This window comes from Saccharopolyspora karakumensis (assembly GCF_004349225.1).
In the GTDB taxonomy this organism is placed as follows: Bacteria; Actinomycetota; Actinomycetes; order Mycobacteriales; family Pseudonocardiaceae; genus Saccharopolyspora; species Saccharopolyspora endophytica.
The window spans coordinates 113,104-169,889 of record NZ_SMLA01000001.1 but is presented as its reverse complement, the minus strand read 5'-3'; the positions used below and the strand labels follow the sequence as shown (position 1 = coordinate 169,889).

52 protein-coding genes, 1 pseudogene and 2 riboswitches (1 of these 55 running past the window's edge) are annotated in these 56,786 nt (G+C 67.8%); of the genes and pseudogenes, 33 read left to right on the top strand and 20 right to left on the bottom strand.

Annotated features, from left to right (window positions below):
- Positions 1-43 precede the first annotated feature (43 nt).
- Positions 44-1,159: an alanine dehydrogenase gene (gene ald / locus E1202_RS00805; protein ID WP_132680320.1), complete on the bottom strand. Its 1,116-nt coding sequence runs from the start codon at positions 1,157-1,159 to the stop codon at positions 44-46.
- Positions 1,160-1,335: 176 nt separating this feature from the next.
- On the bottom strand, positions 1,336-2,889 hold the full coding sequence (locus E1202_RS00800) for a PucR family transcriptional regulator (RefSeq protein WP_132680319.1): 1,554 nt from the start codon (positions 2,887-2,889) through the stop codon (positions 1,336-1,338).
- 110 nt (positions 2,890-2,999) lie between these two features.
- Positions 3,000-3,095, top strand: a riboswitch (glycine riboswitch).
- Positions 3,096-3,188: riboswitch (glycine riboswitch) on the top strand.
- A gap of 52 nt (positions 3,189-3,240) precedes the next feature.
- On the opposite strand from E1202_RS00800, the gene gcvH reads away from it, so the two are divergent.
- The 4 genes from gcvH to E1202_RS00780 all read left to right on the top strand — a co-directional run bounded on the left by gcvH (position 3,241) and on the right by E1202_RS00780 (position 6,041).
- On the top strand, positions 3,241-3,612 hold the full coding sequence (gcvH, locus tag E1202_RS00795) for a glycine cleavage system protein GcvH (RefSeq protein WP_132680318.1): 372 nt from the start codon (positions 3,241-3,243) through the stop codon (positions 3,610-3,612).
- 31 nt (positions 3,613-3,643) lie between these two features.
- A complete protein-coding gene (locus E1202_RS00790) occupies positions 3,644-4,999 on the top strand; it encodes an L-serine ammonia-lyase (RefSeq protein ID WP_132680317.1) in 1,356 nt (451 codons plus the stop codon).
- Between the two features lie 155 nt (positions 5,000-5,154).
- Entirely contained in the window at positions 5,155-5,628 is a 474-nt protein-coding gene (locus tag E1202_RS00785) for a MarR family winged helix-turn-helix transcriptional regulator (protein ID WP_132680316.1), read from the top strand.
- Positions 5,625-6,041: an organic hydroperoxide resistance protein gene (locus E1202_RS00780; protein WP_132680315.1), complete on the top strand. Its 417-nt coding sequence runs from the start codon at positions 5,625-5,627 to the stop codon at positions 6,039-6,041. The genes E1202_RS00785 and E1202_RS00780 overlap by 4 nt, the downstream gene beginning before the upstream one ends.
- Here E1202_RS00780 and E1202_RS00775 read toward each other — a convergent pair.
- Together E1202_RS00775 and E1202_RS00770 are read right to left on the bottom strand one after the other, a co-directional pair.
- Positions 6,038-6,364, bottom strand: a complete 327-nt coding sequence (locus E1202_RS00775) for a DUF202 domain-containing protein (RefSeq protein ID WP_132680314.1) — start codon at positions 6,362-6,364, stop codon at positions 6,038-6,040. The two genes, E1202_RS00780 and E1202_RS00775, sit on opposite strands and share 4 nt — an antisense overlap.
- 1 nt (position 6,365) lies before the next feature.
- Positions 6,366-6,758, bottom strand: a complete 393-nt coding sequence (locus E1202_RS00770; RefSeq protein ID WP_132680313.1) for a YidH family protein — start codon at positions 6,756-6,758, stop codon at positions 6,366-6,368.
- A 23-nt stretch (positions 6,759-6,781) separates the two neighbouring features.
- Here E1202_RS00770 and E1202_RS32005 point away from each other — a divergent pair.
- Positions 6,782-7,432 (top strand): annotated as a pseudogene (locus E1202_RS32005) (MFS transporter); the annotation flags it as partial.
- A 130-nt stretch (positions 7,433-7,562) separates the two neighbouring features.
- On the top strand, positions 7,563-8,291 hold the full coding sequence (locus E1202_RS32000) for an MFS transporter (protein WP_235877497.1): 729 nt from the start codon (positions 7,563-7,565) through the stop codon (positions 8,289-8,291).
- A 68-nt stretch (positions 8,292-8,359) separates the two neighbouring features.
- Here the strand turns inward: E1202_RS32000 and E1202_RS00760 are convergent, their stop codons facing one another.
- Positions 8,360-9,685, bottom strand: a complete 1,326-nt coding sequence (locus tag E1202_RS00760; RefSeq protein ID WP_132680312.1) for an AMP-binding protein — start codon at positions 9,683-9,685, stop codon at positions 8,360-8,362.
- 157 nt (positions 9,686-9,842) lie between these two features.
- Complete coding sequence (locus E1202_RS00755; RefSeq protein WP_132680311.1) at positions 9,843-10,559, bottom strand: MerR family transcriptional regulator; 717 nt, start codon at positions 10,557-10,559, stop codon at positions 9,843-9,845.
- 128 nt (positions 10,560-10,687) lie between these two features.
- Between E1202_RS00755 and E1202_RS00750 the strand changes: the two genes are divergently transcribed.
- The 8 genes from E1202_RS00750 to E1202_RS00715 all read left to right on the top strand — a co-directional run bounded on the left by E1202_RS00750 (position 10,688) and on the right by E1202_RS00715 (position 22,381).
- Complete coding sequence (locus E1202_RS00750; RefSeq protein ID WP_132680310.1) at positions 10,688-11,818, top strand: CaiB/BaiF CoA transferase family protein; 1,131 nt, start codon at positions 10,688-10,690, stop codon at positions 11,816-11,818.
- A 109-nt stretch (positions 11,819-11,927) separates the two neighbouring features.
- A complete protein-coding gene (locus E1202_RS00745) occupies positions 11,928-13,070 on the top strand; it encodes an acyl-CoA dehydrogenase family protein (RefSeq protein WP_132680309.1) in 1,143 nt (380 codons plus the stop codon).
- 61 nt (positions 13,071-13,131) lie between these two features.
- Entirely contained in the window at positions 13,132-14,292 is a 1,161-nt protein-coding gene (locus tag E1202_RS00740) for an alkaline phosphatase family protein (protein WP_132680308.1), read from the top strand.
- Between the two features lie 350 nt (positions 14,293-14,642).
- Positions 14,643-16,145 carry an FAD-linked oxidase C-terminal domain-containing protein gene (locus tag E1202_RS00735; protein ID WP_132680307.1) on the top strand — a complete coding sequence of 501 codons (1,503 nt, stop codon included), beginning with the start codon at positions 14,643-14,645 and terminating at the stop codon, positions 16,143-16,145.
- Positions 16,145-17,383 (top strand): FAD-binding oxidoreductase, encoded by a 1,239-nt coding sequence (locus tag E1202_RS00730; protein ID WP_132680306.1) that lies wholly within the window; start codon positions 16,145-16,147, stop codon positions 17,381-17,383. The genes E1202_RS00735 and E1202_RS00730 overlap by 1 nt, the downstream gene beginning before the upstream one ends.
- Positions 17,383-18,699, top strand: coding sequence for a (Fe-S)-binding protein (locus E1202_RS00725; protein WP_132680305.1), 1,317 nt, complete (start codon positions 17,383-17,385; stop codon positions 18,697-18,699). Before E1202_RS00730 ends, E1202_RS00725 begins: the two co-directional genes overlap by 1 nt.
- A gap of 233 nt (positions 18,700-18,932) precedes the next feature.
- A complete protein-coding gene (locus E1202_RS00720; protein ID WP_132680304.1) occupies positions 18,933-20,147 on the top strand; it encodes an acetyl-CoA C-acetyltransferase in 1,215 nt (404 codons plus the stop codon).
- A gap of 14 nt (positions 20,148-20,161) precedes the next feature.
- Positions 20,162-22,381 carry a 3-hydroxyacyl-CoA dehydrogenase NAD-binding domain-containing protein gene (locus tag E1202_RS00715; RefSeq protein ID WP_132680303.1) on the top strand — a complete coding sequence of 740 codons (2,220 nt, stop codon included), beginning with the start codon at positions 20,162-20,164 and terminating at the stop codon, positions 22,379-22,381.
- 64 nt (positions 22,382-22,445) lie between these two features.
- On the opposite strand, the gene E1202_RS00710 is transcribed toward E1202_RS00715, so the two are convergent.
- The 3 genes from E1202_RS00710 to E1202_RS00700 all read right to left on the bottom strand — a co-directional run bounded on the left by E1202_RS00710 (position 22,446) and on the right by E1202_RS00700 (position 24,468).
- The gene (locus tag E1202_RS00710) at positions 22,446-22,694 is read right to left on the bottom strand and encodes a hypothetical protein (protein WP_235877495.1); all 249 of its coding nucleotides are present in this window, start codon (positions 22,692-22,694) and stop codon (positions 22,446-22,448) included.
- A gap of 206 nt (positions 22,695-22,900) precedes the next feature.
- Complete coding sequence (locus tag E1202_RS00705; RefSeq protein ID WP_132680302.1) at positions 22,901-23,680, bottom strand: hypothetical protein; 780 nt, start codon at positions 23,678-23,680, stop codon at positions 22,901-22,903.
- Positions 23,681-23,862: 182 nt separating this feature from the next.
- Entirely contained in the window at positions 23,863-24,468 is a 606-nt protein-coding gene (locus tag E1202_RS00700; protein WP_235877493.1) for a TetR/AcrR family transcriptional regulator, read from the bottom strand.
- An 82-nt stretch (positions 24,469-24,550) separates the two neighbouring features.
- Between E1202_RS00700 and E1202_RS00695 the strand changes: the two genes are divergently transcribed.
- Both E1202_RS00695 and E1202_RS00690 read left to right on the top strand, forming a co-directional pair.
- Positions 24,551-26,038 carry a flavin-containing monooxygenase gene (locus tag E1202_RS00695; protein WP_132680301.1) on the top strand — a complete coding sequence of 496 codons (1,488 nt, stop codon included), beginning with the start codon at positions 24,551-24,553 and terminating at the stop codon, positions 26,036-26,038.
- A 108-nt stretch (positions 26,039-26,146) separates the two neighbouring features.
- On the top strand, positions 26,147-26,836 hold the full coding sequence (locus E1202_RS00690; protein WP_132680300.1) for a DUF6319 family protein: 690 nt from the start codon (positions 26,147-26,149) through the stop codon (positions 26,834-26,836).
- A gap of 168 nt (positions 26,837-27,004) precedes the next feature.
- Here the strand turns inward: E1202_RS00690 and E1202_RS00685 are convergent, their stop codons facing one another.
- Both E1202_RS00685 and E1202_RS32740 read right to left on the bottom strand, forming a co-directional pair.
- Positions 27,005-27,910: a M14 family zinc carboxypeptidase gene (locus tag E1202_RS00685; RefSeq protein ID WP_328590930.1), complete on the bottom strand. Its 906-nt coding sequence runs from the start codon at positions 27,908-27,910 to the stop codon at positions 27,005-27,007.
- 13 nt (positions 27,911-27,923) lie between these two features.
- A complete protein-coding gene (locus tag E1202_RS32740) occupies positions 27,924-28,250 on the bottom strand; it encodes a M14 family metallopeptidase (protein WP_328590929.1) in 327 nt (108 codons plus the stop codon).
- A 145-nt stretch (positions 28,251-28,395) separates the two neighbouring features.
- On the opposite strand from E1202_RS32740, the gene E1202_RS00680 reads away from it, so the two are divergent.
- Both E1202_RS00680 and E1202_RS00675 read left to right on the top strand, forming a co-directional pair.
- On the top strand, positions 28,396-29,529 hold the full coding sequence (locus E1202_RS00680) for an MFS transporter (RefSeq protein WP_235877491.1): 1,134 nt from the start codon (positions 28,396-28,398) through the stop codon (positions 29,527-29,529).
- 185 nt (positions 29,530-29,714) lie between these two features.
- Complete coding sequence (locus E1202_RS00675) at positions 29,715-30,140, top strand: hypothetical protein (RefSeq protein WP_132680298.1); 426 nt, start codon at positions 29,715-29,717, stop codon at positions 30,138-30,140.
- On the opposite strand, the gene E1202_RS00670 is transcribed toward E1202_RS00675, so the two are convergent.
- Positions 30,133-30,510: a hypothetical protein gene (locus E1202_RS00670; RefSeq protein WP_132680297.1), complete on the bottom strand. Its 378-nt coding sequence runs from the start codon at positions 30,508-30,510 to the stop codon at positions 30,133-30,135. The genes E1202_RS00675 and E1202_RS00670 overlap by 8 nt on opposite strands.
- Positions 30,511-30,799: 289 nt before the next feature.
- Between E1202_RS00670 and E1202_RS00665 the strand changes: the two genes are divergently transcribed.
- The 5 genes from E1202_RS00665 to E1202_RS00645 all read left to right on the top strand — a co-directional run bounded on the left by E1202_RS00665 (position 30,800) and on the right by E1202_RS00645 (position 36,997).
- Positions 30,800-32,923, top strand: a complete 2,124-nt coding sequence (locus tag E1202_RS00665; RefSeq protein ID WP_132680296.1) for a transglycosylase domain-containing protein — start codon at positions 30,800-30,802, stop codon at positions 32,921-32,923.
- A 161-nt stretch (positions 32,924-33,084) separates the two neighbouring features.
- The gene (locus E1202_RS00660) at positions 33,085-33,996 is read left to right on the top strand and encodes a CPBP family intramembrane glutamic endopeptidase (RefSeq protein WP_235877489.1); all 912 of its coding nucleotides are present in this window, start codon (positions 33,085-33,087) and stop codon (positions 33,994-33,996) included.
- Between the two features lie 80 nt (positions 33,997-34,076).
- Positions 34,077-35,444 carry a serine hydrolase domain-containing protein gene (locus E1202_RS00655; RefSeq protein WP_132680295.1) on the top strand — a complete coding sequence of 456 codons (1,368 nt, stop codon included), beginning with the start codon at positions 34,077-34,079 and terminating at the stop codon, positions 35,442-35,444.
- Between the two features lie 108 nt (positions 35,445-35,552).
- A complete protein-coding gene (gene arfB, locus E1202_RS00650; protein WP_132680294.1) occupies positions 35,553-35,987 on the top strand; it encodes an alternative ribosome rescue aminoacyl-tRNA hydrolase ArfB in 435 nt (144 codons plus the stop codon).
- Between the two features lie 62 nt (positions 35,988-36,049).
- Complete coding sequence (locus E1202_RS00645; RefSeq protein WP_132680293.1) at positions 36,050-36,997, top strand: patatin-like phospholipase family protein; 948 nt, start codon at positions 36,050-36,052, stop codon at positions 36,995-36,997.
- On the opposite strand, the gene E1202_RS00640 is transcribed toward E1202_RS00645, so the two are convergent.
- From E1202_RS00640 to E1202_RS00620, 5 genes are all read right to left on the bottom strand, one after another.
- Positions 36,972-37,715, bottom strand: coding sequence for a hypothetical protein (locus tag E1202_RS00640; RefSeq protein WP_132680292.1), 744 nt, complete (start codon positions 37,713-37,715; stop codon positions 36,972-36,974). The genes E1202_RS00645 and E1202_RS00640 overlap by 26 nt on opposite strands.
- Positions 37,716-37,883: 168 nt before the next feature.
- Entirely contained in the window at positions 37,884-38,516 is a 633-nt protein-coding gene (locus E1202_RS00635; protein WP_132672391.1) for a GTP-binding protein, read from the bottom strand.
- Positions 38,517-38,597: 81 nt separating this feature from the next.
- On the bottom strand, positions 38,598-38,933 hold the full coding sequence (locus E1202_RS31995; protein ID WP_235877486.1) for a DUF742 domain-containing protein: 336 nt from the start codon (positions 38,931-38,933) through the stop codon (positions 38,598-38,600).
- A gap of 325 nt (positions 38,934-39,258) precedes the next feature.
- A complete protein-coding gene (locus tag E1202_RS00625; protein ID WP_132618957.1) occupies positions 39,259-39,699 on the bottom strand; it encodes a roadblock/LC7 domain-containing protein in 441 nt (146 codons plus the stop codon).
- A 32-nt stretch (positions 39,700-39,731) separates the two neighbouring features.
- The gene (locus tag E1202_RS00620; RefSeq protein WP_132680290.1) at positions 39,732-42,674 is read right to left on the bottom strand and encodes a sensor histidine kinase; all 2,943 of its coding nucleotides are present in this window, start codon (positions 42,672-42,674) and stop codon (positions 39,732-39,734) included.
- 811 nt (positions 42,675-43,485) lie between these two features.
- On the opposite strand from E1202_RS00620, the gene E1202_RS32490 reads away from it, so the two are divergent.
- The 3 genes from E1202_RS32490 (at position 43,486) to E1202_RS00605 (ending at position 46,392) form a co-directional block, all read left to right on the top strand.
- Positions 43,486-43,929 carry a DUF485 domain-containing protein gene (locus E1202_RS32490; protein WP_328590928.1) on the top strand — a complete coding sequence of 148 codons (444 nt, stop codon included), beginning with the start codon at positions 43,486-43,488 and terminating at the stop codon, positions 43,927-43,929.
- On the top strand, positions 43,929-45,491 hold the full coding sequence (locus E1202_RS00610) for a solute symporter family protein (protein WP_165943693.1): 1,563 nt from the start codon (positions 43,929-43,931) through the stop codon (positions 45,489-45,491). Before E1202_RS32490 ends, E1202_RS00610 begins: the two co-directional genes overlap by 1 nt.
- Positions 45,492-45,657: 166 nt before the next feature.
- On the top strand, positions 45,658-46,392 hold the full coding sequence (locus E1202_RS00605) for a FadR/GntR family transcriptional regulator (RefSeq protein WP_132680287.1): 735 nt from the start codon (positions 45,658-45,660) through the stop codon (positions 46,390-46,392).
- Positions 46,393-46,425: 33 nt separating this feature from the next.
- Here E1202_RS00605 and E1202_RS00600 read toward each other — a convergent pair whose 3' ends face one another.
- Genes E1202_RS00600 through paaI form a run of 3 tightly spaced genes read right to left on the bottom strand, consistent with a single transcriptional unit; the run spans position 46,426 to position 48,815 of the window.
- On the bottom strand, positions 46,426-47,043 hold the full coding sequence (locus tag E1202_RS00600; RefSeq protein WP_132680286.1) for a TetR/AcrR family transcriptional regulator: 618 nt from the start codon (positions 47,041-47,043) through the stop codon (positions 46,426-46,428).
- 22 nt (positions 47,044-47,065) lie between these two features.
- Positions 47,066-48,412 carry a phenylacetate--CoA ligase PaaK gene (gene paaK / locus E1202_RS00595; RefSeq protein WP_132680285.1) on the bottom strand — a complete coding sequence of 449 codons (1,347 nt, stop codon included), beginning with the start codon at positions 48,410-48,412 and terminating at the stop codon, positions 47,066-47,068.
- A 13-nt stretch (positions 48,413-48,425) separates the two neighbouring features.
- Positions 48,426-48,815, bottom strand: a complete 390-nt coding sequence (gene paaI / locus E1202_RS00590; RefSeq protein ID WP_132680284.1) for a hydroxyphenylacetyl-CoA thioesterase PaaI — start codon at positions 48,813-48,815, stop codon at positions 48,426-48,428.
- A 432-nt stretch (positions 48,816-49,247) separates the two neighbouring features.
- Between paaI and paaZ the strand changes: the two genes are divergently transcribed.
- The 7 genes from paaZ to betT all read left to right on the top strand — a co-directional run.
- Positions 49,248-51,293 carry a phenylacetic acid degradation bifunctional protein PaaZ gene (gene paaZ, locus E1202_RS00585; RefSeq protein WP_132680283.1) on the top strand — a complete coding sequence of 682 codons (2,046 nt, stop codon included), beginning with the start codon at positions 49,248-49,250 and terminating at the stop codon, positions 51,291-51,293.
- On the top strand, positions 51,290-52,237 hold the full coding sequence (paaA, locus tag E1202_RS00580) for a 1,2-phenylacetyl-CoA epoxidase subunit PaaA (RefSeq protein WP_132680282.1): 948 nt from the start codon (positions 51,290-51,292) through the stop codon (positions 52,235-52,237). Before paaZ ends, paaA begins: the two co-directional genes overlap by 4 nt.
- Positions 52,234-52,521, top strand: a complete 288-nt coding sequence (gene paaB, locus E1202_RS00575; RefSeq protein ID WP_132680281.1) for a 1,2-phenylacetyl-CoA epoxidase subunit PaaB — start codon at positions 52,234-52,236, stop codon at positions 52,519-52,521. The genes paaA and paaB overlap by 4 nt, the downstream gene beginning before the upstream one ends.
- A gap of 7 nt (positions 52,522-52,528) precedes the next feature.
- Positions 52,529-53,413 carry a 1,2-phenylacetyl-CoA epoxidase subunit PaaC gene (paaC, locus tag E1202_RS00570; protein ID WP_132680280.1) on the top strand — a complete coding sequence of 295 codons (885 nt, stop codon included), beginning with the start codon at positions 52,529-52,531 and terminating at the stop codon, positions 53,411-53,413.
- Positions 53,407-53,898 (top strand): 1,2-phenylacetyl-CoA epoxidase subunit PaaD, encoded by a 492-nt coding sequence (paaD, locus tag E1202_RS00565; RefSeq protein ID WP_132680279.1) that lies wholly within the window; start codon positions 53,407-53,409, stop codon positions 53,896-53,898. The genes paaC and paaD overlap by 7 nt, the downstream gene beginning before the upstream one ends.
- A 1-nt stretch (position 53,899) precedes the next feature.
- Complete coding sequence (gene paaE / locus E1202_RS00560; RefSeq protein ID WP_132680278.1) at positions 53,900-54,979, top strand: 1,2-phenylacetyl-CoA epoxidase subunit PaaE; 1,080 nt, start codon at positions 53,900-53,902, stop codon at positions 54,977-54,979.
- 809 nt (positions 54,980-55,788) lie between these two features.
- Positions 55,789-56,786, top strand: the beginning of a protein-coding gene (gene betT, locus E1202_RS00555) for a choline BCCT transporter BetT (RefSeq protein ID WP_132680277.1). The gene runs 1,282 nt beyond the window's last position; the window shows 998 of its 2,280 coding nt (coding positions 1-998); the start codon lies at positions 55,789-55,791; the stop codon falls past the right edge of the window.

The window sequence follows — 56,786 nt, the reverse complement described above, 5'->3', positions numbered from 1 at the left end:
ACCTTCCGCGCAGCCCGCCCGCTCACTCAGGCGCCGAGAGACCTCAGCCCAGGACGCTGCTCAGCGCCACCGAGGTGCGGTCGTGCGCCTCGGCGACGGCCTTGTTGACCAGGTCGCCCGCGTGGGTGTTGAGGCCGCCGGCCAGCGCGGCATCCGCGCGGCACGCCTGCTGCCAACCGGCGTCGGCGATGCGCAGCACGTAGGGGAGCGTCACGTTGGTCAGCGCGTGCGTGGACGTGGTGGGCACCGCGCCCGGCATGTTGGCCACGCAGTAGAAGACCGAGTCGTGCACCCGGTAGGTCGGGTCGTCGTGCGTGGTCGGCCGGGAGTCGGCGAAGCACCCGCCCTGGTCGATGGCGATGTCGACCAGCACGCTGCCGGCCTTCATCTCCGAGACCAGGTGGTTGGACACCAGCTTGGGAGCCTTCGCGCCGGCGATCAGCACCGCGCCGATCACCAGGTCGGCAGCGCGAACCGACTGCTCGACGGTGTAGCGGTTGGACGCGACCGTGCGGATCTGGCCGTGGAAGTCGCGGTCGATCTCGCGCAGCTTGTCGACGTTGGTGTCCAGCAGCTCCACCTCGGCACCCATGCCCAAGGCCACCCGAGCCGCGTTGAGGCCGGCGACCCCGCCGCCGATCACCACGACCCGCGCCGGGTGAACCCCGGGAACTCCGCCGGGCAGCACACCACGACCGCCGCTGGGCGCCATCAGCGAATGCGCACCCACCAGCGGCGCCAACCGCCCGGCGACCTCGCTCATCGGCGCCAGCAGTGGCAACCCGCCGTCCCCGGTCTGCACGGTCTCGTAGGCGATGCCGGTGATGCCCGAGGTCAGCATCGCGTCGGTCAGCTCAGCGGAGGCGGCCAGGTGCAGGTAGGTGAACAGCACCTGGTCCCGGCGCAACCGCGGGTACTCCTCGGCGATCGGCTCCTTGACCTTGAGCACGAGGTCGCCTTCCGCCCACACGTCGTCGGCCGTGGCCAGCACCTTCGCGCCGGAGGCGAGGTAGTCCTCATCGGGGATGGAGGAGCCGGCACCGGCTTCCGCCTCGACGAAAACGTCGTGACCACGGGCGGTCAACTCGTGCACACCGGCTGGGGTGATCGCGACCCGGTACTCGTTGTTCTTGATCTCGCGAGGCACTGCGATCTTCACCGTGGGGTCCTTTCGTCGTGTGGAAACAACGATCGGACGACGTGACGCACAGCGCATCATTTCCACGGCATGAGATTGGGCAGGGGTGTTTGTGCCACCAGCACAACGTGCGTGCTCGCGGGCAGGGCAGAAGTGGCAGATCGGTTCCCATGCCCGCGCTCGCCGCGGCGCCCGGCTCAGCCGTGCTGCGCCCAGCGCTCCGCCAGCAACTGCACCAGCAGCGCGGACCGGACGTCCGGGTCGTCGAGATCGACCTCCACCAGCTGGCCGATACGCTTCATCCGGTACCGGAAGGTGTTGGGGTGCACCCGGAGCTCGCGGCTCGCCTGACGTGGGTCTCCCGGGTGCCGCAGCCAGGCGTGCAGGGTCGCCTGGTAATCGGTGCCCTGCCCGCGATCGTGCTCGCGCAGCACCGCCAAGGGACCCAGCGCGGCAACACCGGCGTCGGTGGCGGCGCCGGCCATCCGGCTGAGGACCAGCAGGTGCCACAGGTCTTCGTAGACCGCGACGGGCTGCCGCACCAATCCCGTGCGCAGCATCCCGATCAGCTCGTCGGCCTGGGCTCGGGAGCCCGGGATGTCGGTGACCGCCACGGACGTTCCCACCGCGACGAGCGGGCGAGGGGACAGGTCGTGCGACAGCAGCGCCTGCCGCAACTCCGGCCAGCCGCCCCCGCGCGCCCGGTCGGGCACCAGCGCGTAGAGCACCGTGCCGATCTCGGTGACCAGCGGCCGTCGTCCGATGCCCCGCGTGATCCACTCCCACATCGCCAGCCGCTGTCCCTCGGCCGGTTCGTCGGAGGCGGGCATCTCGATCGCGATGACGCGGTGCTCCTCGTTGGGCACCGCCAGTTCACTGGCCGCCGCGCGCCACCCGTCGCCGCCGTCGAGCAGCAGCCGCACCTGCTCGGCCGTCCTCCGACGCTGCACGTCGGCGACCGCGCGCCAGCGCAACAGCTGCAGCGCCACCAGCGGTGCCGTGTCGGCGAAGGCGGTCGCGCGCTCCTCCGAGACGGGGCCGGGCACCACCGCCCACATCGAGCCGAGCAGTTCGCCGCCCATCCTGATCGGCATCACCAGGCGCGGCAGCGTCCCGTCCTGCTGGGCGGGCACGAAGATCGCCGAACTGCCCTTGGTGAGCTGCCGGAACGTGCCGCGGGCGCGGAACTTCGCGAGCACGTCGTCCGGTTGCTTGCGACCCATGATCGTGGAGACCCGCGCCGGATCGGTCAGGTCCTGCCGGGCTGAGTACGCCAGCACCTGCGAATGGGCGTCTTCGAGGGTCACCGGCGCGTCCACGACGTCGGCGACCGCGTCGGCGAGCCGGAACAGGTCCGCGACACCGATGCCGCTCTCCTCCGCCTGCCTGATCCCGCCCGCCAGGGCCGCGCGGATCAGCCACACCAGCTGCGCCCACGCGGTGCCCGGACGCACCTCCACCAGCGCCACGTCGGCGCCGCGCACGGCTTCCACGACAGCGGCCTCAGCGGACACCGGTGGCTTGAGCAGCACCGCGGCCGCGCCCTGCTCACCGCAGTCGCGCACCAGCCGCACCGCCTGCTCGACATCGCCGATCCCCACCCCCAGCACCAGGTCGCCGCCGGTCGCCCTCGTGGGCTGATCGGGTTCGGCGATCACCACGTCGCCGGCGACGGTGTTGGGTTCCGGGCTGAACACGGTGCGCAGCAGGGCCGGGCCCACCCGCTCGACCAGCGCCCGGATGTCGAGCATCGAAGGGTCCTCCTCGACCAAGGACGTGCCGGCGGAGATCACATGTCCATTGACAGTCTCGCTGGCCCGTTTATCGTTGCTGAGCAAGCCGACAATCGCATACCGGCCATCGACCCCGTGCGGGAGAGACCCTGCCAGCAGTGCAGGGCGCCGAAGGAGCAACACTCCCCAGCAAACTCTCAGGCACCCATGACCGCTCGGGCGAGGCAACTCTGGAAAGCGTCCGTCACCGACGGGCCACCCACGGTGCAAGCCGCTCGCGCGGCGAAGCTCTCAGGTTCCGCAACAGAGGGGGAGGCCCAGCCGAAACCGGGGACCAGCGTCCCTTCGAACAGCTATGGAGCCTCCCTCATGTCGCTTCCCGCGAACCTGGCCTACACCGAAGAGCACGAGTGGATCGAGGACCGCGGCGAGGTCGCGCGCATCGGCATCACCGAGCACGCCGCCGGCGCCCTGGGTGACATCGTCTTCGTGCAGCTCCCCGAGGTCGGCGACCAGATCGAGTCCGGCCAGGCGTGTGGCGAGCTGGAGTCCACCAAGTCCGTCAGCGACCTGTTCGCGCCGGTCACCGGCGAGGTCGTGGCCATCAACGAGTCCGTTGTGGACGACCCGGCCGTGGTCAACGCCGACCCCTACGGCGAGGGCTGGCTGATCGAGGTGCGCGTGACCGAGACGGGTGCGACCCTCACGGCCCAGCAGTACTCGGAATTGATCAACGAGTAAACGCGGAGCCCGGAACGAGGCGAGACGATCAATGACGATCAGTGTCTTCGACCTGTTCTCGGTGGGGATCGGCCCGTCCAGTTCGCACACGGTGGGGCCGATGCGCGCAGCGCAGCGGTTCACCGCGAAGTTGCGGGCGAACGGGACCATCTCCAGGGTCAACAGGGTCAAAGCGGAGTTGTTCGGTTCCCTTGGCGCGACCGGTCGCGGTCACGGCAGCCCGAACGCGGTCCTTCTCGGGTTGGAAGGGCATCGCCCCGAGTCGGTGGATCCGGTGGCCGGCGCGCAGCGCGTCGACGAGATCGACAAGAGCGGGTTGCTGCGGCTCGGCGGTGATCACGTGCTGTCCTTCACCAGTGCGCGAGACCTGGTGCTGCACCGGCGCAAATCGCTGCCGGAACATCCCAACGGCATGCGCTTCACCGCCATCGGCAACGACGGGGGTGAGCTGGAGTCCGCGGTCTACTACTCGGTGGGCGGCGGCTTCGTCGTGGATGAGGACGCGGTCGGCGCCGACCGGATCAAGGCGGATGACACAGCGGTTCCCATGCCCTTCAGCACGGGTGCCGACCTGCTGATCCGCAGCACCGAGTCGGGTCTGCCGATCAGCGGGGTGATGCTCGCCAACGAGTTGTCGTGGCGGGAGGAACCCGCGGTGCGGGCGGGGCTGCTGGACATCTGGCGGGTGATGCGGGAGTGCGTCGACAACGGTTGCCGCAACGCCGGTGAGTTGCCCGGCGGCTTGAAGGTGCGCCGGCGGGCGGCCGAGTTGGCCGCGAAGCTGACCGATCAGGACGATCCGCTGGAGTGGGTCACCCTGTTCGCGCTGGCGGTCAACGAGGAGAACGCCGCGGGCGGGCGCGTGGTGACGGCGCCGACCAACGGTGCGGCGGGCATCGTGCCCGCGGTGCTGCACTACTATGCGCGGTTCGTGCGGGGTGCCGATGAGGACGGCGTGGTGCGCTTCCTGCTCACGGCCGGGGCGATCGGCGTGCTGTTCAAGGAGAACGCGTCCATCTCCGGCGCGGAGGTCGGCTGCCAGGGTGAAGTCGGGTCGGCGTGCTCGATGGCCGCAGCCGGTTTGGCCGAAGTGCTCGGCGGCACGCCGAGCCAGGTGGAGAACGCCGCGGAGATCGCGATGGAGCACAACCTGGGGCTCACCTGCGATCCGATAGGCGGTCTGGTGCAGATCCCGTGCATCGAGCGCAACGCGGTCGCCTCGGTCAAGGCGATCACCGCTGCCCGGATGGCGCTGCGCGGCGACGGCACGCACTTCGTGTCCCTCGACAAGGTCATGAAGACGATGCGGGAGACCGGGCGCGACATGAAGGACAAGTACAAGGAGACCGCACGGGGCGGATTGGCCGTCAACGTCATCGAGTGCTGAGCAGCGGCCCGAAGTGAGGATGGGAACCTTCCTGTCATCACCTCGGGCCGTTTCGCTGCGCTGACCTGCGGAATCAAATCTCATGCGATCAACCGCGGGGATAGGCATGCACAATTCAGTTGTGCACAACTGAATTGCGCGCTACTGTTCGTCTCGTGACGACGGAATCGGGATCGACGCTGGACCGGCTGCTCTGCTTCGCGCTGCACAGCGCGTCGCGGGCTTTCACCAACCTCTACCGGCCGTTCCTCGACGAGGTCGGCCTGACCTACCCGCAGTACCTCGTGATGCTGGTGCTGTGGGAGCGCGAGTCGCTGACGGTCAAGGAACTGGGCGGCCTGCTCCGGCTCGATTCGGGAACGTTGTCGCCGCTGCTGAAGCGACTCCAGACCCGTGGGCTGCTCGTCCGCACGCGCAGCGAGACCGACGAGCGGTCCGTGCGCGTCGAGGTCACCGGCGAGGGGCGTGCGTTGCGGCAGCAGGCGCGCGACATCCCGCAGCGGATGGTCTCCGCCACCGGGATGGACCTCGGCGAGGTCGAGCAGCTGCGCTCCACATTGGAAAACCTGACGACCACGTTGAACGACGCGGCACGCCGGGTCACCGAGAATCGGGAGACGAAGCGATGACAGTTCTCTACACGGCGGAGGCCACCGCGACCGGCGAAGGTCGCAGCGGACGCACCCGCACCTCGGACGGCTTGGTCGACCTCGAACTGGCCATCCCCAAGGAGATGGGCGGCCCCGGTGGCGCCACCAACCCCGAGCAGCTGTTCGCGGCCGGTTACTCCGCCTGCTTCCACAGCGCCCTCCAGCTGGTCGCCCGCAAGCAGAAGGTCGACATCGACGGCTCGTCGGTCACCGCCGAGGTCGGAATCGGCCCGAACGGAGACGGAGGCTTCGGCCTCAACGTCTCCCTGCACGTCGAACTGCCCGGTGTGCCCGAGGAACAGGCTCAGCAGCTCGCCGAAGCCGCGGACGCGGTGTGCCCGTACTCCAACGCGGTGCGCGGCAACATCGGCCTCGAAGTCCGCGTCGCCTAAGCGAACAGCACGTACACCGCGCCGGTCGCCCCGGCGAGCATCGCCAGCACCGCTGTCGCGGCGGGCAAAGCCCCGCCCGGCAGCGGTGCTTTCGCGCGAAGACGTCGATCGCTGCGCTGATGGCGCCGCCACACCAGCCACGCCACGACCCCGCTGGTCGGCAACGTCGCCAGAGCGCAGACGACCGCGGCCATCGCGCTGTGGTGCGAGATCAACTTCAGCAGCACCAGCAGGCTCACGGTGAACGCCAACGCCGTGCGCAACCAGGCCAGGGTCGTGCGCTCGATCTGCAACCCCGAATCCCAGGGCTGGTGCTCGCTCACCTCAGAACCCGGTCACGAACAGCAGCACGCAGGCCGCCACACCGATCACGCCCAACCCGTAGCCCAGCACAGGAGCCAGGCGCGGGGCCGGCAACGGCTCGCCCCGGCGCAGAGCCCGTTCGGTGGCCACCCACCTGGTGAAAGCCGTACCGCTGCACAGAACACCGGCCAGCAGCAACGCGACCGCCAGCACCGTGCGGATGTCGCTGGGCTCAGCGGACACGGCGTTGAGGGCCTCAACACCGACCCCACCGGCCATCAGCGCCAACGCGGTGCGGATCCAGGCCAGGAACGTCCGCTCGTTGGCGAGCGTGAACCGGGGATCGGGCTCATCGCCCTCCTCGTAGAGCCGCCGCGGCCAGCGCGCGCTCTCACCTTCGCCATCGGTCGCCATGACCCTCACGTTATCTCGTCCGAATGGCGGAACAAGGGCCAGTTCCCCGTGCGAACGGTGGGGCGCACATCGCGTCCCGGCTGACCCAGTGCGTGGGAAAGGGACTGGACGTTTCCCCGACGACCGGAGATCGTTGGCGTGGACCTCAGCGCCGCGCGTCCCGCCCGAATGCATTGAGGTTCCCTCGACCACTCGGGCGGTCGACGCCCGCGAGCGAAACTGGAGGTCGGATGGCCGTCGGAGTCGCGCACCCGGACAAGTCCACCGTGCGCAAGGCGGCCTTCGCCAGCGCTGTCGGCAACACCATCGAGCTCTACGACTTCCTGATCTACGGCACCGCGGCCGGTCTGGTGTTCAACAAGCTGTTCTTCCCCTCCGGTGATCCGTGGGTGGGGGCGCTGCTGGCGTTCGCGACCTTCGGCGCGGGATTCCTGGCCCGCCCGCTCGGCGCGGCGGTGATCGGTCACTTCGGCGACCTCGTCGGCCGCAAGCTCATGCTGGTCATCACGCTCAGCGTCACCGGCGTGTGCACGGCCGCGATCGGCTTGCTGCCCACCTACCAGCAGGTCGGCGTGTGGGCTCCGGCGCTGTTGGTGACGCTGCGACTCGTCCAGGGGTTCTTCCTCGGCGGCGAGCAGGGCGGAGCCGTGCTGATGGCCGTCGAACACGCACCCGCCCACCGGCACGGGTGGTACGGCGGATGGACCTTCATCGGCTCCCCGACCGGCATGTTTCCTCGCCACCGGCGCTTTCGCCGCCGCCACCGCGATCTCCGGCGAGCAGTTCTTGGAGTGGGGGTGGAGGGTGCCGTTCCTGCTGAGCCTGGTGCTGGTCGGGGTCGGCCTCTACGTCCGGCTGCGCCTGGCCGAAAGCCCCGAGTTCGCCGCCATCCGGCAGCGCGGCGAGCGCGCACGACTGCCCGTCGCCGAGGCTTTCGCCACAGCCTGGCGGCAGATCCTGCTCGCCGCCGGCGTGAACCTCGGCTTCAACGCGTTCATCTTCATCATGACGACGTTCCTGCTGACCTACGGCACCGAGAAGGTCGGAGTCACCAGGGACGTGATGCTGCTGGGCAGCTTCGCCGGTTCAGCCGCCCAGATCGCCGGAATCCTGCTGTTCTCGCACCTGTCGGACCGGCTCGGCCGCACCCAGGTGATGCTCGGCGGGGGAACGTTCCTCGCGGCGTTCGCCTTCCCGCTGTTCTGGCTCATCGACACCGGCAGCCCGGCGCTGATCGTGCTCGCGATGATCGTGGGATACGGCGGCGCGGCCGCGGTGTTCGGGCCGATGGCGGCCTTCTGCGCGGAACTGTTCCCCACCAGGGTTCGCTACACCGGCGTGTCGCTGGGCTACCAGAGCGGATCGGTCCTCGGTGGCGGCTTGTCGCCGGTGGTGGCCACCGCGCTGCTGACCGGTTCCGGCGGGCAGTCCTGGCCCATCTCGGCCTACCTGGTCTTCGGCGCGGCGATCACCATCGTCTGCCTGGCCCTCACCGGTGAACCGACCCGCTGGTCCCGCCGCGACGAGAAGTGACCGCGGGCCGGGGGTATCCCGCGACGGCCGGGTTCACCGATGGCAGGAAGGTTCCCATGCTCTCGGGGTCACAAGGCCAAGGGCATGTCGCCGCCGAACAGCTCCGGCTTGTGCCCGGTGATCGTGAGGTACCCGTCGGCGTCGAGCTCGCCGACGTCGCCCGTGGACAGCCAGCCTTCCGCGTCGGTGACGGGACGGATCATCCCGTCGGCCTCCAGGTAGCCCGCGCACACCAGCGGCCCGCGCACCAGCACCTCACCGTCCGGTGCGATGCGCACCTCCATGCCGGGCATCGCGCGGCCGACCGTGCCGGTGCGCCGAGCGTCGGGACGATTCGTGGTGGCGCAACCGGTCGTCTCGATCAGGCCCCACAGCTCGCAGACGTCCAGCCCGACGCCGTTGAACAGCTCCAGCACCTCGGGGTCGAGAGGACCGGAGCCGATCGACGGCCACACCGTCCGGTCCAGCCCGACGCGGGTCCGCACCCGCTCGCGGTCCCGGGGCGTCCGGCGCTGCTCCGGCGGAACGCCGCGCAGCAGACCGGCGAGCTGCGACCACACCTGCGGCGAAGCGAAGAACAGCGCGGGACGAGCCCTCGGCAGCTCCTTGAGCACCTCGTCGCGATCACCGCAGAAGTGCACGTGCGCGGCGTCGTGGATCGCCGCGTAGACGCCCACGACGCGTTCGGTGATGTGGCTCAGCGGCAGGTAGCTCAGGCGCGCGGTGTGGGGTTCGGGGCGGGTGAGCTGGTGCAGCGCGGCCGCGGCGAAGCAGATGTTGCTGTGGGTCAGCACCACGCCCTTGAGCCGGTCGCTGTCCTCGCTCGGGTAGATGATGGCCGCCGGTGTCGCGGGAGTGACCGGTGCGCTTTCCCGCTGCAGCAGGCCGGGGTCGTCACGCAACCGTTGCGCGCCGTGTCTTCGCAGGTCGGACCAGGTGTGGAAGCGGTGGTCCGCGCTGATCATCACGGCGTCGTCGAGCACCACGACGTGTTCTACCGTGCTGTCGTTGCGCAGCGCTTTCGCCCATCGCCGCAGCTGGTCGTCGCTCTCCAGCACCACCACTCGGGCGCGGCTGTGGGCGGCGATCGCGTGCACCTGGTCTTGGCTCAGCGCCGGGTGCAAGGTGCTGGGAACCGCGCCCACATGTGTTGCGGCGACGTCTGCGAGCCAGTGCTCGGCCCGGTTGGACATCATCAGCAGGATCGTCTGACCCCGCTGCAAACCGAGTTCGGTGAGCGCGGCGGCCAGCAGCTCGACCTCCTCGCCCGCCTGCTTCCAGGTGAGGGTCCGGTCGTCGTCGGTCAGCGCGGGCCGGTCCGGGAACTGCGCGGTGTTGCGGGAGAACAGTCGTGGGATCGTCGTTTCCAGTGCTGCCTCGGCCCAGGTGCTCATCGCAGCCGATCTCCCCTCGCCCCGAACAGCGGTTGCGATTGACGCGCTTTGAGGCGATGAAACCTGATCAGGCCCGGTCGAAACCAGCGCCGAAAGCTGGAATCACGTTCCGACGAACCGGTTCACTTCGCTGATTTTCCGGATGAACCAGGAGGAATCAGACGTGGTCGCGGATGACGTCGTTGACGGCGCGCTGAAACCCGTTGACCAGCACCTGAATGGTCAAGGGCCGGAGCTGGTCGGTCACCTCGCGCACCCGCTCGCGCTCGTCTTCCGGGCGTCCGTGCTCCATGTACGGCCGCAGCACGTTCTCCGCGAACAGCTCCCGCAGCTCGGTGGCGATCTGCGCGGTGTGCCGCTCGACGATCCCCTTGGCCTGCACCAGCATCTCCAACGGCAGCGCCAGGTCGAGGATCTGCAGGCCCACTCCCAGCATCGCCGGGCTGGGCAACCGCAGCTCGTCGGAATCGTCGATGGGTTGAAGGATCCCCAGTTCCACCAGGTGCGCGACCAGGTCATCGTCGAGGTGACGGCCTGCGCGGCGGTCCAGCTCGTGGCGGTCGAGGTCTTCGGCGTGCTCGTCGGTCCACGGCGCGATCAGCGCGCGCTGCAGGGCGAGTTCATCCGGCGAGGAGCCCTCGGGGATGCGCTGCAGGTGTCGCTCGATCGCGGACAGGGTGAAACCGAGGGTCTGCAGCTCGCGGATCAGATCCAGTCGCGCGAGGTGTTCAGCGCCGTAGAGTCCGAGACGGCCGCGCAGGCGGGGAGCCGGCAGCAGGCCGCGCGACGAGTAGAACCGGACCGTTCGCACGGTCACTCCGGCACGGGCGGCCAGTTCGTCGATGGTGAGCTCTTCGTCCGCAGTTCGGAGCATGCCGGTCACGTTACTCCTTGACCGCTGTTACACCAACGATGTAACACTGATTGCGTCATGATTCGCGTGTCGCGTGACACAGCGTTGTCCGAGGCTCGGGCTTGGCGCGTCGTGGAGAGGATTCTGTCGTGACCGCAACGGGCGGCCCCTTGGCCGGAGTGAAAGTCGTCGAGCTCGCCGGCCTCGGCCCGGCACCCTTCTGCGCGATGCTGCTGGCCGACCTCGGCGCGGACGTCGTCCGCGTCGACCGACCCGGCGCCGGCGGTGCCGACGACCTGCTCAACCGGGGCAAGCGGTCGGTGCAGGTCGACCTCAAGCACGAACAGGGCCCGCAAGCGGTCCTCGCGCTCGCCCAAGAGGCCGACGTGCTGCTGGAAGGTCTGCGACCGGGCGTCACCGAACGGCTCGGCGTCGGCCCCGACCAGTGCTGGGAGCTCAACCCCCGACTGGTCTACGGACGCATGACCGGGTGGGGACAGGACGGACCGCTCGCCCACACCTCCGGCCACGACGTCGGCTACGTCTCGCTCACCGGAATGCTGCACCTCATCGGTCGCAAGGACGGCCCGCCGCAGGTGCCGGCGAACCTGCTGGGCGACTTCGGCGGCGGCGCCATGTACCTGGCGGTCGGCGTGCTCGCCGCACTGCTGGAAGCCCGCGTGAGCGGACGCGGCCAAGTCGTCGACGCCGCGATCGTCGACGGAACCGCCCATCTGGGAACCATGCTGTGGGGCTTCTTCGGAACCGGCGGGTGGAGCACCGAACGCGGCACGAACCTGCTCGACACCGGGGCGCCCTACTACGACGTCTACGAAACCTCCGACGGCGGATACATGTCCGTCGGCGCGCTGGAACCCAAGTTCTACGCCGAACTGCTGGACAAGCTCGAACTGACAGGAAAGGTCCCAGACCGCGACGACACCACCACGTGGCCGCAACTGCGGGAGACCTTCGCCGAGACGTTCAAGCAGCGCACGCGCCAGGAGTGGACCGAGGTCTTCGACGGCTCCGACGCCTGCGTCGCACCGGTGCTGTCCATGGCCGAAGCGGAACAGCACCCGCACATGGCCGCCCGCGAAACCCTGGTGCGCCGCGACGGACGCGTGCAGCCGGCACCCGCACCCCGGTTCAGCCGCACCCCGAACCCCGCGCCCGGCGCCATCGCCGCCCCCGGCGCCCACACCGAAGAGGTGCTGCGCGACTGGGGACTTCCCCAAGACCTGCTCGACTCGGGGGCCATGCACTCCGCTCCGCGATGATCCGCGGCGCGGCCGACCGACAGATTCGTTCCCACACAGCGGCTTCGCGGGATGGCAGGAAGGTTCCCTTCCTCGCGCCACCCGCCACCAACCGGAAGGAAGCGTGAAGATGCGCAGGGAGTTGTTCGAGCCCGAGCACGAGGCGTTCCGCGAAACGGCTCGGACCTTCATCAACAAGGAACTCGTCCCGCACATCGAGGAGTGGGAGGCCGCAGGGCAGGTCAGCCGGGAATCCTGGCGAGCCGCCGGTGAGCAGGGCCTGCTCGGTTTCGCCGTCGACGACGAGTACGGGGGCGGCGGTGTCGACGACTTCCGGTTCAACGTCGTCTTCGACGAGGAACTCGTCGCCGCCGGTGTCTCCGGGTTCGGATCACCGCTGCACAACGACATCATCGCGCCCTACCTGATGAAGCTGGCCAACGACGAGCAGAAGCAGCGCTGGCTGCCCGGGTTCTGCTCCGGCGAGCTCATCTCCGCCATCGCCATGACCGAGCCCGGCGCCGGCAGCGACCTTCAGGGCATCCGCACCACCGCGGTCCGCGACGGCGACGACTACGTGATCAACGGGCAGAAGACCTTCATCAGCAACGGCATCATGGCCGACCTGGTGATCGTGGTGGCCCGCACCGACCCGGACGCGGGACACCAGGGGATCAGCCTGCTCGTGGTCGAGCGCGACATGCCCGGCTTCGAGCGCGGCCGCAACCTCGACAAGATCGGTCAGAAGGCCCAGGACACCGCCGAGCTGTTCTTCAACGACGTGCGCGTGCCCGCCCGCAACCTCCTCGGCGAAGAAGGCCAGGGCTTCATCTACCTGATGCAGAACCTGCCGCAGGAACGGCTGTCGATCGGCGTGGCCTCGATCGCCTCGGCTGCCAAGATCCTGGAGATCACCAAGGACTACTGCCGTGATCGCACCGCCTTCGGCCGCCCGATCGGCAAGTTCCAGAACACCCGCTTCGAACTCGCCGAGATGGCCACCGAGGTCCAGATCGGGCAAGTCTTCGCGGACCGCTGCGTGCAGGAGCACGTGCGCGGTGAGCTCAGCATCGAGAACGCCGCCATGGCCAAGTGGTGGCTCAGCGAACTGAACAAGCGGGTCATCGACCGCTGCCTGCAGCTGCACGGCGGCTTCGGCTACATGACCGAGTACCCGGTCGCCAAGGCCTACCTGGACGCCCGGGTCCAGACCATCTACGGCGGCACGACCGAGATCATGAAGGAGATCATCGGCCGATCCATGGGATTCTGACGGCGTCGTCGGGAACCGGCGCCCCGCCGGTTCCCGCATCCCGCTGTGAAGGAGACGAGCCGTGGACTGGATCGTCGCCCCCGACCCCGATGGTCGCGCGCTGCGCGACGTCCTGCCGTCGATGCTGGCCGCGATGGGTGTCGACCGCTACACCGACACCATCGGCATCCCGCCGTGCCGCAACGCCCTGGTGCTGCTGATCGACGGGCTCGGCCACGAGCTGCTGCGAGCGCACGAATCCGATGCGCCGTTCCTGGCGAGCCTGCAGCACTCGCCGCCGCTGACAGCGGGGTTCCCCACCACCACCGTCACCAGCATCACCTCGCTGGCCACCGGCCGGTGCGCCGGCGAGCACGGACTCGTCGGCTACACCTTCGCGGAACCCGGCGGTGGCCTGCTGCACCCACTGAGCTGGACCGCGCGCAGCACCCCCATGGGCCCCGAGGGCGAGCGGGCCAGCCTGATGGACGCGTGGCCCCCGGAGCAGGTGCAGCCCAACACGACCGTGCTGGAACGAGCCGTGGCCGCCGGTGTCGACGTCCGCACCGCGGTGCCCCCGCACTTCGAGGGCTCTGGATTGACCAGGGCCTCGTTGCGCGGCGGGCGGTTCCGCGGTGTGCGCGAGTTCGGAGATCTCGCCGCCGAGCTCCTCGACGCGGCCGACAGTCCCGGTCCCACCCTCTGCTACGGCTACCACGGCGGCGTTGACCTGCTCGGACACATCCACGGACCCGGGTCGATCCAGTGGCGGATGCAGCTGAGGCAGATCGACGCGTTCGTGCAGATGGTCGCCGAACAACTACCGCCGGGCGTGGTGCTCGGCGTCGTGGCCGATCACGGGATGGTCGAACTGGACCCGGCGGCGGCGATCGACGCCGACAGCAACCCCGCGCTGCTGGACGGCGTCCGCTTGCTCGGCGGCGAGGTGCGCGTGCGCCACGTCTACGCCCACCCCGGCGCGCGGGACGACGTGCTGGCCGCGTGGCGGGAGACGATCGGCGAGCGCGGCGCGGTGATCACCGGGGAGCAGGCCATCGACGAGGGCTACTTCGGTCCTGTATCGGCGGCGGTGAGCCCGCGCATCGGTGACGTGCTGGCGATCCTGAACACCACCGGGGTGATCCGCTCGGTGGTCGAGCCCGGCGAGTCGAAGCTGCGGGGCCACCACGGTTCCCTGACCGCCGCGGAACAACTGGTGCCCATGCTGGTGACGGGAGGCTGAGCGCCCACGGCCGGCGAGCAGCATCGCTCGTCCGCCGGTTCCGCTCCCGAACCAGCCGTTGACCGCCGAGCGGTCCCTCGGGCCGGTCCTGGTCAGAGGGAGGGAACCTTCCGCTCATCGCAGGTACGGGCTGGGCACGGGGGCTCTCGGGTGGTGCGGGGGAACCTTTCGCTCACCGCTCCATCTCGGCCTCGACCTGCGGAGATCGTCTTTGACGTGCATATTCGTGCACACTCGAGGAGACAGGAACCCGCCTTGTCCACCTCTTGTATCTATGTTGTGAGCAACCTAGGATTTCCTTTCACGGAACCGTTTTTCTGCTAGGCGGAAGTTTCCCGGGAGGCTGAACGATGCAGTCGGCCAGTGTCGAAACCGAGCAAGCGGCGGGAAGCCCAGCCGCGCTGGACACCGCGATACGGGAATTCCGCGCGGTGCTGCCGGACGCAGCGGTCATCACCGACCCGCAGCGACTGCGGACCTACGAATGCGACGGACTCGCCAGCCACCGAGTCGTGCCGGCGGTGGTCGTGCTCCCCGAGACCGCCGAGCAGGTCCGGGACATCGTGCGAACCTGCGCCGCGCACGAGATCCCCTTCGTCGCACGAGGTTCTGGAACAGGCCTGTCGGGTGGCGCGCTCCCGCACTCCTCCGGAGTTCTGGTGGTCACCTCCAAGATGCGCCGCATCGTGGAGATCGACATCGCCAACGAGCGGGCCGTCGTCGAGCCCGGCGTCATCAACCTCGACGTCACCAAGGCCACTGCGCCGCAGGGCTACTACTTCGCCCCCGACCCCTCGAGCCAGCAGGTCTGCTCGGTCGGCGGCAACGTGGCCGAGAACTCCGGCGGCGCGCACTGCCTGAAGTACGGCTTCACCGTCAACCACATCCTCGGCATCGAAGTCGTCACCCCTGACGGCGAACTCGTCGAACTCGGCTCCGATGCGCGCGACGTCCCCGGGTACGACCTCATGGGGGCCTTCGTCGGCAGCGAGGGGACCCTCGGCATCGTCACCAAGATCACCGTGCGACTCCTGCGCAAACCGGAAGTGGTGCAGACGCTGCTCGCCGGGTTCCCCTCCACCGACGAGGCGGGCGCGGCGGTGTCGGCGATCATCGCCGACGGCGTGACCCCGGCCGCCATCGAGATGATGGACGCCCTGGCCATCGAGGCCGCGGAACAAGCCGTGCAGTGCGGATACCCCGGCGGGGCCGGTGCCGTGCTCGTCGTCGAGCTCGACGGGCCGGCAGCCGAGGTCGAGCACACCTTCGCCGAGGTCGAACGGCATTGCCGCGCGCACGGCGCCTTCGAGATCCGGGTCGCCGCCGACGACGCGGAGCGGGCGATGATCTGGAAGGGCCGCAAATCGGCCTTCGCCGCCGTCGGCCGCATCAGCCCCGACTACATCGTTCAGGACGGCGTCATCCCGCGCACCGCGCTGCCCGAGGTGCTGGGACGCATCTCGCGCCTGTCCAGCGAATCCGGCGTGCGCGTGGCCAACGTCTTCCACGCCGGTGACGGCAACCTCCACCCACTGGTGCTGTTCGACGACGCCGAACCCGGTGCGGGTGAACGCGCCGAAGCCGTCTCCGGCGCGATCCTCGACCTGTGCATCGAGCACGGAGGATCCATCACCGGCGAACACGGAGTCGGTGCGGACAAGGTCAAGTACATGGGCCGCATGTTCACCGCCGACGACCTCGACACCATGCAGCGAGTCCGCTGCGCGTTCGACCCCGTCGGCATCTGCAACCCGGGCAAGGTCTTCCCCACACCGAGGCTCTGCGGGGAAGTGCCAGGACGGCGAAAAGGCGTGCACCCCCTGACCGAAGCGGGATTGGCGGAGCAGTTCTGATGCGCACGAAGACCACCGATGCCGCTCACGACGCACTGGCCGCCGCGCTCGGCGCCGGCACCGTGCGCCCGGCCGCGGACGACGCCAAGGGAATCGGTCACCAGCTGGTGGCCGAGGTGAAGGGAACCGAACAAGCAGCAGCGGCGATGAAGGTCGCCGCCGAACACCAACTGCGCGTCGTGCCCAAGGGCTCGGGCAGCAAGCTCGACTGGGGCGCCCCGCCCCGTGACGTCGACCTGCTGCTGGACGTCTCGCCGGCCAACGAGATCGTTGAACACGCCGCAGGCGACCTCGTCGTGCACGCGCTGGCGGGCACACCGATCGCCGACATCAACCGCGTCGTGCGCCGAGGCGGTCAACAGCTCGCCATCGACCAGCCCCTCGCCACCGCCACGGTCGGCGGGGTCATCGCCACCGCCACCTCCGGGCCGTGCAGGCACCTCTTCGGCGGCGTCCGCGACCTGCTCATCGGCATCACCGTGGTGCTCGCCGACGGCACCGTCACCACCGCCGGCGGGAAGGTCGTCAAGAACGTCGCCGGCTACGACCTCTGCAAGCTCTACACCGGCTCGTTCGGAACTCTCGGCGTGATCACCGAAGCCGTGTTCCGGCTGCACCCCGTGGCAGCCGAACACCGGTGGATCACCATCTCCGCCGGCGATCCCGCGGCGGCCGCCGAAGCCGCCGACACCATCCGCCACTCGCAGGCCATGCCCACCGCCATCGAGATCGACCGGTCAGCCGGTGGTGCGCTCACGGTCTGCGCGCAGTTGGAAGGACGCCCTTCTGCCACGCACGATCGCGCGCTGGAACTGGCGGCCGCGGTCGGCGGTGAGGTCGTCGACCAGCCGCCGCAGTGGTGGGGACGGCATCCCTTCGACGCCAACGGCACCGGACTGCGCGTCGGCGCCGAACCCGCCGCCATGCGCGCCCTGCTGACCGCCCTCCAGGAGAGCTTCGGCGACCTGCCGATTTCCGTGCGCGGCGCGATCGGGCTCGGCGTGCTGCACGTGGGCCTGCCGGCCGGAGTGGACCCGGCGGCGATCGCCCGGCTGACCGCGCACCTGCGAGACCGCGCCGACTACGCGGTGCTCGAACGCGCTCCGCGCGAGGTCCTGGAGGTCGTGGACCCGTGGGGTCCCATCGCCGCCGGACCGCTCACGCTGATGCGCCGAACCAAGGACCAGTTCGATCCGCAACACCGGCTCGCCCCCGGCCGGTTCGTGGGAGGAATCTGATGACCGAGACCCCGGCCCGCCCCGGTGCCTTCGACGCTTTCCACCCGCCGCAGCGCGAACTCATCGACGACTGCGTTCACTGCGGCTTCTGCCTGCCCAGCTGTCCCACCTACGACCTGTGGGGCGAGGAGATGGACTCCCCTCGCGGGCGCATCTACCTGATGAAGGAAGGACTCGAAGGCGAACCGCTCACCGACAACGTGGTCGAGCACTTCGACGCCTGCCTGGGCTGCATGGCCTGCGTGACCGCCTGCCCATCCGGCGTGCAGTACGGCACGCTGATCACCGAGACCCGTGCTCAGGTCGAACGCCACCACGAGCGCAGCCGCTTCGAGAAACTGCTGCGCACAGCCATCTTCACGCTGTTCCCCTACCCGAAGCGGCTCCGCGCGATGCGCGGCCCGCTCGCCCTCTACCAGCGGTCCCGGCTGGGGCGGCTTCTCAAGCGCACCGGGCTGATGGACAAGCTCCCCGCAGAGCTCCAGGTCATGGAATCCCTCGCCCCGCCCATCAGCCGCGCCGAGAAGCTCCCGCAGCGGATCCCGGCCAGGGGACAGCGGCGCGCGACCGTCGGCATGATCACCGGGTGCGTCCAGTCGGCGTTCTTCCCCGACGTCAACGCGGCCACTGCCCGAATCCTCTCAGCCGAGGGCTGCGACGTGGTCGTTCCGCCCTCGCAGGGTTGTTGCGGTGCGCTCAGCGAGCACTCGGGGCGCGAGGAGGAAGCGGTCGGTTTCGCCCGTGACCTGCTGGACACCTTCGAAGCGTCCGGCGTGGACCACGTGGTCATCAATTCCGCCGGGTGCGGGTCGACGCTCAAGGAGTACCCGCGACTGCTCCAGGACGACCCGGTGTACCGGGAGAAGGCCGAGCGGTTCTCGTCGAAGGTCCGCGACATCGCCGAACTGCTGGTGGAGCTCGGTCCGGTGGCCGAGCGCCACCCGCTGCCGGTGAAGATCGCCTACCACGACGCGTGCCACCTCGCGCACGGACAGGGCGTCCGGTCGCAACCGCGCGAACTGCTGCGCGCCATCCCCGAGCTGCAGCTCAGCGAGATCAACCGGGCCGAGCTGTGCTGCGGTTCGGCCGGCGTCTACAACCTGCTGCAGCCCGAACCCGCCCGTGAGCTCGGTGACCGCAAGGCCGCGAACGTGCTCGACACCGGCGCGGAGTTGCTGGTGACGGCCAACCCCGGCTGCTCGATGCAGATCCGCACCGCCTTGGAGCGGCGCGGGGAGAGCATGTCGATGGCGCACACGGTGCAGGTGCTGGACGCCTCGCTCCGCGGCGCAGGGGCGGGCTCACTGCTGCGATGAGGTGTGCCGATGAGCGGGGTCGTCGTTGCGACGGCCCCGCTTCGTCGTTGAGAGCAGGGGAACCTTCATCGCGGAACCCGGGCCGGTTCGGGGGTGGATGGTGAACGGAAGGTTCCCATGCTCGGAACACCGTGCTGCTCCATCCGGCCGACAGCGCGATGGTCATTGACTGTGACAGCATTGGTGTCACACTCTGGGTGGAGCACCTGCCGCAATGAGGAGGCACGCCACACATGTCCGAGGCGTTCGTCTACGACGCGATCCGCACACCGCGGGGTCGTGGAAAGAAAAACGGTTCGCTGCACGGGGTGAAGCCGATCACCCTCGCCGTGAGCCTGATCGAGGAGCTGCAGCGCCGTCATCCGCAGCTCGATCCCGCGCTGATCGATGACGTCGTGCTCGGCGTGGTCTCGCCCGTCGGAGATCAGGGCAGCGACATCGCCAAGACCGCCGCGCTCGCCGCCGGTCTTCCCGAAACCGTCGCCGGCGTCCAGCTGAACCGCTTCTGCGCTTCGGGTCTGGAAGCCGTCAACATCGCAGCGCAGAAGGTCCGATCCGGCTGGGAGGACGCGGTCCTCGCCGGCGGTGTCGAGTCCATGTCGCGCGTCTCGCTGGGCTCCGACGGCGGAGCCTGGGCGATGGACCCCGAAACCAACTACGCCACGTCGTTCGTGCCGCAGGGCATCGGCGCCGACCTCATCGCCACCATCGAAGGCTTCGACCGCGGCACGGTCGACGCCTACGCGGCCGAGTCGCAGGACCGCGCCGCCAAGGCGTGGGCCGACGGCCGCTTCGGCAACTCCGTGATCCCGGTCAAGGACCGCAACGGCCTGACCGTCCTCGACCGCGACGAGCACATCCGCCCCGGCACCACGGCCGACTCCCTGGGCGGTCTCAAGCCCTCGTTCGCCGACATCGGGGAGATGGGCGGATTCGACGCCGTCGCCCTGCAGAAGTACCACTGGGTCGAGAACATCGACCACGTGCACACCGCCGGCAACTCCTCCGGCATCGTCGACGGCGCCGCTCTGGCGCTGATCGGCAGCGCGGGCCTCGGAGAACGGACCGGCCTCAAGCCGCGCGCCCGCATCGTCTCCGCGGCGCTCTCGGGCGCCGACCCGACGATCATGCTCACCGGCCCCGGACCGGCCGTGCGCAAGGCGCTGGCCAAGGCTGACATGAGCATCGAGCAGATCGATCTGGTCGAGATCAACGAGGCCTTCGCCGCAGTTCCGCTGAAGTTCATGAAGGAGTTCGGCGTTGACCACGACAAGGTCAACGTCAACGGCGGTGCCATCGCCATGGGCCACCCGCTGGGTGCCACCGGGGCGATGATCCTCGGCACCGTCATCGACGAACTCGAACGCCGCAACCTCCGATACGGCCTGGCAACGCTGTGCATCGGTGGCGGCATGGGGATCGCGACCATCGTCGAACGGATCGGCTGAGGGACACATCAGACATGAGCGAGCAGAACACCATCCGCTGGGAGTCCGACGCCGACGGAATCGTCGTGCTGACCCTGGATGACCCCCAGCAGCAGGCCAACACCATGAACCTGCGCTACCAGGCCAGCATGGAAGCGATCCTGCACCGCCTGGAAACCGAGCGCGACAACATCACCGGCGTTGTCCTCACCTCCGCGAAGAAGACCTTCTTCGCAGGTGGCGACCTGCGTGAACTCATCCAAGCCCGTCCCGGCGACGCCGAATCCGTCTCCGCGACCACGGCCAACGTCAAAAAGCAGCTGCGCCGACTGGAAACGCTCGGCAAGCCCGTGGTCGCCGCGCTCAACGGCACCGCGCTCGGCGGCGGTCTGGAGATCGCGCTGGCCTGCCACCACCGCGTCGCGCTGAACAACCCCAAGGCCCGCTTCGGTTTCCCCGAGGTCAGCCTCGGACTGCTGCCCGGCGCCGGCGGCGTGGTGCGCAGCGTGCGGCTGCTGGGCATCGCCGAGGCGTTGCTCAACGTTCTGCTGCAGGGGCAGCAGCTGCGACCGGACAAGGCCCTCAAGACCGGGCTGATCCACGAGTTGGTCGACACCCCCGAGGAGATGCTGGCCAAGGCCAAGGAGTGGATCAAGGCCAACCCGGAGGCCGCCCAGCCGTGGGACACCCCCGGTCACAAGATCCCCGGCGGCACCCCGTCGTCGCCGAAGTTCGCCGCCAACCTGCCGGCGTTCCCGGCCAACCTGCGCAAGCAGCTCAAGGGCGCCCCCATGCCCGCGCCGCGCAACATCATGGCCGCGGCGGTCGAGGGAAGCCAGGTCGACTTCGACACCGCCCTGGACATCGAGGGCCGCTACTTCGTCGAGCTGGTCTGCGGCCAGACCGCGAAGAACATGAGCAAGGCGTTCTTCTTCGACCTGCAGCACATCAACGCCGGGGGAAGCCGTCCCGACGGTGAACCGGAGTTCCGCGCGAAGAAGGTCGCGGTGCTCGGCGGCGGCATGATGGGCGCTGGCATCGCCTACGTCTGCGCCAAGGCCGGCATGCAGGTCGTGCTCAAGGACGTGTCGCTGGAGAACGCCGAGAAGGGCAAGGACTACTCGGCGAAGATCCTGGAGAAGGCCGTCGCCAGGGGCCGCTCCACGCAGGAGAAGGCCGACGAGCTGCTCGGCCGCATCACCGCGACCGACCAGATCGAGCCGCTGTCGGGCTGCGACCTGGTCGTCGAGGCGGTCTTCGAGAACCTCAAGCTCAAGCACCAGGTCTTCGGCGAGATCCAGGACGTCATCGACGACGACGCCCTGCTGTGCTCGAACACCTCGACGCTGCCGATCACCGACCTCGCGGAAGGGGTCCGCAAGCGCGAGGACTTCATCGGGCTGCACTTCTTCTCGCCGGTCGACAAGATGCCGCTGGTGGAGATCATCTCGGGCGAGCGGACGAGCGATCGCGCGCTGGCCCGCGCGTTCGACGTGGTGCGTCAGATCAACAAGACGCCGATCGTGGTCAACGACAGTCGCGGCTTCTTCACCAGCCGGGTCATCGGCACCTTCATCAACGAGGGCGTGGCGATGCTGGCCGAGGGGATCCGCCCGGCTTCCATCGAGCAGGCTTCCTCGCAGGCCGGGTTCCCGGCTCCGGTGCTGCAGCTGTTCGACGAGCTGACCCTGACCCTGCCGCGCAAGATCCGCGACGAGTCGAAGGCGGCCGTGGAAGCTGCCGGCGGCACGTGGGTTCCGCACCCAGCCGAGCAGGTCATCGACCGCATGGTGGAGGAGTTCGACCGTCCCGGTCGCTCCGGCGGTGCCGGTTTCTACGACTACGCCGACGGCAAGCGGACAGGGCTGTGGCCGGGTCTGGTGGAGCACTTCGGGTCCGCCGACACCGACCCCGCCTCGGTCGACCTGACCGACCTGACCGAGCGGATGATGTTCGTCGAGGCGCTGGAAACGGTGAAGTGCCTCGACGAGGGCGTGCTGACGTCCGTGCCGGACGCCAACATCGGCTCGATCATGGGCATCGGCTTCCCGCCGTGGACCGGTGGCGTCGTGCAGTACATGAACGGTTACCCGGGTGGCCTGGCCGGTTTCGTCGCTCGCTCCCGCGAACTCGCGGAGCGCTACGGCGACCGGTTCCAGCCGCCGGAGTCGCTGGTCAAGCGCGCCGCCAACGGTGAACCGTTCGACAACGGCGAGCCGGACGCGGAGATCGTGAAGGCCACTGCGGCCGAGTGAGCTGACATGGCGAGGCGCCGGAGCCCATTTTCGGGCCCGGCGCCTCGTCGTTCGCTCAGCGAGCTCAGCCCTCGGGGTGGTCCACAACCGGGGCGTTGACGCACTGTGCGGTCTGCGGCGACAGAACCGGGACAACCGCGCCGAGGACGGCGACGTTGTCTCCGCACAGCTGCACCGGAACGGCGCTGATGTTGTTGTCGTTCGCCCCGTTGACGCCCTCGTTGTCCGCGCTGTCGGCGAACGCCGGGCCGGCCAGGGCCAGCATGGCGGTGGCGGCGCCGGCAACGCCGGCGATACGTGCAGCGGTACGCACTGTGGTTCTCCTTATGGATGACTGTTCTTCAGGGCGTTAACCCTTGCGGCACAGGGAATTTCTGCGCTTCTCCTGTGTCGCGCGGCAGAGTCTGCGACATGGCGCGCGCCCAAGTCGAACTCAGAAGGGCGTTTTCAGCCGAATACCCTCGATGGAGTGACCTGAATCAGACATTCCACAGTGGATTTCGGGCTGCATCGCGGTGCTCAGTTCAGCGGCAGGACACCGCTGATCCGCTGCAGCGGAGCTTCTGCGGCTCCGCTGACGACCTTGTCGGCCTCGGACACGACGGGCGTGCTCTTCGTCGCGGGAAGCACGTCGCTGGGCTTGGCGAGCGTCAGCGGCTCACCGGAGGTCTGCAGCGGGTTGTTCTCCAGCGTCGGCGCGACCAGGGCCACCGGGTTGCTGATGGGCTCGGACTCGTAGCCCTGGGCGGCGGTCAGCGCCACAGCCGTGTCCACCGCGGAGAAGCCCTGGTGGTTCGGCTTGCGCGGGCCGATCTCGGTGTCCAGCAGCGCCGCGTCGGGCGTGTGCTCGTACACCACGCCGAGGTGGCCCGGGGTCACCGAGCCGCCGACGGTCGGCCGGGTCTTGGTCATCTTCGAGACGCGGGTGGTCTCGGCGAAGACGTGCCCGAGCACGCGGTTCGGCTTGCCGGGGGCGAGCACCGGACGACCGTCCTGCAGCTCACCGGCGATGCCATGCCCGGTCTTGGTGATGTCCACGCCGACCTTCTTGATGACGTTCGGCGAGCTCACGTCCAGCTGCGTGTCGGCGCACGGCGCCTTGGTGGGGCTGAACGAAGGCCCTTCCTGCATCTTGCAGGCGTTGGCCGGGATTCCGGCGGTGATCTCGTCCGGAACGGACGTCAGATCGGGCTTTTCGATGTCGGTGGTTCCCGCCGCGTTCGCGGCACCGGTGCCGACAGTGGCGAGGCCCGCGGCCATGACGGCCGCCTTGACTGTGCGCGTGGTCCAGGAGCGCAAGATTGGATCTCCTCGAGTCGGAGGTGTTGGCACGGCTGACTCGACATCGGAGACGTTGTAGAGGATCTTGAGCCGAAAGCGGCGAATGCAGCCCGAACGAGTGAAGATCTGCGCGTGGGCCAGGTGCGGCAGTGGGAGAAAGGTTCCCATGCACCGCTTTGTGTCCCGCACCCGGCGGGGGTCTAGAAGCCCAGGCCCGGAGCGAACAGCGCGATCATGTGCTCGGTGGCCTTCTCCGCGGAGACCTCCGGGTGGTGGTCGCGCCAGAGGGCGAGCCGCTCGCTGGCTCCGATGATCGCCTCGGCGTAGGCCTCCGCCTGCTCGTGGTCGAGGTCTTCGCACACCGACCGCAGCAGGTCCGCGGTGAAGTAGCGCTGCTGGACGCGGATGGCCTCCAACTCGGTGTTGACCGAGGCGCTGGGGATGGAGAACTCGTTGCGCAGCAGGGCCCACGCCTGCGCGTGGTCGTCGCTGAAGCGGAAGAAGGCCAGCTGGCAGTCGTAGAGCTTCTGCTCCGGGCTGGTGGCCTCGGCGGCGGCGCGGCTGGTGGCTTCGAGCAGTTCGGCCTTGGACCGCTGCAGGCAGGCCAGCAGCAGTCCTTCCTTGGAGCCGAAGTACTCGTAGAGCATCGGCTTGGACAGGCCCACCTGGCCGGCGATGTCGTCCATCGAGGTCGCCTGGTAACCGGCGTCGGCGAAGACCCGCTCCGCGACTTCCAGGATCTGCGTCTCGCGCTCGGCCCGGGACATCCGCTTGCGGCCGCTGGCCGGTGCAGTAGACCTCGTCACGAATCAACCCTACCGCAGGTAACCTACTCGTAGTAGCCTACTGCGGAGTAGATACGGTGCCGGTGTCCGAGGAGGGGCTTTGATGGTGCAGGAGCAGTCGCCTGGCCAGCGTCGATACGAAACCTCGGTCGTCATCGTCGGAACCGGGTTCTCCGGTCTCGGCATGGCGATCAAGCTCAAGCAAGCCGGCATCGATGACTTCATCGTCCTGGAGAAGTCCTCCGACCTCGGCGGGACCTGGCGGGACAACACCTACCCGGGCTGCGCCTGCGACGTGCCCTCGCTGATGTACTCGTTCTCGTTCGAGCAGAACCCGAACTGGTCGCGGTTGTTCGCCGAGCAGGGCGAGATCAACGAATACCTGAGCCACTGCGCGGACAAGTACCAGGTCCGCGACCACGTGCACCACGGCGTGGAGTTCACCGGCGCCGAGTACGACGAGCAGGCCAAGACCTGGCTGGTCACCACCGGCGACGGCACCGAGTACGTCGGCCGCGCCCTGGTGTCCGGCGTCGGCGCCCTGCACATCCCCAGCTACCCGGACCTGCCCGGAGTGCAGGACTTCGAAGGCGAGGTCTTCCACTCGGCGGAGTGGAACCACGACTACGACCTGCGAGGAAAGCGCGTCGCGGTCGTCGGCACGGGCGCGAGCGCGATCCAGTTCGTGCCCCGCGTCGCCGAGCAGGCCCAGAAGCTGCACCTGTTCCAGCGCACGCCCCCGTGGATCCAGCCCAAGCCCGACCGGGCGATCCCGGAGTCGGTCAAGAAGCTGTTCCGCCGCGTTCCGCTGGCGCAGCGAGCGGCGCGCGTCGCGGTGTACTGGGTCCTGGAAGCCCGGTTCTTCGCGGTGTTCAACAAGCGCCTGGGCAAGGCCGCGGAATGGCTGTCCAAGCGCTACATCCGCAAGACCATCTCGGATCCGAAGCTGCGCAAGGCCGTCACGCCGGACTACTCGATGGGCTGCAAGCGGATCCTGCTCTCCAGCGACTACTACCCGGCGCTCAACCGGTCCAGCGTCGACGTCGACACCAGCGGGGTCACCGAGGTCCGCAAGAACTCCGTGGTGACCGGCGATGGCCAGGAGCACGAGGTCGACGCGATCATCTACGGCACCGGCTTCCACGTCACCGACGCCTACGACCACCTCGCCATCGTGGGGCGAGAAGGCCGCAAGCTCCAGGACACCTGGCGCGACGGAGCCGAGACCTACCTCGGCATCACCGTCTCCGGATTCCCCAACCTGTTCTTCCTCCTCGGCCCGAACACCGGCCTCGGCCACAACTCGGTGGTGTTCATGATCGAGTCGCAGCTGAACTACGTGATCGACTGCATCCGCCGGATCCACAAGGGCGAGATCGGCCAGGTCGACGTTCGTCAGCCGGTGCAGGACGCCTTCAACCGCGAGCTCCAGTCCGAACTGGGCGACGGGGTGTGGTCGGTCGGTGGCTGCCGGAGCTGGTACCTCGACGAGAACGGCGTGAACCGGACGCTGTGGCCGGGATTCACCTGGAAGTACTGGATGCGCACGAGGAAGGCGGACCTGTCCGACTACGAGGTCACCGCGCGCTGAGGTGATCGGCTCGCCCAACCCCGTTGAAGCTTCGCACGAGCGTTCGATATAGTGATCGCGTCACTGTCGAGCAGCCCCATCAGGGGCGCACCCTAGCTAGGGGCGGCGATGTCACCGCTGTCGTCCGATGAACTGCGCACAATCCGCGAGGAGCTCAGCGCTGGAACCACGCCGACGGTGTGGTTCACCAGCTCTGCCGTCGGAGTCCAAGAAGGGCGCTCCGGCAAGGTGATCGCGCTCGGCGAACCGGCCGAAGGGGACTTCATCCAGGTCCGCCCGGCCGGTTCGAAGGACGTCCTTTCCTTCTCCACCGCAGAAGTCACCCAGGTCAAACCGCCTCGCAAGAAGCCGACGCCGGAGCCCGCGGCCAAACCCGCTGCGAAAAGCCCGGCGAGCACACCGAGTCCGGTGACCGAGACCAAGCCCGCAACGAAACCGGCGCCCGCTCCGGCCGCCAAGCCGAGCGCCCAAGCCACGGCCAAGCCCGCCGACACCGCAGCGGCACGACGCAAACCACGGCAGGTCAAGCAGCCCGTCGGCGGTGCCGTCGTGACGCTCACCGCCGACCAGAACGGTCAGTGGAGCGTCGAAGTCGCCAACGCCAAGCGGAAACTGGTCAAACCCACCCAGGTGCCGGCCAACACCGTCGCCCAGGCGGCGAAACTGCTGCACGACGACGTCGCCGCGGCCGTCGAGCCGCTGATCGAAGCCGCACGCGAACAGCACCGCGCCCGCGTCGAGCAACTCCGAGCCGAGCTCGAAGCCGCCGAGGCGGCACTGGAAGAACTCGACGAGTGAGTCGTTGTCGTCCCCGCGGGGACGACAACGACTCACTCGCCTGAACCCATCACGCCCGAAGGTCGCGTGAAGTACCTGCGGAGCATGGGAACCTTTCTTCCTTCTCCCAGCTCAGAGGCCGTCCAGTCACGTCGGTGGAGGGCAGAGACAGCCCAGCCGTGACGGGAATCAGCCCTCGATGTCGGTCGTGCCCTGCAGGGTCCGCTGGCCGCGGTCGGTCGGCGGAATCTGGTCGTAGGCGGCCGGGTCGAGCTCGGTCACCTCGCCGGAGGCGATGGACGAAAGGATCCCGTCCAGGCCGATGTAGACGGTTCGCGTGAGCATTTCGCGATGCTGCTCGCCGAGCGTCTGGGTCTGACCGCGCACCTCGAACAGCACGGCACCGCTGCCGTTGAGCTGGAAGGCTCCCAGGCCCGTGCCGGGCAGGTTGATGTCCTGCGGGTACAACGTGATGTTGCCGAAGTCGGGGTTGCGCTCCGCCGCGCTTCGAAGCGCGTTGTACGCCGCCACGTTGAGCTGCTTGGAGTACTCCGGGCGATAGCTGTCGGCGAACTCGGCGAAGGAGGCACCTTCAGGAGCGTTCGGGTCCGCGACGAACTTCCCGGACAGGCTCATGGTCACGAACCTGTCAGTGCCGGGAACCGTGTAGCAGGCTCCCTGGTGATGAAGATCGACGTAGGTGTCAACAGCACCGAACTCGCCTTGCAGTCCCGTGTAGACGTCGCGGACCGTCTGAGTCTCCGGGCTGATGAACCAGCCGGGCTTGTCGCTGCTGCCGGGGAAGTCCTGCGGCTGCGGCTGGTACGCCAGATCCGGGTGGTAGTCGCGGTTGATGTCGAATCCCGGACGTTGCGAGTAGTCGTCGCCCTGCCGCTGATCGGTGATGTAGTTCCACGGCGGCGGTGACGCGGCCAGCTGGGGGAAGCGCGACTGAACTTCCTGCCAGGTCATGTCGTTGCCGCGCCGGTCTAGGGAACCGGCATCCGGGTTGATCTTCGGCATGGCGACCACCGTCAGCTGGTCGCGGATCTGCTGCGCGGTGCTGGAGTCCGAGGTGCCCAGGTAGTCGAGCATGTCGAGCAGGGCGTCAGGGCCCGTCTTCTCGTTCGCCGTGGATCTCGGCGGTGATGAACACGACCTTCGGGCCGGTGCCCACGCGCGCGAGCATCATGTCGCGGCCCTTGTTCGAGCCGCCCACGTCGTCAACGGTCACGCGGCCGGCGCTGACGCGCTCGATGCGGTCGAGCTCCACCAGCATTTCGTCGTAGCTGGTGAACTCGGTAATCGGGTTCTCCCGAGGCTCCTCGCTGCACGGGGGCGGTGCGGCCATGGTCGGAGGTGCTCCCGCGGTCGCGGGAACCAACGCGGTGCCCACCACGACACCCGCAAACGCCAGTGCTTGCCATCTCTGCATTGCCGGACTCCTTGCCGTTGCCGAAACGGGGCACCAGACAAGTCGATCGACAGAATGCGCACAATCGGCCAAGAGGGGACAACTCGGCACGTTCTCGACGAGGGCCGAATGGACACGTGAAGGGTCCAGCGCCTATCAAGAGCAGGTGCGAACACCCGTCTCGACCGGATCCAGGACCCCGCTGCGACAGCGCTCGTTCCGCTTCTTGCTGATCGCCACGGTCGGAGGGTTCTCCGGGTACGCGCTGCTCCTGCCCGTGGTGCCGTTGTGGGCCGTGGTCGGAGGCGCGGGCGAGGTCGCAGCGGGCGCGACGAACGCGGTGTTCATGCTGGTCACGGTGCTCGCGCAGCTGGCGATGCCCTGGCTGCTCAGGAGAATGGACTGCCGCGCGCTGTTCGCCCTGGGGACCGCGATGATCGGACTTCCGACACCGCTGTTCGCGCTCTCCAGCGACATGTGGGTGCTGCTCGGAGTCTCGGCGCTGCGCGGAATCGGGTTCGGCCTGCTGACGGTCACCGGTTCGGCGCTGACCGCGGAACTCGTCCCCATCGCACAACGAGGGCGAGCGGCCGCCTACTACGGCCTCGCCATCGGCCTGCCCAACGTCGCCCTGCTGCCGGCCGGGGTGTGGCTGAGCAGCCGAATCGGGTTCGAGCCCCTGTTCTGGGCCGCCGGTGCGGTCCCCGTCCTGGCCGCCCTGACGATCCTGGGCATCGAGCGGGTGCGCACCCGCGACCAGGCGCGAGGCGCGCAGACCCGGCCGGTCGCGCTGCTGCCCTCCTGGGCGGTCATGGCGGTCAACACGGCCGCGGCAGGGGGTTTGACGGCGTTCCTGCCGCTGGCCGTCGCCCCGTCGGTCGCCCCGGCAGCGCTGCTGATCTTCGCCGCCGCCACGATGCTCGGCCGGTGGCTCGCCGGGCACCTGGGAGATCGATTCGGGCAGCAGGGCGTCCTCGCGCCCTCGGTGCTGTTCGGCGGCATCGGAGTGCTGCTGCTGGCCTTGGCCGCGTGGACAGCGGACCCGGTGGCGCTGGCAGGGGCGGCGGTGTTCGGCATCGGTTTCGGAGCCGTTCAGAACACGACCCTCATCCTCATGCTGGAACGCACCGACTCGGCGACGGCGAGCACCGCGTGGAACATCGCCTACGACGGCGGTCACGGACTAGGCGCGATCGGGTTCGGCGTCCTCATCGCCGCATCCGGATATCCGATGACCTTCGCGATCACGGGCACCCTGCTGCTCGCCTGCCGCGCCCTGGCCGGCCGTCGGTGGGCGTGAGCAAGGGAACCTTCCTGTCACCCGCCGCCCGACCACGACCGGAGAAGGGCCTTGCCGACCTGTGCATTTGGCCACAGGAGTCCCGTGGGTGCGGGCAGAAGAACGAGATCACGCACAGTGGTTGAGACGAGGGGCCAACGGTGCCGGGCCGTCGCCGTCCACCGGGAGCACCTAGAATCGGAGGCGTGTTGCGCAGCCTGTTGACCCCACGTTGGCTGCTTCTGCATGCGCTGTTCATCGTGGCCACGATCGCCACCGGCTTCCTCGCCGTGTGGCAGTGGGATCGCGCGCACGAGGCCGGAGGGAGCTTTCAGAACCTCGGCTATGCGCTGCAGTGGCCGCTGTTCGGCGCCTTCACGATCTTCCTCTGGATCAAGCTGATCCGGATGGACTTCGCGCAGCAGCGCGGCGAGGCCGAACCTGCGACCAGCGACGAGGCCGAAGAAGAAGCGAGCACCGCCTCAGCGGTGTCCGAAGAACCGGAACGACGCCGGTCACGGCCCCTGGTGCCGCCCCCGGCGCCGCCTGTCGATTCGGATGAAGATCCGGAGCTGGCCGAGTACAACCGGTATCTGGCCGGGCTCGACCATCCCGATCAGCGCACTAGTTGAAGGTGATCCCGCCGTTGATCTCGCGGGTTTGCACCAAATTCTTGACCTGACCGTTGTTGATGTTCACGACGTTGTCCGACGTCGTGATCTCGTTGTGCACGACGGCACCTTCGCGGCGCAGCAGTTCGGCGAACTCCTCGTCTTCGGAGCACACCGCGTCCAGCCGCTCCGCCAGCGCCGTGACCTGAGCCGGCCCCGCGTCGTCGCTCTCGGCGGCCTCCAAGGCCGCCTGGGTTTCAGGGTCCTGCTGCGACCTGCGGCGAAGCAGTTCGCGGACCTTCGCCAACGCCATCGTCCCGGCGGCACCCAGTGCGGTGGCCGCCTGCCCACCCAGGGCGTTGGCGAGCGAATCGAGGAACGGATCGGTCATGTTTCCTCCGCGAGCAAGGGAACCTTCTGTCACGAAGTGTAGTTACTCGACCTGTTTCCGTGTCGGTTTCGAGTCGAATTCAGTTGTTCGGCAGCACGCGGAGGGTGCGGACGGGTGTGATATCAACGAACTGGTTGACGGCAAAGGGAAACGGATGCCGATTGCTTCCGGGCAGTGGAAGCCGGTGGTTCTTCCCGGCGGCTGGGAACGGTGAGCGGGAGCGTGGGTTCGCGCCACTTGGCGCGGTCGGCGGCCGGATCTTGCGGACACTTTGGTGATAGGGGCTGGCGTGCGCAGCGGCGTGCTGTTGAAGATGTTCGGACTGTGCGTCCTAGCCGGCGTACTCGTGGCGGCCTTACTGCTGCCAGTTGCGACCGGGGCTGGGGCGATGGTCAACCAGACCACCCGTGCCATGTCGAAAATGTCGAGTTCGCTCGCAAAACGGGAAATGCCGCAGGTGTCGACCGTCACCGACCGCAACGGCAAGCCCATCGCCTACTTCTTCAAGGACTACCGGGTCGAAACCCGCCCCGAGCAGATCGCCGACACCATGAAGGCCGCCATCACCGCGGTCGAGGACAAGCGCTACTGGCATCACGGCGGCGTCGACTGGCACGGCACGATCCGAGCGCTCGCGACGAACATCGGCAGCGGCGAGACCGCGCAGGGCGCGTCCACGATCACCCAGCAGTACGTGAAGAACTACCTGGTGCACGTCTCGGCCACCACCGAATTGGAGGCGGAGCAGGCCAAGGAGACCACGGTCGCCCGGAAGCTCCGCGAAGCCAAGATCGCCGTCGAGCTCGAGCGCACCATGTCCAAGGAAGAGATCCTCACCGGATATCTCAACGTGGTGCCCTTCGGCAACCAGACCTTCGGGGTCGGCGCTGCCTCTCAGACCTACTTCGGCACCACTCCTGACAAGCTGACGATCGCCCAGGCGGCACTGCTGGCCGCCGTGGTCAACCAGCCCGGTTCGCTGAACCCCAACAGCAACCCGCAGGACGCGCTCGCCCGCCGCAACCTGGTCATCGACCTGATGGCCGACAGCAACAACGACATCCGCATCACCGAGGAAGACGCTGAGATCGCGAAGAAGGAGCCCTTGGGCGTCCTGTCCCCGCTGGGGCGGCCGCCGAACGGCTGCGTCGGCATCGGCGACGGCACCACCGACGGATTCTTCTGCACCTACGTCCGCGACTACCTCGAGCGCTACGGCATCGACACCGACAAGCTGAAGGTCGGCGGCTACACGGTGCGCACGACCCTGGACCGCACCGCTTCCGACGCCGCCAAGCAGGCCGCGCAGAAGCAGGTCCCGACCCAGACCGAAGGCATCGCCAACGCGATGTCGGTCGTTGAACCGGGCAAGGACAAGCACAAGGTCCGCGCCCTGGTCGCCAACCGCGACTTCGGCAACGACCCGAGCAAGGGGCAGACGGCCTACGACATCGTCAGCCGCGTGCAGCCCTTCGGTGCGGGCTCGATCTACAAGATCTTCACCGCCGGGGCTGCGATCGAGCGCGGCATGAGCATCTACGACACGATCGACGTTCCCGCCAGCTACACCTCGCGGATCTACAAGAACGGGCAGGCGCCCTACACCGTGCACAACGCCGACGGCGTGAGGCCGGGGCCGCGCACGCTGCAGATGGCGTTGGCGACCTCGCCGAACACCGGCTTCGTGGCGCTGCTGGAACGGGCCGGCCTGAACAACGCCGTCGACATGGCCGCCAAGCTCGGCATGCGCAAGAGCATCAACGGCGTCAACGCGCTCGGGTCGACGCTCAAGGACGACGGCTCGAACGGGCCCTCGCTGGGCGACTCGATCAAGCGGCGCAACAACGGTTCCTTCACTCTCGGTTTCACGCCGACCAGCGTGCTGGAGCTGTCCAACGTCGCGGCCACGATCATGAGCGATGGCGTCTACTGCCCGCCGACCCCGATCGAAGAGGTCAAGGACCGCTACGGCAACCCGGTGCAGCTCGGCGAGCCCGCCTGCGAGCAGGCGGTGGCGCCCGCAGTGGCCACCGCTCTCGCACAAGGCCTCAGCAAGGACGACACCGAGGGAACCTCCCGCGCGGCGGCGCAGGCCGTCCAGTGGACGCGGCCGATGATCGGCAAGACCGGCACGACCCAGGAGCACAAGTCCGCGGCCTTCCTGGCGGCCACGCCGCAGATGGCCGGTGCCGTGCTGACCTACTCCGACGGCAAGCGCCCGGAAGGCATCTGCGACGGTGGCGGAGACGCCCCGCCCTACCTGTGCGGCAGCAACGGCAACATCTATGGCGGCAAGGTGCCCGCGCGAACGTGGTTCGACGCGATGACCAAGATCCACAGCGGATTGCCGGTCGCCGCCCTGCCGGGCACACCGCCGCCCACCGCAGCTCCGCCTGCGGCACCGGTGCCGTAATCGGATGTGAGGATGGGGACCCTTCTGCCATGTCGAATGGCAGGAAGGTCCCCATTCTCGTGTCATCAGGCCGTACTCAGCGATAACTCAGAAATCCTTGGCAAAATGCCTACGTGGTTTCCGAACGTGATCGAGTGGATGTTCGCGGCACCGTCTGGTTCGTGGTTCTCGCCTATGCGCCTGCTTGGTTGCTGACCACGCCGCTCTGGCTGACCGGCGAGGGGCTGTCGTGGGGATGGGCGCCGGTCGCTCTCACCTTCATGATGCTCACGCCCGCCGTGGCGGCAGTGGCGGTCACCAAGTGGATCAGCCCCAGCGGTGCCCCGTTGCGCGCGTTGGGACTCACCAACCCCGGCGGGATCAAGAAGTGGTGGAGATACGCCGTCCTGGGGTGCGTCGGACCTCTGCTGGCAGTGCTGCTCGCCTTGCTGGTCGGCTACCTGCTCGGCGTCTACAGGGCGGACTGGACCGGGTTCTCGGGACTCGTGGAGCAGGTCGGCGCCACCGTCGTCGGCGAGCAGAACCAGACATCACCGACTGCGCTCGCACTGACCCAGCTCGGCCAGGTCGTGCTGCTCGGATGGCTGCACACGCTGCCGGCGCTCGGCGAAGAACTCGGCTGGCGCGGTTACCTGACCAAAGCCCTGCTGCCGCTGGGACAACCCGGTGCCTTCCTCACCACAGGTGTTCTGTGGGGGCTGTGGCACGCTCCGATCCTGCTGCTCGGATACAACTACCCGACGGTTCCGATCGTGGTGTCGTTCCTGATGATGGGCTGCTTCTGCGTGCTCGTGGGAACACTGCTGAGCTGGCTGAGGCTCGCCTCTGACAGCGTGTGGCCGGCCGCGATCGCACACGGCTTCCTCAACTCCGCGGGAACGATGGCAGTGATCTTCAGCCAGGCCGGTCATCCCGTCGACAACGCCAACGTCGGCCTGCTGGGATGGAGCGGCTGGATCGTGCTGATTCTGCTCATCCTCGTCCTGATCATGATCGGCAAGCTGCCCGTGCGCATCCAGGTCACCAAGCAAGGGATCAGCAAGGGGGTCGAGCGTCGCAGCCGCAAGGCATGAGCGGTGCAAGGGAACTTTCCTGCCACCCCGCTCCTGCCGATTGTGCGTGCGTGGGCCCGTTGTCGTGAAAGCATTGGGGCATGGTGACGAGTCTGCTGCCCTCCACCCAGCGCGTGCTGCTGCGGCGCCTGGCCGTGGAGCAGAGTGAAAACCGTGTTCCCTCCCTGATCGCCGGTCTCGTGCGTGATGGGGAGACGGTCTGGTTCGATTCCCGTGGCCAGGTGAACGAAGCTCCCTCCACGACGGACACCCAGTACAGGATCGGGTCGATCACGAAGACGTTCGTGGGCGTGCTCGTGATGCGGCTGCGCGACGAAGGCCGACTCGACCTCGCCGACAAGTTGGACGAGTACCTGCCGGGGACCTCGCTGGGCAACCGCAGCATCGGCGAAATCCTCAGCCAGTGCAGTGGGTTGACCGCCGAGCCCGCAGGACAGTGGTGGGAGCGCACCCCGGGCGGAAGCCCGGAGGAGCTGCTCGCCTCCATCGACGACGGTGCGCTGCGCCCGACCCCGCGCCACCAGTTCCACTACTCCAACGTGGGTTTCGGAATCCTGGGCGAACTCGTCGCCCGGCTTCGTGGCGCCCCGTGGCACGAGGTGATGGAGCGCGAGATCCTGCGTCCGCTCGGCATGCGCCGCACCACCTTGAGCCCCGTAGCACCCCACGCGGAGGGCTTCGCGGTCCACCCGTGGGCGGACGTGGTGCTACCGGAGCCGGCGGAAGACGCAGGGGCGATGGCGCCCGCAGGGCAGCTGTGGTCGACCTACGACGACATGGCCCGGTGGGCCCGCTTCGTCCTGGGCGACACCGGCGAAGTGCTCCACCCGGACACGGTGGCTGAAATGCGCGTGCCCGGCTCGGTGGATGACGGGCCCGAATGGCGTTCCGGCTACGGACTCGGTTTCCAGCTGCTGCGGCACAACGGCCGCCGCCTGGCCGGGCACAGCGGTTCGATGCCGGGGTTCTTGGCCAGCGTGTGGGCCGACCCCGCCGAGAACGAGGCGGTGATCTTCATGGCCAACACGACGGCTGGGGTCACCGGGGCGCTGGGCACGGACCTGCTCGACGCCTTGGCCGAGCACGACCCGCGCATCCCGGAGCCCTGGATCCCGCGACCGGACATGGACATGGGGCTGCTGGAACTGACGGGGGAGTGGTACTGGGGGCCGTCGCCGCACGTGCTGCGGGTGCTCAGCAACGGGCTCCTCGACCTGAGGCTCGGGCACGGCCGCCGAGGAAGGGCCTCGCGCTTCCGCCCCAACGGTGACGGCACCTGGACCGGTCTGGACGGCTACTACGCGGGCGAGATCCTCCGCATCGGCCGCGACGCCGACGGCATGCCCAACCACCTCAACCTGAACACGTTCATCTTCACTCGAACCCCATACGCCTCAGACGCCCCGGTGCCCGGCGGCGTTGCAGGATGGCGGCCTGCAGGCAGCTGACCGGTGCGGCTCGGGTCCCTTCCTGCCACAAGACCGAGGATGAAGGGACCCGAGCTGCCCAGGCGGGCGCGGCTGTGCCGTGCAGAGCTCGTGCGGCATGCTTGCGGTATGGCCGACGACCTGCCGATCACCAGTGGCTGGAGCATCCCGCCCGCGGAGCTTTCCGAGCGTTTCTCCAGGTCGTCCGGGCCAGGCGGGCAAGGAGTCAACACCACCGACTCGCGGGTGGAGCTTTCGTTCGACCTCGCGCGCTCGTCCTCGGTGCCCGAGCGACTGCGCGCACGCGCCCTGGAGAAGCTCGGGAACCGGTTGGTCGACGGGGTGCTCACGATCACCGCTTCCGAGAACCGGGCACAGCTGGCCAATCGCCAAGCCGCGCGGGAACGCCTCGTCGCAGTGCTGGCCTCCGCAGTCGCACCACCGACTGCGAAGCGCCGCCCCACCAAACCGACCAAGGGATCGCAAAGGCGACGACTTGCCGGCAAGAAGCGGCGCTCCGAAGTCAAACGCCAGCGCAGGCGGGGTGATCCCGGCGACGCCTGAGCTGCGAATACCGCGTTCCTGGTTACTCTTGCGCACAGGTGAACGCAGGAGGGAACGAGCTGATGCGCACAGCATGGGTGATGCCCGGCGGCTCCACCTTCGGGGCCATTCAGGCAGGTCTGGCAACGGCACTGTTCGAGGCGGGAATCGTGCCGGATCTCGTCGTGGGAACCTCCGCGGGCTCGCTCAACGCCGCGTGGCTGGCCGGTGATCCGACCACGCGCGGTGCCGAGAAGTTGCGCGACCTGTGGAAGTCGATGCGGCGAGCCGACGTGTTCCCGATCCAGCCCACCAGGATCCTCGCGGGCAAGCTCGGTCTGTCCAACCACGTCATGGGCAACCACGGCCTGGCCCGCTGGGTGCACGAAACCCTGCCGTTCCGCAGGCTGGAGCAGGGCGCGATTCCGCTGACGGTGACCGCGACCGATCTCGACACCGGTGACGCCGTTTACTTCGAAGACGGCCCCGCCCTGCCACCGCTGGTGGCGTCGTGCTCGATTCCCGGGATGTTCCCTCCTGTAGAAGTCGGTGGGCGCTGGCTCGTCGACGGTGGACCTGCTGCGTTCATGCCGATCAGCCGCGCCGTTGAGCAGGGAGCACAACGGGTGTTCGTGCTCCCGTGCGGCGGAACTGAGCCCTTCGAGTTCACCCAGGATCGGCGCCGCGGCATCGGTTCGATCGCGACCTGGCCGCCGCCGAAGACCCCGCCGCGCTCGATCGGTGGTGTCAACGGTGCTGCCCTGGGAGCTGCGATGGTCTCCGCAGCCCGATTGGACATGCAGGTCAACGCACCACGTTGCGAGTTGTACGTGGTGCCGGCTCCTTCCATCGTCGGCCTTTCGCCCTACTCCTTCGCGCACTCCGGCGCCTTGATCGACAGCGCCTGGCGGGTCGCCCGCAACTGGCTGCCCGCAGCCACACCCGTTCCGGCCGGACACCCCGTCAACATCGCCGGAAAACCCGTCGGTGACGAACAGTTTGGGATCACGGACTCGGCACCAGCGTTCTGAGCACGGTGCGCCTGAGCAGCCGTCCGGCGCTCCACAGGGAGCGACGGCGCGGTCGCACGGCGCGCGGTGGCGGCGGCCCGGAAGCGGGTGTCAGAGCCACGCGCAAGAGATCTCGTGGCGGTTCAAGACCGGTTTTGTAGGCGCGCAGCGTCGCGCGGGGCACGGCCGTTCCCCGCCTGCTTCCGGTCTCCATCTCGGCCACGAGCTCCTCGAAGCGGCACAGGTTCTCCGCCTTGATCGCCTCGAACAAGACCTGCTGCGTCAGCGCCGCCGACATGAAGGTGCGAGCACCGTCCATCACCGCCCGCACCGGCGGTGACACCGGAATCCCGTCGACGAAAATGGGTTTCGGAAGTCGGATGGTGCGTTCGAACCGGGTGCCCGCGTAGCTCTGGATCTTCTGGCGATGCGGGATGAGGACGTGGATGTCGGCCGATTCCGGAGGCGACTTCAAACCGTGCAGGCGAGCCGCGTGCAAACCGGTGAGCATCGCGTGAGGCCCGGCGCGAAGCAGAGCGGCTTCGATGCGATCCCGCAGCGTCGCAGGGCCGGGTGCGACGAGCACGATCCCTGGGGCCAGACGTGTCCACGGGCCGTCGGCACGAGCCCAGCGATACGCCGTGGACTGGCTAATGCCGAGCTTGGCCAGTTCACTGACCCGGTACACGCGGCGGCTGAAGCTCAGAGCGGCGGCTTTGGCGGCGGTCGTCTTCTGCATGCGTAGAACTATCCGCATACTAGGCGCCGAATTCGTGTAGCAGGCACGGTCGATGCGTGTGTCGTGATCACCTGAGCGGGTGATTACCGGCTTGCTGGGTCGGTATGGGAACGTTCCGATCAGCCCAGCCGGACCGCAACGAACCCATATCCACCGAGAGAAGACCGCTCAGCGGGTGGCAGAAAGGCTCCCCTGCTCTTCCGGGTACCTCTGCATCCACCACTGCATCGCGTATTCGACCAACCGGATCAGAGATTGCTTGGTGGATTCCCGGTTTCGGGCGTCGCAGGTGACGATCGGAACGTCGTCTGGGATCGCCATCGCCTCTCGGACCTCCTGAACCCGGTGCTGCAGATTGCCGTCGAAGCAGTTGAGCCCAACGATGTAGGGGAGCTTGCGGTCCTCGAAGAAGTCGATGGCCGAGAAGCAGTCGGCCAGCCGACGCGTGTCTACCAGGACCACCGCACCGATCGCTCCGCGCACCAAGTCGTCCCACATGAACCAGAACCGGTGCTGACCAGGCGTTCCGAACAGGTAGAGGATCAGGTCCGAGTCCAGCGACAGACGACCGAAGTCCATGGCCACCGTCGTGGTCTGCTTGTTCGGTGTCGCATGCAGGTCGTCGATGCCGTGACTGGCCTCGGTCATGACCGCTTCGGTGGTCAACGGCACGATTTCCGACACTGAACCGACGAATGTTGTTTTGCCGGCGCCGAAACCACCTGCGACGACGATCTTCGCGGAAGTGGTGGTCGGGGACCTGCGGGGGTATTCAGGTCGGGCTTGCGTATCAGGATTCATGTCTTCCCACTTCAGTCATCAAGCCAATGCTGGGTTTCTGCGTTCGGCGCGCTGCCCGGGAGACCCGCGCGCGGGGTGAAGTCAGAGTCGGCGAAGTCCGCTCAGGACCCGTTCCATCAACAAGAAGTGCGACGAGCTGCTGTTGTCGCTGACCGTCTCGTGCACCGTGACCAGACCCAGATCCGCCATGTCACCGAGCAGAACCTTCGCCACGCCGAGCGGAACTCCCAGCATCGCGCCGACCTCGGCGATCGACCTCGGGTGCCGGCAGATCTCGGCGATGGCGTGGTGCTCGGTGCGCTGCAACCTCTCCGGCGTGCAGAAATCGCTCGCCGAAACCAGTGTCTCGAGCTCCAGGTGGTGGTTGGACCTGGTTCGACCACCGGTCCACGCGTACGGGCGGATGGAGGTGGACATCGCTTCACCGGTCGGCGAAGCATCCTGTGCAGCCTGAGGGCCGGCTGCACTCGGAGGGGCGGGAGTGCCGCGACCACCTGCCGGTTGTGGTGCTGCGGGTGCGCCGGGGGAGGCCGACCGTGACCGGGAGGCGTCCTTGACCTCCTCCGACTCGGTCGTGCCCTGCGGCCCGGGATCCTTCTGCGCACGCTTCCGGTGCCACCCGCGTAGACCGCTGTCCAGGGTGAACCGGTTGAAAACCTCCGCCACGCTTTCGCTTTCCGGCGGGCCGGAGGGGCGCCGCCGGTGTTGCCCGGTCGGGTCCGGACCTTCGCTCATCTTCGCCTCACACCGACTGTCCGGTCATCACTCGGCTCGTCCCCTGCAGCTGAGAACGCAGCTCGGGCGTCAGGATCTGGCCGACGCGTTCGACCAACAAGGTCATCTCGTAGGCGATCAAACCCATGTCGCACTGCGGCGCCGCCAACACCGTCAGGCAGGAGCCGTCGCTGATCGCCATCTGCAGCATCAGACCACGTTCCATCTCGACGACGGTTTCGGTGACAGCGCCCGCCTCGAAGCACCGAGCCGCACCCTGGGTGAGGCTGAGCAGGCCGGACGCGACGGCGGCGAGCTGGTCTGCGCGGTCTGTGGGGAGTTTCGCCGAGGCGGTCAGCAGAAGTCCGTCAGCCGAGACGACGACTGCGTGGGCAACACCGGGAACCCGCTCGGTGAAGTCCGTGACGAGCCAACCGAACTGGCTCGGCTGGGAATTTTGGGCGTTCATGGCGCCTCCTTTCCTCCTAACTGATTCGGGGATCACCGGGTCTCATCCGTTGACGGCTGTGGGTCGCGAAGGCTGTGCTTGCCCTCGCGGACACCGCGTTGGAAGCTGGCCAACCTTCCGCGCGTCACATCGGGGTCACGCGGAGATGTGGCGGTCGAATCGGTGACCGATCCCGATACCAGCTGGGCTCTGGGGGTCCGGCGTGGCAGACCTGAGGGCGTGTACTGCGGGACCTCGTTCTCGGCCTGCTGCTCCGCCGTCTCTGCGCTGCCATCCCCGGCTGGGTCCTGCTGGGTGGTGGCGGACTGCTCCGCACCTGTTGCTGCGGCGGTCGAGGCGTGGATAAGGCGGTGACGGCCACGTTGAACGCCTGCCTGGAAGCTCGCCAGCCTGCCCCGTGCCCGATTGGGGTCACGTGCAGGACGCGGCTCGTCGCCGTCCGCCCGGTCAGCGCTGCCCGCGACCAGGTTCGCCCGCGGAACCCGCTGGGGCAGCCCGGCCGAGGTGAAGTCGGTCGGCTCGGAGGCCGCGACCTCCTCAGCGCGCTGCTGCCCCTCATCGCTGGCGAAGGTCCAGTCGCGGGAGTCCACCTCGTCGGCCGTGCTGGGAGCCTCGTCGGAGGAAGGGGGTCTTTCTTCCGGCTTCACGACCGGCAGGATCTCGGTGACGGGACTGTCGTCGGTCTCGTCGGGCCAGCGGAACTTGGGTTCCGCGTCCGGGTCGCCTTCCTCCCGCTCCAGAAACCACACCGAGGACAGCTCGTCGAGGATCGACTCCGGGGTCTCGGGAACCTCCATCTCAGGCGGCGGCTCAGCGGAGGTCTCCTGAGTGCTGAAGAGCTCGTGGGAGAAGTCCTCGTCGTCGGCGCTGCGGAACAGGTGGAACCCGTTGTGGGTCGGCGGGTTGCTGATCGCGTCCTGTTCGGCCGCCTCCCAGTCGAACTGCCTGATCAGCGTGTCGTCGTCGTGTCCCGGCCGGTAGACGCCGTTGGTGCGCGGGGTCGGTAGCGAGACGTCGTCGATCAGCAGGTCCGGCCGGAGGGTCACGGACACGCGCAGACCTGTGTCCTTCTGGCCGGACATGAGCTCCACCCGAATGCCGTGCCTGCGTGCCAGGCGGCCCACCACGAACAGGCCCATGCGTCGCGACGTGGACTGCTTGATCTCCTCGTCGGAGTTCAGGCGCTGGTTGGCTTCGGCGAGCTCGTTCGGGTTCATGCCGATGCCGTCGTCGTCGATGTCGATGCGCAGCGAGCCGTCGCGGTCTCGCTGTCCTGATACCACGACCTGGGTCTGCGGCGCGGAGAAGTTCGCGGCGTTGTCGAGGAGTTCGGCCAGCAGTCGCACCAGGTCGCTGGCCACGTACCCGACGATCTTGGTGTCGGGGAGTTGCTGCACGTTGACCCGCGGGTAGTGCTCGATCTCCGAGACGGCGGCGCGCAGCAGGTCGGCCGGTGTGGTGGGGCGGGTGAAGCGACGCGCCAGATCCGCGCCGGAGAGCACCATCAGGTTTTCGTTGTTACGGCGCATCCGGGTCGCGAGGTGGTCCAGCTGGAACAGCGTTGCCAGTTGGTCGGGGTCCTCTTCGTCGCGTTCGAGCTGCTCGAAGAGTCGAAGCTGGCGTTCGAGCAGGCTCTGGCTGCGTCGCGACACGTTGATGAACGAGTCGCTGTAGCTGCGGCGGAGTTCTGCTTGCTCGGTGGCGAGGGTGACCGCCTGGGTGTGCACGTCGTCGAAGGCTCGGGCGACTTCGCCGACTTCGTCGGTGGTGTTGACCGGCACCGGTTGGACTGCCTGCGGTGCGTGCCCGGCGCGGATGTCGGCGACGGCGTCGGGGAGCTGGTGGTTGGCGGTGTCGAGCGCGCTGTGCCGCAGCATCTTGAGCGAGCCGAGCAGATGCCTCGCCACCATGACCACGATCGCGCCGGCGATCAGCAGTGCGGTGAGCAGGATGACCGATTGGAGGCCGGCGAGGTTGCCCGCGGTGTCCTGCAGGCTGAACGCGGTTCGGTGCAGCTGCTGGTCGAGCTGGAATTGCAGCGCGTTGAGCGCCTGAGCCGCGGTGTTCGACTGCTCCTTCCACGTCGCGGTCGACACCAGGTGCGACGACAGCGTGGAGCGGGTGTTGTTCTGCTCGGCCATCGCCAGCTGGACCGAGGTTTCCCGAGCCGGCACCTGAGGGTTGGAGTAGAGCTGGTCGTAGCGGATGCGCTGCTGCGGGTCGGCTGCGGCGCGGAACTCCTTGACCGCTGCGGTGCGGCGGGCTTCGCTCGCGGCCAGGCGGGCGAGGTTGTCGCTGGTGAAGTCGTCGCGGGCCAGGCCGGTGAGCACCAGGGCCTGTTGCAGCTGAACCTCTTCGCTGATCTTGGCGAGCTCGTGCACGGTGGTGGCGGTGGCCACCAGCTCCGAGGAGGAGATCTGGCTGATCAGCGTCCGGTCCAGCGCGAGCATCACGTCGATGAGCTCGGTGTAGGAGTTGGCGGTGATGCCGGGGTCGACGCGTCCGCCGAGCACGAGCTTGCGGATCGGGTCGAGCTCGGTCGACTGGCGTTCGGTCTCCTGCTTGGCGTACCGAACGGCGTCGCTGTCCGGTGCGGCGTCCAGCAGGCGTTGGGTTTCCGCCAGCGCCTTGTCGGAGGCGGCGAACCGGTTCCTGACGTCGGCGTCGGTCACCTGGCCGCGAACCAGGAATTCGGCGGACAGGCTGCGTTCTTCCTGCAGCCTGTCGACGGCGGTGCGCACGGCGCGGCCCGCTGAGACGACGCGGTCCATCTGCTCGTAGTTGCTGGCTTCGGTGATCTGACCGCGAATCTGAAGGACGCCCAGCACGATCGCGAAGATGACCGGGACCAGCACGACGGCGGCGATCTTGACCGGGAGCTTCCAGTTGTGCCACGTGATGATTCGGGACGTGGCGCGCGACCACATGGATGCCCGGGTCGCGTTCGCGGGCGGGTCTTCTACTCCGCTGCTCACGACGCAGTCCTTTCCCGCGCGGTCGAAGCTTTCATCGCCAACTGCGCGTTCGTGTGGTGGGCAGGCCGGCCCGCCTCGGGGTGTGCGCGGCAGGTCGTTCGTGGTTGGCGGCGCTGCCTGCGTTTCGGGGGTTTTCGCGGGTGGCCGTGCGGTCACGACGGCGGTATTCGAAGTACCTGCGATGTCGGGGGTGATCGCGGTGGCATCGAATTGGTTCTACCGGTCGTCGGCGTGCAGAACACTACCTCACCGGAATGATCTACTATCTGTTTTGAATTCAGCGCTCTGACCAGTGCATTCGGGTCAATGGAGATCATCTTCTCGGGTGCGCGGGTGCTCCTTGGGTGCTTTGGACACTGATCGTGTTCATTACCGCGAAGGCGGGATGTGCTTTAGTCACCCGATGGAGAGAATCTCTCCGGCTGGGTGACAAAGGGGTCGAATGCAGCGGGAATGTGCCCTCGCTCCTCCCGTGTTACCCTCGCCTAACCAGGCGGTTGATCAGCAAAAATGGTCCCGCGAGACCTCGTTTTGCGAGGTGGCCTGGTTCCGTTCCACCCTCTGGGAGGTACGGCTTCTCGCCAGGTTTAATCACGGTTAGTGATCGTCGGATTCATCAGTTGGTGTGGTGTGTCGCTGCTGCGCTCCAGGTGGAGCGGAATGATCGTTAGACTCCCGCCCTGGTTGGCATCGCAAGTCGTGCGGTCACCGACTCCTGCCGAATTCGAGATCGAAGAAGAGCGCGAACAACTGCGGGAGTTCGGACGAAGTTGGGGGACTTTGCGGCATCGGCGCAGAACACGTCGATGTGATGTCCGATTGCTTGGAAGGATGCATGCGCAACGCCACCCAACCCCCGCCGCCATCTCGACAAACCGAAGCGACCTTCGGCCAAATCGACAAATCCGCCAGGCGCACCGATCTCGCGGTACCCGGCGACGCGGGCCCCGACTTTCCCAGCATCGCTCGCAGCGCGGAATTCCGCGAATTGCGCGGCAAGCTGCGCAGATTCACGTTCCCGATGACCCTCGTGTTCGTGGTCTGGTACGTCGGCTACGTCGTGCTCGCCGCGTACTACCCCGATTTCATGGGGATCCGGCTGTTCGGCGCCGTCAACATCGGACTCGTCCTCGGCATCGGCCAGTTCGTCAGCACCCTCGTCATCACGGCCCTCTACCTGCGGTACGCGGCCAAGGAGATCGACCCGCGCGCCGCTGAGCTCTACCGCAACGCCACCGGAGAGGAGCGGCCCTGATGGACACCAACCCGATGCTCAACATCAGCATCTTCGCGGCGTTCGTGCTGCTCACGCTGTTCATCGTCTACCGGGTGAGCAGCACGGGGACCACCACCGACTACTTCGCCGCCGGCTCGCAATTCACCGGTGCGCAGAACGGAATCGCCCTCTCGGGCGACTTCCTGTCGGCCGCTTCGTTCCTCGGCATCGCGGGCGCCATCGCCGTGCACGGCTACGACGGCTTCCTCTACTCGATCGGATTCCTGGTCGGGTGGCTGGTGAACCTGCTCCTCGTCGCAGAACTCCTGCGCAACACAGGCCGATTCACCATGGGAGACGTGCTCAGCTACCGCATGAAGCAGCGTCCGGTGCGCGCCGCCGCGGCGGTGTCGACCCTGGTGATCTCCTTCATCTACATGATCGCTCAGATCGCAGGTGCCGGAAGCCTGGTGGCGCTGTTGCTCGACGTGCACAGCGCAGCCGGCCAGGCCCTGGTGATCGCGGCCGTCGGTGCGCTGATGATCGTCTACGTGCTCGTGGGTGGGATGAAGGGAACAACCTGGGTGCAGATCATCAAGGCGGTCGCCCTGATGCTGTGCGTCGCGCTCATGACGCTGTTCCTGATGGGCAAGTTCGGGTTCAGCATCACCTCGTTGCTGCAGCACGCCGCCGAGAAGAACCCGCTCGGAGAGCGGATCTTCTCCCCAGGAGCCCAGTACGGGAAGAACGAGACCACCAAGCTCGACTTCATCTCGCTGTCCTTGGCTCTGATCTTCGGGGTCGCCGGCCTGCCGCACGTGCTGATGCGCTTCTACACGGTGCCCAACGCCGTGCAGGCGAGGCGTTCCGTGGTGTGGGCGACCGTCACGATGTCGGTGTTCTACCTGTGCACGGTGGTGATCGGGTACGGCGCGGGGGCGATCAGCGGCACGGATTCGATTCTTGCGGCCCCTGGCGGCGAGAACTCCGCGGCGCCGCTGCTGGCGTACAAGATCGGCGGAACGGTGCTGCTGGGAGTGGTCGCAGCGGTCGCTTTCGCCACGATCCTCGCGGTGGTGGCGGGTCTGACCCTGACCGCGTCGGCATCCTTCGCCCACGACGTGTACGCCAACGTCTTCAAGCGCGGGCAGGCCGAGCCGGACGCCGAGATCAGGGTGGCGCGGCTGACGGCCCTCATCATCGGCGCCACGTCGATCATCGGCGGCATCCTGGTCAACGGGCAGAACCTCGCGTTCCTGGTGTCGCTGGCCTTCGCCTTCGCCGCGTCGGCGAACCTGTCGACCTTGCTCTACTCGCTGTACTGGCGGCGGTTCAACACCCGAGGGACCTTGTGGGGGATCTACGGTGGCCTGGGCGTCTGCCTGCTCCTGGTGCTCTGCTCCCCGGTGGTTTCGGGAAGCCCGACCTCGATCGTGCCCGGAGTCGACTTCGCTTTGTTCCCGCTGAACAACCCCGGCCTGGTGTCGATCCCGGCGTCGTTCTTGCTCGGCTACATCGGCACCCTGCTCGGGGAGCGTGAAGGAGAGGACCGCACTGACGAGATGGAGGTCCGGTCGCTGACCGGCATCGGAGCTTCTTGATCGGTCGTCCCGCGCATGGGAACCTTCCTGTCACTTCCCCGGCAGGAAGGTTCCCGTGCTCTGGCCCGGATCGAGCCCTCTCACGGTCCTGCGAGCCACCCATTTTGAGCAGAATGCGACGTATGGTGGGTCGGCCAAGTGACCGAGTCGGAGAGGGAGGAGTGGCATGAATTCCGCGGCCCAGAGCTCGTGGGAGCCGGTGCGCAAGGTCCGGACCTACGAACAGGTCATGGCGCAGATCGAGCAACGCATTCTCGACGGGCGTCTCGCCCCCGGCGACCGGCTTCCCAGCGAGCGGGAGTTCGCGCACCTCCTCGGGGTCAGCCGGCCGTCGCTGCGGGAAGCGCTGCGCGTGCTCGAAGCGCTGGGGATCGTCGATGTGCGACCTGGCCGCGGCCCTGACGGCGGGTGCGTGTTCCTCGGCCGCCCGGGCACCGGTTTCTCAACACTGCTGAAGATGCAGCTGACGCTCGGTCACTTCAACGGCGCCGATGTGCTGCGGACCCGGCTGGTGCTGGAGGAGTGGGCGCTCCTGGAGGCGGCTCGTCACGCCACTCCCGCCGATCACCGGGCTTTGCACGCGATCCTCGACGAGATGGACTCCCCGCACCTCTCCACACGCGACTTCAACGCCCTCGACACCGAGTTCCACGTCCGGATCGCCGAGTCCACCGGCAATGCGCTGGCCGCACACATGATGGGGTCGCTGCGCACGGCGATCCAACGTCAGATGATCGAGGTCTACGACCGCAGGGACGACTGGCGGGACACTTCGCGGCACGTGCGGCGCGAACACCGAGCGATCCTACAGGCGATCGAGTCCCGAGACGGTGAACGCGCTGTTGAGCTGCTGCGCGGTCACATCAACGACTTCTACGAGCTCGACGAGCGCACCGGTTGATCTCGGGACGATTCGCGAAGCCGGTCGCGCTGATCAGTCCGGCTTGCGGACTCGGAGCCCGTCGAACGCCACTGCCGCGACGGTGTCGGCCAGCGTCTCCGCGTCGGCGCCCTGACGCGGCCGGTACCACTCGACGAGCGAGTTGACCATGCCGAACAGCAGGCGCGCCGCGGTCGCCGGATCGACGTCCGGGCGCAGGTCGCCGTCCGCGGCGGCCTTGCTGACCAGGTCGGCGACGATCTGGTCGAACTCCCGGCGGCGGGCCAGCGCGGCCTTCTCGACCTTGGTGTTGCCGCGTATCCGCAGCAGCAGGGTCACGAAGGGCAGTTGATCGACGAGCACGCCGACGCTGGCACGCACCAGGTATTCGAGCTTGTCGATGGCGCGGCCGTCGATGGTCTCCAGCTTGTCCGCCTCGGCGAACAACCCGTCCAGTCCTCGGTTGACCGCCAGCCGCAGCAGTTCGTCCTTGCTGCGCACGTGGTGGTAGATCGCGGACTTGGTGATCTGCAGCTTGCGCGACAGATCCTCCATGCTGGTGCCGTCGTAGCCGCGTTCGTTGAACAGCTTGACCGCAACCGTGAGCAAGGACTCCAGGTCGTAGCCGGGGCGACCGCGTCTGGTCGCACGGGTGCTGGGCGGTTCGGTCATGAGCGCATTATCGCAAGTCGTTTCAGTCGCGAGGGCGTTGGTCGATGACCCGGCGGAGCTTGCCCACCGAGCGCTCGAGGGAGCCTGGCTCGACGATCTCCACGCCAACGCTCACGCCGACACCGTCCTTGACCTTCTCCGCGATCTCCACCGGTGCTTTCTCGCGCCGAGCCGCGGTGGTCTCGGGAAGTGCCTCGACCAGCACGGTCAGCCGGTCCATCCGGTCCTGGCGGGTGAGCTTGAGCTGGAAGTGCGGCGACAGGTCGGCGGTGCCGAGCACGATCTCCTCGATCTGCGTGGGGAAGACGTTGACCCCCCGGAGGATGATCATGTCGTCGCTGCGCCCGGTCACCTTGTCCATCCGTCGGAAGGCCGGTCGTGCCGTGCCCGGCCGCAGAGCGGTCAGGTCGCGCGTCCGGTAGCGGATGATCGGCAGCGCCTCCTTGGTCAGCGACGTGAACAGGAGCTCCCCGGTCGTCCCGTCGGGCAGCGGCACACCGTCGATCGGGTCGACGACCTCGGGGTAGAAGTGGTCCTCCCAGATGTGCAGGCCGTCCTTGGTCTCGACCGCCTCTTGTGCGACGCCGGGTCCCATCACCTCCGAGAGGCCGTAGATGTCGACCGCGTCGATGTTGGCGCGCTCCTCGATCTCGCGGCGCATCTGCTCGGTCCACGGCTCGGCACCGAAGATCCCGACCTTGAGGGAAGTGCTGCGCGGATCGATCCCCTGGCGCTCGAACTCGTCGAGGAGCGTCAGCATGTAGGACGGCGTCACCATGATGATCTCGGGACGGAAGTCGTTGATGATTTGCGCTTGCCGTGCGGTCATGCCGCCGGAAGCCGGAACGACCGTCATCCCGAGCTTCTCGGCGCCGTAGTGGGCGCCGAGGCCTCCGGTGAACAGCCCGTACCCGTAGGAGATGTGCACCTTGTGCCCCGGGCGTCCGCCGGCGGCGAAGATCGATCTGGCGACCACGGTGGCCCACACGTCGAGGTCGGATTCGGTGTAGCCCACGACCGTCGGTTTGCCGGTCGTGCCGCTGGAGGCGTGCACACGGCGGACCTGGTCCTGCGCAACGGCGAACATGCCGAAGGGGTAGTTGTCGCGCAGGTCCTGCTTGGTGGTGAACGGGAACTTCTCGAGGTCGCCCAGTTCTCGGCAGTCGTCGGGGTGCACGCCCGCGTCGTCGAACTTCCTGCGGTAGAAGGGAACGTTCGCGTAGGCGTGGTGCAGCGTCCACTGCAGGCGTTCGAGCTGCAGGGCGCGAAGTTCGTCTGTGCTCAGCCGTTCGGCGGACGAGAGGTCGTCGATCGGCGGCGCGGCGCCAAGTCGGCGGGCACTCGGCACGTCGTTGTGCGTGGTCGTCATGGGCAGGGACTCCTCAACGCTTGATCTGGCCGACGGTCCGGCTGCGGCCGCGGAACTCCGCGACGACCTCTGGCCCGGCAGGGGTGTCCCGGTGCACCGTGACGTCGTAGATGCCGTTGCGGCCGTATCGAGTTCGTTCGTGCGCGGTGGCCACCAGCTCGTCACCGAGGAACGAGCTCGTGACGAACGAGATCTCCGCTCCGGCGGCGACGGTGACGGGCCCGTGGCTGTTGCACGCGGCTGCGAATGTCGTGTCGGCGAGCAGGAAGACGTAACCGCCGTGCGTGATGTCGTGCCCGTTGACCATCTGTTCGGTCACCCGCATCCGGGCTATCGCGTTTCCGTCGTGCGCTGCGGTCACGACGATGCCCAGCGACGTCGAGGCGACGTCGGATTCGAGCATGGTCCTCGTGGAGTCGCTGAGTCGGTTCGCCGAGCGTGACACCGGGTTGCACCGCCTTCTTACTGACCGAATGGACGGTAAATAAATCTGCTCAAGTAAAAGTCAGTGCGCAAACGGATGTCAAGGCCGGCGATATCGGACGAACTCCATCCGGAAGCGCCCGCCTTGGTTGCCGCATCCGCTTGGGTACGAGCTCAGCGTAGGTGTGTGCGCTTGGTCGTGGGTCTCGCGATGAGTGGGACGGGCAGCTGGGCGAGACCTGCGCAAGGATCCTTCATCGCACCCTCCGGCGCTGGTGAGTGAAAGGCGGCCTTGCTCTCATCCTCCGCCCGGGTGGGGGTGGATCAGGTCTCCGCCACTTTCGCTCCCCGGCGTTGCGCGCTAGCATTAATTCCCGACCGTTCGGTTAGTAATTCTGGAGGGCGAGGCACGATGGCTCAAGGTGCGAGCAAAGTTCTGCGCAGCTACACCAGTGGCGGCTGGAGGGTGGGCGAAGCCGAAGGGGCGCCACTGCACGACGCCGTCACGGGCGCCGAGGTCGCGCGGATCAGCTCCGCCGGCATCGACATGGCCGCAACGCTCGAACACGGACGCGCGGTCGGCGGGCCGGCGCTGAGGGAACTGACCTTCCACCAACGCGCAGCGCTGCTCAAAGCGCTGGCATCGCACCTCCGCGAGCACCGGGAAGAGCTCTACGAACTGTCGGCCAAGACCGGTGCGACCCTCGGCGACTCCAAGTTCGACATCGACGGCGGGATCGGGGTCCTCTTCTCCTACTCCAGCAAGGGCCGGCGGGAACTTCCCAACGACACCGTCTACGTCGATGGGAACGTCGAACCGCTCAGCAAGGGCGGCACCTTCCTCGGTCAGCACATCGCCACGCCGCTGCGTGGTGTCGCAGTGCAGATCAACGCCTTCAACTTCCCCGCGTGGGGGCCGCTGGAGAAGTTCGCCCCGGCCTTCCTCGCCGGCGTGCCCAGCCTGATCAAACCGGCCAGCCAGACCGCCTACCTCACCGAGAAGCTCGTCGAGCTGATCGTGGAATCCGGGCTCATCCCCGAAGGGTCGCTGCAGCTGATCAGCGGAAGTGCAGGGGACCTTCTCGACCACGTGACCGGGCAGGACCTGGTGTCGTTCACCGGCTCGGCGTCCACCGCGCAGAAGCTGCGCACCCACCCGGCCATCGTGCGCAACTCGGCGCGCTTCAACGCCGAGGCCGATTCGCTCAACTGCTCGATCCTCGGCCCGGACGCCAAGCCGGGGACCGCAGAATTCGATCTCTACGTCAAGCAGCTGGTCACTGAGATGACCGTCAAGGCAGGCCAGAAGTGCACCGCGATCAGGAGGGCGTTCGTCCCGGCGGAGCTGCTCGACGACGTCGCCGAGGCGGCCGGTGAGCGCCTGGCGAAGATCAAGATCGGAAATCCGACCAACGCTGACGTCCGCATGGGCGCCCTGGCGAGCCTCGAGCAGCGGGAGGAGGTCCGCCGGTCCCTGAAGGCATTGCAGGGCGCGGGCACCATCGTCTTCGGCGACCCGGAGCAGGTCGAGGTGATCGACGCCGACGCCGAAAAGGGAGCCTTCATCTCACCGGTGCTGCTCAAGGCGGACCCCGAGCGAGCGGAGCCGCACGAGGTCGAGGCGTTCGGGCCCGTGTCGACGCTCATGCCCTACACCTCCGTGGAGCAGGTCGTCGATTACGCCGCGCGCGGGCAGGGGAGCCTGGCCGGCTCCGTGGTCAGCGGGGACGCGCAGTTCGCACGCGACGTCGTGCTCGGTGCCGCGCCCTGGCACGGCCGGATGCTGGTGCTCGACGCGGACGACGCGAAGGAATCCACCGGACACGGCTCGCCGATGCCGGCGCTCGTGCACGGCGGTCCCGGCCGCGCCGGCGGTGGCGAGGAGATGGGCGGCATTCGCGGCGTCCTCCACCACATGCAGCGCACCGCGGTGCAGGGCAGCCCGGCGGTGCTGTCCCAGGTCACCGGACGATGGGTGGAAGGTGCCCCTCGTGCCACCGACGGCGTCCACCCGTTCCGGAAGTCCCTGGCCGAGCTGAAGATCGGCGACTCGGTCGTGGCCGGCCCGCGCCAGGTCACCGATGCGGACGTCGCGCACTTCGCGGAATTCACCGGCGACACCTTCTACGCGCACACCGACGAAGACGCTGCCCGGGAGAACCCGCTGTTCGGTGGCATCGTCGCGCACGGATACCTGGTCGTCTCCTTCGCCGCGGGTCTGTTCGTGTCGCCTGAGCCCGGACCGGTGCTGGCCAACTACGGCCTGGAGAACCTGCGGTTCCTCACGCCCGTCAAGCCCGGCGACGCGCTGACCGTGACCTTGACCTGCAAGCAGATCACACCCCGGGAGAACGCCGACTACGGCGAAGTCCGCTGGGACGCCGACGTGACCAACGACGACCAGGAATCCGTCGCCAAGTACGACGTGCTCACCCTGGTGTCCAAGGAGAAGCGATGACAGCAACGTTGTCCGACCAGGAACTCGAGGAGCACTTCGAGCGCACCATCGACAAGGACCAGCGTCTCGAACCGCGGGACTGGCTGCCCGACGGCTACCGCAAGACGATGGTCCGCCAGATCGCCCAGCACGCGCACTCCGAGATCATCGGGATGCAGCCGGAGGGCAACTGGATCACGCGGGCACCTTCGTTGCGCCGCAAGGCGATCCTGCTGGCGAAGGTCCAGGACGAGGCGGGGCACGGGCTGTACCTGTACTCGGCCGCTGAGACGCTCGGTGGCGACCGGCAGGACCTGACCGAGAAGCTCATCACCGGCCGGCAGAAGTACTCCTCGATCTTCAACTACCCGACGTTGTCGTTCGCCGACGTCGGCGTCATCGGCTGGCTCGTCGACGGCGCGGCGATCTGCAACCAGGTGCCGCTGTGCCGCTCCAGCTACGGCCCCTACGCCAGGGCGATGATCCGGATCTGCAAGGAGGAGTCCTTTCACCAGCGGCAGGGCTACGAACTGCTGATGAAGATGATGAAGGGAACCCAGGCGCAGCGGGACATGGTCCAGGACGCGGTGAACCGCTTCTGGTGGCCGTCGCTGATGATGTTCGGCCCGCCGGACGCCGAATCGTCGCACACCGAGCAGTCGATGCTCTGGAAGATCAAGCGGCACACCAACGATGAGCTGCGGCAACGGTTCGTCGACATGACCGTCCCGCAGGCCGAGATGCTCGGCGTGACGCTGCCGGACCCCGACCTGGAGTGGAACGCCGAACGCGAGCACTACGACTTCGGCGAGGTCGACTGGAACGAGCTCAAGCAGGTCATCAAGGGCAACGGGCCGTGCAACACCGAACGGGTCGCCCGGCGCCGCAAGGCCCACGAGGACGGCGAGTGGGTGCGCGAAGCGGCATCCGCGCACGCTCGCAAGATGACGGAGGCGAAGGCATGAGCAGGAGTGAACTGCCCCTCTACGAGGTTTTCGTGCGAGGCAAGCGGGGCTTGAACCACGTGCACGTCGGGTCCCTTCGCGCCGCCGACGACGAGATGGCCGTGCACCACGCGCGCGACCTCTACACGCGGCGCAACGAGGGCGTGAGCATCTGGGTGGTGAAGTCGTCCGCGATCACGGCGTCCAGCCCTGACGAGAAGGATCCCTTCTTCGCTCCCTCGGGGGACAAGGTCTACCGGCACCCCACGTTCTACGACATTCCCGACAACGTTCCCCACATGTGAGCCGACGATGTCCTTTGACAACGCCTACGAGGCACTCATCGACGCGCACGACGATTCGCGCTGGGCATTCGGCAGCGGGTTCGAAGACCCGCTGGCAGGAGTCGACACCTCGGTTCCGTCCGGTGTGGACGGTTCGGATCTGGCCGCGTACTGCCTGATGCTGGGTGACGACGCGCTGGTCCTGTCGCATCGGTTGCAGCAGTGGTGCACCTTCGCCCCCGAACTCGAGGACGAGGTCGCCGTCGCCAACATCGGCCTGGACCTCCTGGGCCAGGCCAGGCTGCTGCTGGCCAGGGCCGGCAAGGCCGACGGCAGCGGACGTGGCGAGGACGACTACGCGTTCTTCCGCGACGAGGACCAGTTCCGCAACGTGCGGCTCGCAGAGCTCGAACGCGGCGACTTCGGGCAGCTCATCGCGGTGCTGCTGGTGCTGTCGACGTGGCGGCTCGCGCTGTTCCAGCGGCTCACGACCTCCGGAGACCCGGTGCTCGCCGCCATCGCCGACAAGGGCGTGAAGGAACTGACCTACCACCGCGACTACGCGGCTCAATGGGCGGTTCGCCTGGGTGATGGCACGGACTTCTCCCGTGAGCGCATGCGGGAGGCGTTGACCGCCGTGTGGCCTTACGTGGACGAGCTGTTCACCGCCCACGAGGTCGAGACCCGCCTGGTCGAATCCGGTATCGCGGTCGATCCTGCTGCGGTGCGCGAGGAGTTCGACGGCGTGCTCGCGCAGGTGTTCCAGGCCGCCACGCTGGAACGCCCTGACCTCCCGGGCAAGGCAGGAATCGCCGGCGGAACAGGCAGGCACGGTCGGCACACCGAAGCGATGGGGTATCTCGTCGCAGAGTTGCAGAGCGTGGCGCGCGCGCATCCGGAGGCGACGTGGTGACCGCCAGAGCCGTCGCGGAGACCGTCCGCGACCCCGAACTGCCGATGCTCACGCTCGCCGACCTCGGTGTGCTGCGCGAGGTGTCCGAACAGGACGGCGCGGTGAAGGTGTCCATCACACCCACCTACAGCGGTTGCCCGGCCATGGACACGATGCGAGACGACCTGGTCCACGCGTTGCAGGGAGCGGGGTTCTCCCGAGTCGAGGTGAGCACCGTGCTGCAGCCGTCGTGGAGCTCGGACTGGATCAGCGAGCAGGGCCGTCGCAAGCTCGCCGAAGCCGGCATCGCGCCACCTGGCGGTGTTGCCGCGCGCGGCCCCGGTCCGGTGCCGTTGTCGCTCCACCCGCCTGAGCGAAAGGTTCCCTGCCCGCGATGCGGCGAGCCGGACACCGAACTGCTGTCGGAGTTCGGAGCCACCGCGTGCAAGGCCATGCGCCGTTGCCGGTCGTGCGACGAACCGTTCGAACACGTCAAGGAGATCTGAGGTGACCGCGTCAACCAAGTCCCGGCTGCGGGGCGAATTCCACACGCTGACCGTCGCAGAGGTCAGCAGGCTGTGCGACGACGCCGTCGCGATCACCTTCTCCGTGCCCCCCGAGCTCGACGGCACCTACGACTTCCGGGCCGGTCAGTCGCTGACGTTGCGTCGCGTGATCGACGGTCGAGAAGAGCGGCGGTCGTACTCGATCTGCTCGGCTGAGGGGACCTCTCCGCGCATCGGGGTGCGTGAAGTCCCCGACGGGCTGTTCTCCACCTGGCTGGTCAACGAGGTTCGTCCCGGCGACGAGATCGAGGTGGGTGCGCCGACCGGGGCGTTCAGCCCGAAGTCGGTATCGGGTCATCACGTGCTGATCGGTGCCGGATCGGGAATCACCCCGCTGCTGTCGATCGCGGCGACGGTACTTCGGGACCCTTCAGCCACCGCGGCCGTCGTCTACGGCAACCGCCGCACCGACAGCGTGATGTTCGCCGACGAGCTCGCGGATCTGAAGGACCGGTACCCCGAGCGCTTGGAGCTGGTGCACGTGCTCTCCCGCGAACCGCGGGAGGCCGATCTGTTCACCGGGCGTCTCGACGAGGAGAAGCTGCGCGCGCTGATGGCGCTGGTGCCCGAGGTCGGTGACGTCGACGAGTGGTGGCTGTGCGGACCGTTCGGCATGGTCACCGGGGCGCAGCGGCTGCTGGGGGAACTCGGTGTGGCCGACCAGCGCATTCACCGGGAGTTGTTCTACGTCGACGACGTGCCCCCGGAACCTGTGAAGCACATCGACGCGGTGCCTTCGGGCGAGACCACTGAGGCCACCATCATTCTCGACGGTCGGCGCACGACCACCGCGTTGTCTCGGGAGACACCGGTTCTCGACGGTGCGCAGAAGGCGAGGCCCGACCTGCCGTTCGCCTGCAAGGGCGGTGTCTGCGGCACCTGCCGGGCGAAGGTCACCGAGGGGGAGGTCGACATGCGTCGGAATTTCGCTCTGGAAGAAGCGGAAGTGGCCGAAGGGTTCGTCCTGACCTGCCAGTCCGTCCCGGTCAGCGACGTGCTCACCGTCGACTTCGATTCCTGATCCCCTCCGGCGCGGAACGCGCTGAGAGCGGGCCGGTCGGGAGAAGATCCGCCTCTGAACGGACGGAACGTCGTTCAGAGGCGGATCTTTTTGTTCCGCGTGCGTTCAGAACTGCCGAGGTGCGGTGGCAACCAGCACCACGGCGCATCTCACGATGCGGAAAGTTGCAGCGCTGGGTTGTGGCAATAACTACAAATGGGTTCTTCTTTTCCCAATTGTCCTATACCAATCAGATGAATCACGTGATTCTCGCTGAATAAAGTCAATTCCGGACGAGAATTGCGCACGAGTAGAAGGATAGTTCGGGGGAGCGGTGTTTCAGTTCAGCGCGGTTGCGGCCGCTCTGTCATTGATCACGCCAGCGCCGACATTCCTCCTCGAGGAGCGCGGTGAACTGGTCCCGCCCACGAGGGCTGTCGCCCACGCGATGAAGAGCGGCGCGGCTGCGCTGGGCCTCACCTTCGGCCTGTTCCACGAGCAGGACGCCCCCGCGATCGGTGAGTCAAGGGCGTGGTGCTGTTCGCGCTGACCCTGGACTTCCCTGCTCGACCCGCCCGCCCCAGATCGGTTCGCTGCTGTCAGCACCATCGCGTGCGTCGACATCGACATGACCAGCGAGAAGCGGCTCGACACTTCGGCCGACGAACGCGACGCCGAGCGCCAGTCGAGGGATCCGAATCCGCGTCGGCAGTGGAAATCCGCCCTTGATCACAAGTCCGCGACGAAGAGGCGAGGCGAGGCCGCACACCGAGACCGCTCGGTGCGCGCTGACGCCCGCCCGAACTCGTCGCCGATAGGAGGAGGACCGCATGCCCGAATCCACAGACGCGCCCCGCCACGGGGAAAAGTCGCCGAAGGCTCCGATCGAGCGCCGCCGGCTCGGCGGCACCGAACGCAGACGCCACGGTCAGGAGGCCGAGAACCGTCCTCCCAGCTCCAGCCAAGAGCTCAGCAACGCTCACGCGGAACTCGTCGAAGAACCCGGCCCCAGGGTCAACTGGCGCGTCTTCATCATCGCTTCGGCCGTCGTCGTCGCCTTCTCGCTGTGGGCCATGCGCGTTCCCGGGCACGCCGCCAGCACCATGGAGATCGTGGTGGCCTGGATCGCGGAGAACCTCGGCTGGTTCTACGTGTTGACCGTCACCGTGGTGATCGCGTTCGTCCTCTGGGTCGCGTTGTCCAAGGAAGGCTCCGTCCGGCTCGGCCCCGACCATTCGCGCCCGCAGTACAAATTGTTCACCTGGGTGGCGATGCTGTTCGCCGCCGGTGTGGGCATCGACATGCTCTTCTACTCCGTCACCGGGCCCATCACCCAGTACATGGCGCCGCCGACGGGTGAGGGGAAGACGGCTGCCGCCGCGCAGGACGCCGTGGTCTGGACGATGTTCCACTACGGCGTGGCAGGCTGGGCCATGTACGCCCTGCTCGGCATGGCCATGGGCTACTTCGCCTACCGCTGGGGCATGCCGCTGTCGATCCGGGCCGCCCTGTACCCCCTTCTCGGCAAGCGCGTCCGCGGCGGGATCGGCGACACCATCGACATCGTCACCCTGGTCGGCACCGTCTTCGGCGTGGCCACCTCGATGGGCATCGGCGTCGTGCTGCTCAACGTCGGCTTCGCCCTGCTGTTCGGCCTCCCGGAGGGGCTGGCCCTGCAGATCGCGCTGGTGATCGTGGCCGTGATCATGACCGTCGCCGCCTGCACCTCGGGCTTGGACCGGGGGATCCGGCTGATCTCCGAGCTCAACATCTGGTTCGCCGCGGCCATGCTGCTCTACATCCTGGTGACCGGGCAGTCGGCGTTCCT

What these genes read in the sequence shown, in the direction of transcription:
- paaB (WP_132680281.1), top strand. Translation starts at nt 52,234, where the DNA reads ATGAGCAGGAGTGAACTGCCCCTCTACGAGGTTTTCGTGCGAGGCAAG.
- E1202_RS00605 (WP_132680287.1), top strand. Translation starts at nt 45,658, where the DNA reads ATGAATTCCGCGGCCCAGAGCTCGTGGGAGCCGGTGCGCAAGGTCCGG.
- E1202_RS00610 (WP_165943693.1), top strand. Translation starts at nt 43,929, where the DNA reads ATGGACACCAACCCGATGCTCAACATCAGCATCTTCGCGGCGTTCGTG.
- E1202_RS00635 (WP_132672391.1), bottom strand. Translation starts at nt 38,516, where the DNA reads ATGAATCCTGATACGCAAGCCCGACCTGAATACCCCCGCAGGTCCCCG.
- E1202_RS00625 (WP_132618957.1), bottom strand. Translation starts at nt 39,699, where the DNA reads ATGAACGCCCAAAATTCCCAGCCGAGCCAGTTCGGTTGGCTCGTCACG.
- E1202_RS00655 (WP_132680295.1), top strand. Translation starts at nt 34,077, where the DNA reads ATGGTGACGAGTCTGCTGCCCTCCACCCAGCGCGTGCTGCTGCGGCGC.
- E1202_RS32740 (WP_328590929.1), bottom strand. Translation starts at nt 28,250, where the DNA reads ATGCAGAGATGGCAAGCACTGGCGTTTGCGGGTGTCGTGGTGGGCACC.
- E1202_RS00755 (WP_132680311.1), bottom strand. Translation starts at nt 10,559, where the DNA reads ATGCTCCGAACTGCGGACGAAGAGCTCACCATCGACGAACTGGCCGCC.
- E1202_RS00600 (WP_132680286.1), bottom strand. Translation starts at nt 47,043, where the DNA reads ATGACCGAACCGCCCAGCACCCGTGCGACCAGACGCGGTCGCCCCGGC.
- E1202_RS32490 (WP_328590928.1), top strand. Translation starts at nt 43,486, where the DNA reads ATGTCCGATTGCTTGGAAGGATGCATGCGCAACGCCACCCAACCCCCG.
- E1202_RS00645 (WP_132680293.1), top strand. Translation starts at nt 36,050, where the DNA reads ATGCGCACAGCATGGGTGATGCCCGGCGGCTCCACCTTCGGGGCCATT.
- paaC (WP_132680280.1), top strand. Translation starts at nt 52,529, where the DNA reads ATGTCCTTTGACAACGCCTACGAGGCACTCATCGACGCGCACGACGAT.
- E1202_RS00670 (WP_132680297.1), bottom strand. Translation starts at nt 30,510, where the DNA reads ATGACCGATCCGTTCCTCGATTCGCTCGCCAACGCCCTGGGTGGGCAG.
- paaK (WP_132680285.1), bottom strand. Translation starts at nt 48,412, where the DNA reads ATGACGACCACGCACAACGACGTGCCGAGTGCCCGCCGACTTGGCGCC.
- E1202_RS31995 (WP_235877486.1), bottom strand. Translation starts at nt 38,933, where the DNA reads ATGTCCACCTCCATCCGCCCGTACGCGTGGACCGGTGGTCGAACCAGG.
- E1202_RS00640 (WP_132680292.1), bottom strand. Translation starts at nt 37,715, where the DNA reads ATGCAGAAGACGACCGCCGCCAAAGCCGCCGCTCTGAGCTTCAGCCGC.
- paaZ (WP_132680283.1), top strand. Translation starts at nt 49,248, where the DNA reads ATGGCTCAAGGTGCGAGCAAAGTTCTGCGCAGCTACACCAGTGGCGGC.
- E1202_RS00770 (WP_132680313.1), bottom strand. Translation starts at nt 6,758, where the DNA reads ATGGCGACCGATGGCGAAGGTGAGAGCGCGCGCTGGCCGCGGCGGCTC.
- E1202_RS00800 (WP_132680319.1), bottom strand. Translation starts at nt 2,889, where the DNA reads ATGCTCGACATCCGGGCGCTGGTCGAGCGGGTGGGCCCGGCCCTGCTG.
- paaA (WP_132680282.1), top strand. Translation starts at nt 51,290, where the DNA reads ATGACAGCAACGTTGTCCGACCAGGAACTCGAGGAGCACTTCGAGCGC.
- E1202_RS00685 (WP_328590930.1), bottom strand. Translation starts at nt 27,910, where the DNA reads ATGCTCGACTACCTGGGCACCTCGGACTCCAGCACCGCGCAGCAGATC.
- gcvH (WP_132680318.1), top strand. Translation starts at nt 3,241, where the DNA reads ATGTCGCTTCCCGCGAACCTGGCCTACACCGAAGAGCACGAGTGGATC.
- E1202_RS00760 (WP_132680312.1), bottom strand. Translation starts at nt 9,685, where the DNA reads ATGAGCACCTGGGCCGAGGCAGCACTGGAAACGACGATCCCACGACTG.
- E1202_RS00735 (WP_132680307.1), top strand. Translation starts at nt 14,643, where the DNA reads ATGCAGTCGGCCAGTGTCGAAACCGAGCAAGCGGCGGGAAGCCCAGCC.
- E1202_RS00715 (WP_132680303.1), top strand. Translation starts at nt 20,162, where the DNA reads ATGAGCGAGCAGAACACCATCCGCTGGGAGTCCGACGCCGACGGAATC.
- arfB (WP_132680294.1), top strand. Translation starts at nt 35,553, where the DNA reads ATGGCCGACGACCTGCCGATCACCAGTGGCTGGAGCATCCCGCCCGCG.
- E1202_RS00695 (WP_132680301.1), top strand. Translation starts at nt 24,551, where the DNA reads ATGGTGCAGGAGCAGTCGCCTGGCCAGCGTCGATACGAAACCTCGGTC.
- E1202_RS00790 (WP_132680317.1), top strand. Translation starts at nt 3,644, where the DNA reads ATGACGATCAGTGTCTTCGACCTGTTCTCGGTGGGGATCGGCCCGTCC.
- E1202_RS00780 (WP_132680315.1), top strand. Translation starts at nt 5,625, where the DNA reads ATGACAGTTCTCTACACGGCGGAGGCCACCGCGACCGGCGAAGGTCGC.
- E1202_RS00745 (WP_132680309.1), top strand. Translation starts at nt 11,928, where the DNA reads ATGCGCAGGGAGTTGTTCGAGCCCGAGCACGAGGCGTTCCGCGAAACG.
- paaI (WP_132680284.1), bottom strand. Translation starts at nt 48,815, where the DNA reads ATGCTCGAATCCGACGTCGCCTCGACGTCGCTGGGCATCGTCGTGACC.
- E1202_RS00725 (WP_132680305.1), top strand. Translation starts at nt 17,383, where the DNA reads ATGACCGAGACCCCGGCCCGCCCCGGTGCCTTCGACGCTTTCCACCCG.
- E1202_RS00730 (WP_132680306.1), top strand. Translation starts at nt 16,145, where the DNA reads ATGCGCACGAAGACCACCGATGCCGCTCACGACGCACTGGCCGCCGCG.
- E1202_RS00690 (WP_132680300.1), top strand. Translation starts at nt 26,147, where the DNA reads ATGTCACCGCTGTCGTCCGATGAACTGCGCACAATCCGCGAGGAGCTC.
- E1202_RS00720 (WP_132680304.1), top strand. Translation starts at nt 18,933, where the DNA reads ATGTCCGAGGCGTTCGTCTACGACGCGATCCGCACACCGCGGGGTCGT.